The 57671-nt window shown below is 38.2% G+C and carries 54 protein-coding genes and 1 tRNA gene (1 of these 55 running past the window's edge); 30 read left to right on the top strand and 25 right to left on the bottom strand.

Features of this window, described 5'->3' with window-relative positions:
• Positions 1 to 352: the 5' end (the start) of a serine hydrolase domain-containing protein gene (locus ACTIEV_RS06965; protein ID WP_322197036.1), read on the bottom strand. 1190 nt of this gene lie to the left of the window's left edge; the window shows 352 of its 1542 coding nt (coding positions 1-352); the start codon lies at positions 350 to 352; its stop codon lies off the left edge, out of view.
• Between the two features lie 369 nt (positions 353 to 721).
• Between ACTIEV_RS06965 and ACTIEV_RS06960 the strand changes: the two genes are divergently transcribed.
• Positions 722 to 1195: a hypothetical protein gene (locus ACTIEV_RS06960; protein ID WP_322197035.1), complete on the top strand. Its 474-nt coding sequence runs from the start codon at positions 722 to 724 to the stop codon at positions 1193 to 1195.
• A 145-nt stretch (positions 1196 to 1340) separates the two neighbouring features.
• Here ACTIEV_RS06960 and ACTIEV_RS06955 read toward each other — a convergent pair whose 3' ends face one another.
• The 3 genes from ACTIEV_RS06955 to ACTIEV_RS06945 form a co-directional block, all read right to left on the bottom strand.
• The gene (locus ACTIEV_RS06955; RefSeq protein ID WP_322197034.1) at positions 1341 to 2867 is read right to left on the bottom strand and encodes a hypothetical protein; all 1527 of its coding nucleotides are present in this window, start codon (positions 2865 to 2867) and stop codon (positions 1341 to 1343) included.
• Positions 2868 to 3024: 157 nt separating this feature from the next.
• Positions 3025 to 5046, bottom strand: coding sequence for an alpha-ketoacid dehydrogenase subunit alpha/beta (locus ACTIEV_RS06950; RefSeq protein WP_439516293.1), 2022 nt, complete (start codon positions 5044 to 5046; stop codon positions 3025 to 3027).
• 144 nt (positions 5047 to 5190) lie between these two features.
• A complete protein-coding gene (locus ACTIEV_RS06945) occupies positions 5191 to 5958 on the bottom strand; it encodes a Bax inhibitor-1/YccA family protein (RefSeq protein WP_178888542.1) in 768 nt (255 codons plus the stop codon).
• Positions 5959 to 6199: 241 nt separating this feature from the next.
• Here ACTIEV_RS06945 and ACTIEV_RS06940 point away from each other — a divergent pair, with 241 nt between their 5' ends.
• Both ACTIEV_RS06940 and ACTIEV_RS06935 read left to right on the top strand, forming a co-directional pair.
• A complete protein-coding gene (locus ACTIEV_RS06940) occupies positions 6200 to 8056 on the top strand; it encodes a 2-oxoacid:acceptor oxidoreductase subunit alpha (RefSeq protein ID WP_322197031.1) in 1857 nt (618 codons plus the stop codon).
• Positions 8057 to 8137: 81 nt separating this feature from the next.
• On the top strand, positions 8138 to 8458 hold the full coding sequence (locus ACTIEV_RS06935) for an MmcQ/YjbR family DNA-binding protein (RefSeq protein ID WP_178888540.1): 321 nt from the start codon (positions 8138 to 8140) through the stop codon (positions 8456 to 8458).
• A 62-nt stretch (positions 8459 to 8520) separates the two neighbouring features.
• On the opposite strand, the gene ACTIEV_RS06930 is transcribed toward ACTIEV_RS06935, so the two are convergent.
• The 5 genes from ACTIEV_RS06930 to tig all read right to left on the bottom strand — a co-directional run bounded on the left by ACTIEV_RS06930 (position 8521) and on the right by tig (position 13409).
• Positions 8521 to 8688: a hypothetical protein gene (locus ACTIEV_RS06930; protein ID WP_439516292.1), complete on the bottom strand. Its 168-nt coding sequence runs from the start codon at positions 8686 to 8688 to the stop codon at positions 8521 to 8523.
• 244 nt (positions 8689 to 8932) lie between these two features.
• Positions 8933 to 10174, bottom strand: a complete 1242-nt coding sequence (clpX, locus tag ACTIEV_RS06925; RefSeq protein WP_178888538.1) for an ATP-dependent Clp protease ATP-binding subunit ClpX — start codon at positions 10172 to 10174, stop codon at positions 8933 to 8935.
• A 119-nt stretch (positions 10175 to 10293) separates the two neighbouring features.
• Positions 10294 to 10926: a ClpP family protease gene (locus tag ACTIEV_RS06920; RefSeq protein ID WP_250686547.1), complete on the bottom strand. Its 633-nt coding sequence runs from the start codon at positions 10924 to 10926 to the stop codon at positions 10294 to 10296.
• Positions 10927 to 11043: 117 nt separating this feature from the next.
• Complete coding sequence (locus tag ACTIEV_RS06915; RefSeq protein WP_250686546.1) at positions 11044 to 11733, bottom strand: ClpP family protease; 690 nt, start codon at positions 11731 to 11733, stop codon at positions 11044 to 11046.
• 314 nt (positions 11734 to 12047) lie between these two features.
• Entirely contained in the window at positions 12048 to 13409 is a 1362-nt protein-coding gene (gene tig, locus ACTIEV_RS06910; protein WP_439516291.1) for a trigger factor, read from the bottom strand.
• Positions 13410 to 13546: 137 nt separating this feature from the next.
• Here tig and ACTIEV_RS06905 point away from each other — a divergent pair, with 137 nt between their 5' ends.
• Both ACTIEV_RS06905 and ACTIEV_RS06900 read left to right on the top strand, forming a co-directional pair.
• Entirely contained in the window at positions 13547 to 14275 is a 729-nt protein-coding gene (locus tag ACTIEV_RS06905; RefSeq protein ID WP_439516290.1) for a sulfite exporter TauE/SafE family protein, read from the top strand.
• Between the two features lie 120 nt (positions 14276 to 14395).
• Positions 14396 to 14704 carry a hypothetical protein gene (locus ACTIEV_RS06900; protein ID WP_439516289.1) on the top strand — a complete coding sequence of 103 codons (309 nt, stop codon included), beginning with the start codon at positions 14396 to 14398 and terminating at the stop codon, positions 14702 to 14704.
• Between the two features lie 51 nt (positions 14705 to 14755).
• On the opposite strand, the gene ACTIEV_RS06895 is transcribed toward ACTIEV_RS06900, so the two are convergent.
• The 9 genes from ACTIEV_RS06895 to arfB form a co-directional block, all read right to left on the bottom strand.
• Positions 14756 to 14837 (bottom strand) — tRNA-Leu (locus tag ACTIEV_RS06895).
• A gap of 36 nt (positions 14838 to 14873) precedes the next feature.
• Complete coding sequence (locus ACTIEV_RS06890; protein WP_439516288.1) at positions 14874 to 15998, bottom strand: sensor histidine kinase; 1125 nt, start codon at positions 15996 to 15998, stop codon at positions 14874 to 14876.
• A 106-nt stretch (positions 15999 to 16104) separates the two neighbouring features.
• On the bottom strand, positions 16105 to 17340 hold the full coding sequence (locus ACTIEV_RS06885; RefSeq protein ID WP_439516287.1) for a serine hydrolase domain-containing protein: 1236 nt from the start codon (positions 17338 to 17340) through the stop codon (positions 16105 to 16107).
• 91 nt (positions 17341 to 17431) lie between these two features.
• Positions 17432 to 18676, bottom strand: coding sequence for a DEAD/DEAH box helicase (locus ACTIEV_RS06880; protein WP_178888531.1), 1245 nt, complete (start codon positions 18674 to 18676; stop codon positions 17432 to 17434).
• 282 nt (positions 18677 to 18958) lie between these two features.
• Positions 18959 to 19426 carry a GAF domain-containing protein gene (locus ACTIEV_RS06875; protein WP_439516286.1) on the bottom strand — a complete coding sequence of 156 codons (468 nt, stop codon included), beginning with the start codon at positions 19424 to 19426 and terminating at the stop codon, positions 18959 to 18961.
• Between the two features lie 76 nt (positions 19427 to 19502).
• The gene (locus ACTIEV_RS06870; RefSeq protein WP_178888530.1) at positions 19503 to 21008 is read right to left on the bottom strand and encodes a lipopolysaccharide biosynthesis protein; all 1506 of its coding nucleotides are present in this window, start codon (positions 21006 to 21008) and stop codon (positions 19503 to 19505) included.
• 123 nt (positions 21009 to 21131) lie between these two features.
• Positions 21132 to 22202 carry a cytochrome-c peroxidase gene (locus ACTIEV_RS06865; protein ID WP_439516285.1) on the bottom strand — a complete coding sequence of 357 codons (1071 nt, stop codon included), beginning with the start codon at positions 22200 to 22202 and terminating at the stop codon, positions 21132 to 21134.
• Positions 22199 to 22900, bottom strand: coding sequence for an MbnP family protein (locus tag ACTIEV_RS06860; RefSeq protein WP_178889773.1), 702 nt, complete (start codon positions 22898 to 22900; stop codon positions 22199 to 22201). The genes ACTIEV_RS06865 and ACTIEV_RS06860 overlap by 4 nt, the downstream gene beginning before the upstream one ends.
• Positions 22901 to 22902: 2 nt before the next feature.
• Positions 22903 to 23313: an alternative ribosome rescue aminoacyl-tRNA hydrolase ArfB gene (gene arfB, locus ACTIEV_RS06855; protein ID WP_178889772.1), complete on the bottom strand. Its 411-nt coding sequence runs from the start codon at positions 23311 to 23313 to the stop codon at positions 22903 to 22905.
• Between the two features lie 35 nt (positions 23314 to 23348).
• Between arfB and dtd the strand changes: the two genes are divergently transcribed.
• The 5 genes from dtd (at position 23349) to ACTIEV_RS06830 (ending at position 31653) form a co-directional block, all read left to right on the top strand.
• Entirely contained in the window at positions 23349 to 23801 is a 453-nt protein-coding gene (gene dtd, locus ACTIEV_RS06850) for a D-aminoacyl-tRNA deacylase (protein WP_178889771.1), read from the top strand.
• The gene (locus ACTIEV_RS06845; protein WP_178889770.1) at positions 23801 to 24193 is read left to right on the top strand and encodes a group III truncated hemoglobin; all 393 of its coding nucleotides are present in this window, start codon (positions 23801 to 23803) and stop codon (positions 24191 to 24193) included. The genes dtd and ACTIEV_RS06845 overlap by 1 nt, the downstream gene beginning before the upstream one ends.
• 198 nt (positions 24194 to 24391) lie before the next feature.
• Complete coding sequence (locus ACTIEV_RS06840; RefSeq protein WP_439516284.1) at positions 24392 to 29884, top strand: PAS domain S-box protein; 5493 nt, start codon at positions 24392 to 24394, stop codon at positions 29882 to 29884.
• 5 nt (positions 29885 to 29889) lie between these two features.
• Positions 29890 to 31248 (top strand): sensor histidine kinase, encoded by a 1359-nt coding sequence (locus ACTIEV_RS06835; RefSeq protein ID WP_439516283.1) that lies wholly within the window; start codon positions 29890 to 29892, stop codon positions 31246 to 31248.
• A 78-nt stretch (positions 31249 to 31326) separates the two neighbouring features.
• Positions 31327 to 31653, top strand: coding sequence for a nucleotide pyrophosphohydrolase (locus ACTIEV_RS06830; RefSeq protein ID WP_439516282.1), 327 nt, complete (start codon positions 31327 to 31329; stop codon positions 31651 to 31653).
• A 181-nt stretch (positions 31654 to 31834) separates the two neighbouring features.
• Here ACTIEV_RS06830 and ACTIEV_RS06825 read toward each other — a convergent pair whose 3' ends face one another.
• Positions 31835 to 33244, bottom strand: coding sequence for an aminopeptidase P family protein (locus ACTIEV_RS06825; protein WP_439516281.1), 1410 nt, complete (start codon positions 33242 to 33244; stop codon positions 31835 to 31837).
• A gap of 229 nt (positions 33245 to 33473) precedes the next feature.
• Between ACTIEV_RS06825 and ACTIEV_RS06820 the strand changes: the two genes are divergently transcribed.
• The gene (locus tag ACTIEV_RS06820) at positions 33474 to 34940 is read left to right on the top strand and encodes a glycine--tRNA ligase (protein WP_322197010.1); all 1467 of its coding nucleotides are present in this window, start codon (positions 33474 to 33476) and stop codon (positions 34938 to 34940) included.
• A gap of 9 nt (positions 34941 to 34949) precedes the next feature.
• The gene (locus ACTIEV_RS06815; RefSeq protein ID WP_322197009.1) at positions 34950 to 35606 is read left to right on the top strand and encodes a class I SAM-dependent methyltransferase; all 657 of its coding nucleotides are present in this window, start codon (positions 34950 to 34952) and stop codon (positions 35604 to 35606) included.
• 9 nt (positions 35607 to 35615) lie between these two features.
• On the opposite strand, the gene ACTIEV_RS06810 is transcribed toward ACTIEV_RS06815, so the two are convergent.
• Complete coding sequence (locus ACTIEV_RS06810) at positions 35616 to 36344, bottom strand: ferredoxin--NADP reductase (protein WP_322197008.1); 729 nt, start codon at positions 36342 to 36344, stop codon at positions 35616 to 35618.
• 252 nt (positions 36345 to 36596) lie between these two features.
• On the bottom strand, positions 36597 to 39167 hold the full coding sequence (locus tag ACTIEV_RS06805) for a zinc-dependent metalloprotease (protein WP_322197007.1): 2571 nt from the start codon (positions 39165 to 39167) through the stop codon (positions 36597 to 36599).
• A 342-nt stretch (positions 39168 to 39509) separates the two neighbouring features.
• Between ACTIEV_RS06805 and ACTIEV_RS06800 the strand changes: the two genes are divergently transcribed.
• The 7 genes from ACTIEV_RS06800 to ACTIEV_RS06770 all read left to right on the top strand — a co-directional run bounded on the left by ACTIEV_RS06800 (position 39510) and on the right by ACTIEV_RS06770 (position 47499).
• On the top strand, positions 39510 to 40376 hold the full coding sequence (locus tag ACTIEV_RS06800; RefSeq protein ID WP_322197006.1) for a MotA/TolQ/ExbB proton channel family protein: 867 nt from the start codon (positions 39510 to 39512) through the stop codon (positions 40374 to 40376).
• Positions 40377 to 40445: 69 nt separating this feature from the next.
• Positions 40446 to 41093: an ExbD/TolR family protein gene (locus ACTIEV_RS06795; protein WP_250686527.1), complete on the top strand. Its 648-nt coding sequence runs from the start codon at positions 40446 to 40448 to the stop codon at positions 41091 to 41093.
• Positions 41094 to 41144: 51 nt separating this feature from the next.
• Complete coding sequence (locus ACTIEV_RS06790) at positions 41145 to 41696, top strand: ExbD/TolR family protein (RefSeq protein ID WP_322197005.1); 552 nt, start codon at positions 41145 to 41147, stop codon at positions 41694 to 41696.
• A gap of 59 nt (positions 41697 to 41755) precedes the next feature.
• On the top strand, positions 41756 to 42589 hold the full coding sequence (locus ACTIEV_RS06785; protein WP_322197004.1) for an energy transducer TonB: 834 nt from the start codon (positions 41756 to 41758) through the stop codon (positions 42587 to 42589).
• 258 nt (positions 42590 to 42847) lie between these two features.
• Positions 42848 to 43675 (top strand): energy transducer TonB, encoded by an 828-nt coding sequence (locus ACTIEV_RS06780; protein ID WP_322197003.1) that lies wholly within the window; start codon positions 42848 to 42850, stop codon positions 43673 to 43675.
• Between the two features lie 130 nt (positions 43676 to 43805).
• A complete protein-coding gene (gene mnmE / locus ACTIEV_RS06775; protein ID WP_439516280.1) occupies positions 43806 to 45188 on the top strand; it encodes a tRNA uridine-5-carboxymethylaminomethyl(34) synthesis GTPase MnmE in 1383 nt (460 codons plus the stop codon).
• A 487-nt stretch (positions 45189 to 45675) separates the two neighbouring features.
• Positions 45676 to 47499 carry a S1 RNA-binding domain-containing protein gene (locus tag ACTIEV_RS06770; RefSeq protein ID WP_439516279.1) on the top strand — a complete coding sequence of 608 codons (1824 nt, stop codon included), beginning with the start codon at positions 45676 to 45678 and terminating at the stop codon, positions 47497 to 47499.
• A 15-nt stretch (positions 47500 to 47514) separates the two neighbouring features.
• On the opposite strand, the gene ACTIEV_RS06765 is transcribed toward ACTIEV_RS06770, so the two are convergent.
• Positions 47515 to 47781: a hypothetical protein gene (locus ACTIEV_RS06765; RefSeq protein WP_439516278.1), complete on the bottom strand. Its 267-nt coding sequence runs from the start codon at positions 47779 to 47781 to the stop codon at positions 47515 to 47517.
• Between the two features lie 87 nt (positions 47782 to 47868).
• Between ACTIEV_RS06765 and ACTIEV_RS06760 the strand changes: the two genes are divergently transcribed.
• The 5 genes from ACTIEV_RS06760 (at position 47869) to ACTIEV_RS06740 (ending at position 53455) form a co-directional block, all read left to right on the top strand.
• Positions 47869 to 48231, top strand: a complete 363-nt coding sequence (locus ACTIEV_RS06760; protein ID WP_439516277.1) for a helix-turn-helix domain-containing protein — start codon at positions 47869 to 47871, stop codon at positions 48229 to 48231.
• A 659-nt stretch (positions 48232 to 48890) separates the two neighbouring features.
• On the top strand, positions 48891 to 50036 hold the full coding sequence (locus ACTIEV_RS06755) for a site-specific integrase (RefSeq protein ID WP_439516276.1): 1146 nt from the start codon (positions 48891 to 48893) through the stop codon (positions 50034 to 50036).
• A gap of 296 nt (positions 50037 to 50332) precedes the next feature.
• The gene (locus tag ACTIEV_RS06750) at positions 50333 to 50602 is read left to right on the top strand and encodes a helix-turn-helix domain-containing protein (protein ID WP_439516275.1); all 270 of its coding nucleotides are present in this window, start codon (positions 50333 to 50335) and stop codon (positions 50600 to 50602) included.
• Position 50603: 1 nt separating this feature from the next.
• Complete coding sequence (locus tag ACTIEV_RS06745) at positions 50604 to 53003, top strand: DUF3987 domain-containing protein (RefSeq protein ID WP_439516274.1); 2400 nt, start codon at positions 50604 to 50606, stop codon at positions 53001 to 53003.
• Positions 53004 to 53152: 149 nt separating this feature from the next.
• The gene (locus tag ACTIEV_RS06740) at positions 53153 to 53455 is read left to right on the top strand and encodes a hypothetical protein (RefSeq protein WP_439516273.1); all 303 of its coding nucleotides are present in this window, start codon (positions 53153 to 53155) and stop codon (positions 53453 to 53455) included.
• 25 nt (positions 53456 to 53480) lie between these two features.
• On the opposite strand, the gene ACTIEV_RS06735 is transcribed toward ACTIEV_RS06740, so the two are convergent.
• The gene (locus ACTIEV_RS06735) at positions 53481 to 53753 is read right to left on the bottom strand and encodes a helix-turn-helix domain-containing protein (RefSeq protein ID WP_439516272.1); all 273 of its coding nucleotides are present in this window, start codon (positions 53751 to 53753) and stop codon (positions 53481 to 53483) included.
• Between the two features lie 45 nt (positions 53754 to 53798).
• Here ACTIEV_RS06735 and ACTIEV_RS06730 point away from each other — a divergent pair, with 45 nt between their 5' ends.
• Positions 53799 to 54446: a hypothetical protein gene (locus ACTIEV_RS06730; RefSeq protein ID WP_439516271.1), complete on the top strand. Its 648-nt coding sequence runs from the start codon at positions 53799 to 53801 to the stop codon at positions 54444 to 54446.
• Between the two features lie 43 nt (positions 54447 to 54489).
• Positions 54490 to 54954: a hypothetical protein gene (locus tag ACTIEV_RS06725; RefSeq protein WP_439516270.1), complete on the top strand. Its 465-nt coding sequence runs from the start codon at positions 54490 to 54492 to the stop codon at positions 54952 to 54954.
• A gap of 6 nt (positions 54955 to 54960) precedes the next feature.
• Here ACTIEV_RS06725 and ACTIEV_RS06720 read toward each other — a convergent pair whose 3' ends face one another.
• Both ACTIEV_RS06720 and ACTIEV_RS06715 read right to left on the bottom strand, forming a co-directional pair.
• A complete protein-coding gene (locus ACTIEV_RS06720; protein WP_439516269.1) occupies positions 54961 to 55530 on the bottom strand; it encodes an ImmA/IrrE family metallo-endopeptidase in 570 nt (189 codons plus the stop codon).
• Positions 55517 to 55891, bottom strand: a complete 375-nt coding sequence (locus tag ACTIEV_RS06715) for a helix-turn-helix domain-containing protein (protein WP_439516268.1) — start codon at positions 55889 to 55891, stop codon at positions 55517 to 55519. The genes ACTIEV_RS06720 and ACTIEV_RS06715 overlap by 14 nt, the downstream gene beginning before the upstream one ends.
• A gap of 110 nt (positions 55892 to 56001) precedes the next feature.
• On the opposite strand from ACTIEV_RS06715, the gene ACTIEV_RS06710 reads away from it, so the two are divergent.
• From ACTIEV_RS06710 to ACTIEV_RS06695, 4 genes are all read left to right on the top strand, one after another.
• The gene (locus ACTIEV_RS06710; protein WP_439516267.1) at positions 56002 to 56229 is read left to right on the top strand and encodes a DUF2188 domain-containing protein; all 228 of its coding nucleotides are present in this window, start codon (positions 56002 to 56004) and stop codon (positions 56227 to 56229) included.
• A gap of 238 nt (positions 56230 to 56467) precedes the next feature.
• Positions 56468 to 56797: a YegP family protein gene (locus tag ACTIEV_RS06705; RefSeq protein ID WP_439516266.1), complete on the top strand. Its 330-nt coding sequence runs from the start codon at positions 56468 to 56470 to the stop codon at positions 56795 to 56797.
• 56 nt (positions 56798 to 56853) lie between these two features.
• On the top strand, positions 56854 to 57063 hold the full coding sequence (locus ACTIEV_RS06700; protein WP_439516265.1) for a hypothetical protein: 210 nt from the start codon (positions 56854 to 56856) through the stop codon (positions 57061 to 57063).
• 43 nt (positions 57064 to 57106) lie between these two features.
• Complete coding sequence (locus ACTIEV_RS06695; RefSeq protein WP_439516264.1) at positions 57107 to 57394, top strand: hypothetical protein; 288 nt, start codon at positions 57107 to 57109, stop codon at positions 57392 to 57394.
• Positions 57395 to 57671: the final 277 nt, after the last annotated feature.

Here is a 57671-nt window from a genome sequence, read left to right as displayed (position 1 = left end):
GTTTACCCTCATCTCGAAGTTTCAAAATAGCCATAGCAGTGAAGCTTTTAGACATGGATGCAATGCGAAACATAGTTTGATTATTAACCTGATTTTTAGATACCACATCAGTATATCCACCGGTTCCTGAGAATACCAAACTGCCATCCATTACAACTCCAAAACTGTATCCGGGAAAATGATTTTTCTCCGCATGTTCCCGGTATATTTTTTCGATGATGGGGAAGAAGGGTTTTATTTTTTCAAGACGGTTATTGTCTTTGAAGAATGGGGGTTTGTAAGATTGATTGGTTTGAGAAAAGGATATAATGGATATGAAAAGATAGACCAGTAGAAAATAGTTTTTTTTCATGGTGGATGTATTGTTAAATTGGGTATATACTTGCTTGTATGGTAAGATACTCTGTTTCTAAGAATGTATTGGTTAAAATCAACAATACTTTTTCTCACTTCGACTTACATCCAATAAACATCTTTGTATTTTCTTACAATCTCCTAATCAAGTTAAATTTTTATAACTTTAATCTAAAGCAGCAAAGAGAAGACAAGATACCAAGTCATAATCAATGTTTCAAAATTCACCACAAGTTTTAATAAAAGCTATGAAACAGTGTTTATTTCCCTTTTTTTTGCTTCGGTAATATTTTTTTAGTCTGCATTTAGTCATCAGTCAAAAGTTAATATATCAACCCACTATTATCTCAAAACAAAATCACAGCCTTTGGGAATTTCAATCATACTATACCGAGTTGGAAAAGCGGATCGAATCGAAGATTTATCCAATCTGGAAAAGGAGATAGATAAATCAAAAAGTGTTAATCTTTATAAGATGACAGAGGATTTAGCTATCATTTTTATGAACACCGTAGACACTTATAGTGACACAGCGGCCTTGCCCTACAAAATGCTGTTAGGAAATTATGTAGAAAAGCAAGTAGGATACAGGATAATTAATGGGTTTCTTTCTACATCTGAGGTTGCAAAAATTTGTAATTGGATATGTGAGCACAAGATTAACAGCTTTGAAGGTTTTTCGAAAATGTATGATGCTTTATCACAAGAAGCCAAGCAGGAGCTTGAAGACATAGGTTCTGGGGATAAAAAAAGCCTATTCGAAGGGTACGTACAGCCATTGACGGAATTTTATTTCGCTGCATTAAAAGATAATAATGCTATTGTGATGTGTGGTGAATAGGCTTAAAAAAATGTTTGATATTGTTCTGCCTAAGAGTTAGTGTTAAAATAATCCATGCATTATTTATTAATGGTCGAGAGAACTTTGCGAGTATATTCTACCCGTGAGTTGGAATAAACAAAATCTTTCCTTTTATAAGAATATTTTACTTTAATAATTCTTCTATCTGCTGAATCAATACTTCTCTCTTCATTGGATATTGTGTTTTAGACAGCTCAATAGATCCATCCGGTCGTATAATGGCATAGGTTGGATAGCCGGTTCCTTTCACAATGGTCATGATGTCTTTTGTGAGCGCTGCAGAGGCGAGAATATGATATCCTTCCATCTGATAAAATGAAATCAATTCTTTCCATCCTTTCTCATTCTCTTCTTCAAGGTTGGCAACATATAGGTAATCTACAGGCTTATTTTTAAAATGAGCTTTGATAATAGCACTATGTTTGCTGATATCACTCCTACAAGGTCCGCACCAAGTACCCCACATATCCAGCAATATGGTTTTGCCTTTGACTAATTGTATCAATTGTTTGAAAGTATGGATGGTATCTCTTCCCTCAATAAACTTCATGGCTGGAGTAAAACGACGGGTAGTTCTATCAAAAAAGTCCTGCATTGATCTATCAAAAATGGGTAAGTACTTGCTGTCAGGGTATTTAGATGCATATGCTTTATAAATATTTTCCAGATTGGTCATTTCGATTTCTGCTAATGCATTTTTGAATAATACAGCATAGAGATAGTCACGAATAGCGCCTGTAAATAATCGGTCAATAATTTTCTTTGTCAATAAATTTTTTGAGTCCGGTCTGAAAGACTTACCCTCTTTTTTGATTTCTTCGCCAAACCATTCATTCACAAATGCTATTGGATCAGTACGCTCATTTTGAATGCTATCTTTTACAATAGGAATAAATCGCTCGATCAGATTCAGGTAAGCAGGCACTTTCGCTTTGAATGCTTTTTCATTTACGATAGGGTTATCCCGTAAGAGATCATATTTGATTTGCTTCCATTGATTTTTATTTTCGACATAAGCGGAAGGGATACGTGTCCTCCTGTTCTCATTGATTAATATATATTCATAAATAAAAGAGTACCGGCACTGTAATCGCCACGCAATCCTAAATGCTTCAGAGGGTTGATATTTTTGAATGTAATTTTCGATAGCTATACTGTCTTTAATAAAAAATTTTCTTAGGTCCAGATAGGCACTATCAGGTAAGGGATCTAATCGATCTACAATCGGCTTTAACTCATGGTCTGTTTCTACATCTAATCTTCGGTTATCATTGGCGCCAATACCCGTTGTTTCAAGAAGAAGTTGGTTGTTTTGAATAGTTAGTTTTAGATTCAGTTGATAGTCTTTGGCTAAAAACAAAGGCTGACTAAAAAAACCATTCTCTGTTTCCAAATAGAGAATGGCAATTTCCGGTTCATCAATTTCGATGCTGGTTGAAAATCGGTTGTTTTTGACGGTAATAATCTGCTCTGCTTTAGCTGCGTCATCAGGTGGATATATCCTTCCTGTGAATTCAATGGAAGCATACTTTAATGTCTCATTCTCGAGCTTACCATTAATTTTCACATTATGTTGCGCAGCAATTGTAGATGCAACAATTATTTGAAGAAAGAATAAAAAGTAATGTATACCCCTTTGTCTGTTGGACATGCGTGTTCTTTTAAGTTAGAAAAAAAGGGAATACTAAGATACAAATACTGATTATCCTTGGCGATACATTAACAAAAAATATCTAATTCTCTAATATGCCCTGTATGCCTAAGCGGATGTTTTTTCATTTAAAATTCAATATTCATCATTACGCTGTTTAATATTTCATGAGCTTCTCTACAAACTCTTGCAGTCTGTTTTTCGCCATGAAATTCTTTTCGAGATCCATATTAAATGGAACCGGTGTATCTAAGGAAGCACAACGCATCACTGGTGCATCTAATGACTCAAAACAATGCTCACTAATCCACGCACTGACTTCTCCACCAATACCTCCGGTAAGTGTATCTTCATGGAGTATCAATACTTTTCCGGTCTTAATCACAGCTTCACGAATTCCTTCAAAATCCAATGGTAATAAAGTTCTCAGATCAAGTATGTGTAATGAAATGTCTGAATGTTGCTCCTGGTATTCCAGAGCCCAATGCACACCCGATCCGTAAGTGATGATAGTAATATCTGTTCCTTCTTTTGTAATTGCCGCTTTACCAATGGGTGTTTCATAATAGATCTCCGGTACAGGTCCACTCACGCTTCTGTACAATGCTTTGTGCTCAAAATATAATACCGGATTTGGATCATTAATGGCTGCGATCAACAATCCTTTTGCATCTTGTGGATTAGAAGGATACACTACTTTTAATCCCGGTACATGGGTAAACCAAGCTTCATTACTCTGTGAATGAAAAGGTCCGGCACCTACACCACCACCGGTGGGCATACGAATCACCACATCAGCATTTTGTCCCCAGCGATAATGTATTTTGGCGAGGTTGTTGACGATCTGATTAAATCCTACCGTCACAAAATCTGCAAACTGCATTTCCATCATACTCTTAAACCCTTCCAAACTCAATCCCAGAGCAGTCCCCACAATAGCGCTTTCACACAATGGTGTATTGCGCACACGCTCTTTACCAAACTGTTGTACAAAACCTTCTGTTATTTTGAATGCACCGCCATACTCAGCAATATCCTGTCCCATCAAAATCAGGTTCTCATGTTTTTCCATACTCATCCGCAAAGCTTCTTGTATGGCATCGACGAAACGTTTTTCGTGAATGGTGAATGGTGAATGGTCAATGAAGGATTGGCTATCCTCAATATTCACCATTGACAATTCACCATTCACCATGGACTTCTTAGCATACACATCTCTCAATTCTTCTTCACTACTTGGAACAATGGCTTCTGCTTCGAAGGCGGCTTTGAGTTCTGACTCTATATATTCTTTGAATTCATGTCTGATATCAGCTACCTGCATTTCATTTAGAATCCCTTCTGCAATCAGGTATTGCTCATAATTTTTTACCGGATCTTTTTTACCCCATTCCTCAAAGAGTTCTTGCGGTACATATTTGGTTCCACTGGCTTCTTCATGTCCGCGCATGCGGAAAGTCATACACTCAATCAAATAAGGTTTTTGATTTTGTATGCAATAATCACGCACACCTCTGATGGTATCATATACTTCTAAAATATTATTGCCGTCTATGCGCACACCGTCCATACCATATCCTTTGGCTTTGTCAACCAAGCTTTCACAGCGATACTGTTCATTGACAGGTGTACTCAATCCATAACCATTGTTTTCAATCACAAAAATCACCGGTAGCTCCCATACAGCTGCTACATTGAGTGCTTCATGAAAATCACCTTCGCTGGTACCACCATCTCCTGAATAAGCAAGTGATACTTTATTTTCTTGTCTGAGTTTATATGCCAATGCCACCCCGTCAGCCAATGCCAATTGTGGACCGAGGTGCGATATCATTCCACAGATATAATGCGGCTTACTGCCAAAATGAAAACTACGTTCACGACCATTGCTGTAACCGTCTTTATTGCCTTGCCATTGTTTGAATAATTTTTCTAAACCCATTTGTCTGCTGGTGAATACACCCAGGTTACGATGCAACGGCATGATCCATTCATCTTTTTGTAACGCAAGTGTACTTCCAACCGCAATGGCTTCTTGTCCGATACCGCTAAACCATTTACTGATTTTGCCCTGTCGCAGCAATACCAGCATTTTCTCTTCAATCATTCGGGGTAACAGAATATTGCGATAGATAAAAATCAGTTCGGGATCAGACAATGTTTTGCGATTGAATTCCATGGGGTACCTATTATGATGCGACTAAGATACTTGTAATCGTTTATAGTTGATGGCTTATGGTCGATAGGCCATGGTCCATAGTAAAAAAGAGGCTGCATCAGACTTTTGATACAACCTCTTATAAAAATATTCGGGATAGAATGATTAGTCTCTGCTGCCGAGTTTACTCAACAAACGCAGAATTTCAATGTATAGCCATACGATGGTAACCATCAAACCAAAAGCACCATACCATTCCATATGTTTAGGGGCACCGATTTCAGAGCCCTTTTCAATCATATCAAAATCCATGATCAGGTTCAGTGCAGCGATAGACACTACGAACAAGCTGATACCAATGCTCAACCAACTGCTATCATACATGAAACTCACATTCACACCAAATAGACGCAGTACCATAGTGATGAGATAGAAGATAGCAATGCCCATAGTAGCTCCAATCACCACTGATTTGAATTTCTGCGTGGCATTAATGATACGAAAGTTATACAGCAAGAACATTGCAATGGCCACACCAAATGTGAGCCCTACCGCTTGCATGATGAGTCCGGGATATTGATCTGCAAAAGCAGCATTCATAACGGCAGAAAGTCCACCTATGAAGAAGCCTTCAAGAATACCATAAGCAGGGGCTAAAAAACGTGCCCAGGTAGGTTTGAAAGTAATGACCAAAGCGGTGATCAATCCACCGATTGCACCTACAATCATAAGGGTGTACATCAATCCCTCATTTAATTGTTCAAACAGATTCCAGGTATAAGCAGCGCCTGCAATCACCATCAGCATCATGAACCCAAACTTATTAATGGTGCCACGAACACTCATGGTTCCCTGCATATCAGCTTCCGACTGCAGACTCTTATTGAACATTTTCTCTGTAAGGGTAGGGTTACCCGATTTGAATAAAGCCATAATACAAAAATTTTCTATTTCAAATGTACGGAAACTACCGGTTGTTTGGAAAAGCTTCAAGGATTAGGCACTCTTTTAGCTATAGCTTATGGTTCATGGCTTATAGTAAGCACAATATTCCTATAAGCCATGAACCATAAGCTATACGCCCACCTAGTACCTAGCACCCAGTACCTAGTACTCAAAAAACGACACGCACACTTGCTTGTAAACTGTAACTTTGCTGGAATAATCTAGGCAGATGGAAAGAAAAGAAGCGCTTTTACAAGATGTAGTCATCAAATTTGCGGGTGATAGTGGAGATGGTATGCAGTTGACCGGACAACAGTTCACCAATAATACAGCCCTATTGGGTATTGATCTAGCCACTTTTCCTGATTTCCCTGCTGAGATCCGTGCTCCGATTGGAACCCTGCCAGGTGTAAGCGGTTTCCAGTTGCGTTTTTCCAGTGATCGTGTATTTACCCCCGGTGATCTTTGTGACGTATTGGTAGCCATGAATGCCGCCGCTTTAAAAGTGAACTTGAAAAGCATTAAACCCGGTGGTAAGATCATTGCCAATATTGATGGATTTGATGCCAAAAATCTTCGTCTGGCCAATTATCCCGATGGCGTGAATCCTTTGGAAGATGGAAGTTTGGATGGCTTTGAATTAACCAAAGTAGATGTCACCAAACTAACCCGTGAATCCATTAAAGAATTTACAGAGCTCGGTACCAAAGAAAGAGATCGTGCCAAGAATATGTTTGTACTCGGACTACTTTACTGGATGTACAATCGTAGTCTGGATAATACCATCGATTTTCTAAAAGAGAAATTTGGTAAGAAAGACGTGATCCTGCAGAGTAATATCAAAGTATTACAGGCAGGATATAATTATGGAGATACTACCGAAGCCTTCACTACTCGTTACAAAGTAGAGAAAGCGAAGATGAAACCGGGTGTATATCGCAGCATTATGGGTAATCAGGCATTGGCGATGGGATTGATTGCTGCAAGTGATAAAAGTGGATTGCCTATTTTCCTGGGTACTTATCCTATCACACCTGCTTCTGATATTTTACATGAACTAAGTAAGTATAAATCATTTGGTGTGCGCACTTTTCAGGCAGAAGATGAAATTGCAGGTATTACTGCAGCCATCGGTGCCAGCTATGGCGGCTCATTGGGTGTAACCACTACCTCAGGTCCGGGTATGGCTTTGAAGACAGAAGCCATGGGACTGGCAGTGATGTTAGAGATTCCTTTATTAATTGTAAACATTCAAAGAGGTGGACCATCAACAGGCTTGCCAACCAAAACAGAACAAAGTGATTTGTTGCAAGCTTATTACGGAAGAAATGGAGAATGTCCAATGCCCGTAATCGCTTCTTCTACTCCCAGTGATTGTTTTGATGTAGCTTATGAAGCAGTACGTATTGCCGTACAACACATGACACCGGTTATTTTATTGAGTGATGGATACATTGCCAACGGGGCAGAACCCTGGCGTTTCCCTACCAGTGCTGATTTAAAACCCATTGATATCAGTTTCAAAACGGGATTAGCAGAAGGGGAAGAAAAATTCATGCCGTACAAGCGTGATGAAAAACTGGTTCGTCCATGGGCTGTTCCCGGCACCCCCGGATTGGAACATCGTATTGGTGGATTGGAAAAACAAGACGTTACAGGTAATGTAAACTATGAACCGGAGAATCACCAACACATGGTGAATACGCGTCAGGCTAAAGTAGATAAGATTGCAAATTATATTCCTCTACAAACGCTGGATAGTGGTCCTGAAAAAGGAAAAGTATTGGTATTGGGATGGGGCTCTACCTATGGCGCCATTAAGAGTGCGGTGCAAGAATTACAAGCTGAAGGACATGCAGTAAGTCATGCACATATTCGTTACCTGCGTCCTTTCCCAAAAAATTTGGGAGATATCATAGGTAATTTTGAAAAAATACTGATACCTGAAATCAATAATGGGCAACTCATCAAAATCATCCGCGATCAATACCTTGTTGATGCAAAAGGCTACAATAAAGTGATGGGAGTGCCGATTACCAAAGGAGAATTGGTGGATGCGGTGAGGAAGATGATAAGTGAGAAGTAAAAAGTCAAAAGTCAAAAGTGAAAAGTCAAAGATGAAAGAATCCGTTTTTTGACTTTTCACTTTTGACTTTTTAATTACATTATGAACATCGAATCCCTACGAGACTTTGTCCTTTCTTTTCCTAACGTTGAAGAGACAACGCCTTTTGGACCGGATACATTGGTATATAAAGTGAATGGGAAAATGTTCTTTCTGATGGGATTGGATAATGATCCCTTACAATTCAATGTGAAATGCGATCCTGATGAAGCGGTGGAACTACGCGAAATATATCCGCAATCTGTTTTGCCCGGCTACCATATGAATAAAAAACATTGGAATACGATAGTTGTGGATGGGATACTTTCTTCAAGTCAACTCAAAGCATTTATAGAAGCCTCTTATCGTTTGGTTAGGAAGTGAATGGTGAATTGTCAATGGTGAATAGTGAGTTTCTTTATTCACAATTGACAATTCACTTCCCACTATTCCGCTCCATCCTCTTTTGCTCCTGCAGCGAAGATCTGATCAACGGCTCCGCCGAGCATCGGGAATTTTTCTTTTACAAAATTGGCAATAGTTGTTACTGCTTTCTGTGCCTGTTCAGGAGTAAGTCCTGCTTCCTTGGTTAATCTTTCAATAAGTTCGTTCATCTGTTTTAGTTTTTAGCTTGTAGTTAATGGCTTATGGTTCATGGCATATAGTAAGAAGGTTTTACTATATGCCATGAACCATATGCTATGACCTATACGCCATGAACCATAAGCCATTAGCTAACTGCAAGTTAATATGGTGCAACAAAAAAGCGATGAGAAGTTATTCCCATCGCCTGATAAAATATTGAAACTTATTTCTTGAATCTTCCTTGTACCTTATCTTCTTGAATCTTGTCTCTTCTTATGCTACTTTCAATGCACTCAATTTACTCTTTCCAAACATCTGTTCTGCATAAGCTTTGGTAACATGTAATTGTTTTACATCACTTCCCGGTAATTCAAACATCGCATCTGTAAGAATACCTTCACAAATACTACGTAAGCCACGTGCACCCAATTTGTATTCAAGTGCTTTGCTCACCATGAAATCCAGTACTTCAGTATCAATGATCAGTTCGATACCTTCCAATTCAAATAAGCGGGTGTATTGTTTGATCAATGAGTTCTTGGGTTCTGTTAGAATGCTTCTCAATGTTTCCTGATCTAATGGGTTGAGATGGGTAACAACAGGTAAACGTCCGAGTAATTCGGGGATTAGACCAAAGCTTTTCAGGTCTTGTGCATTAACAAATTGTAACAGGTTCTTGCGCTGCATTTCCTGTTCTTCTTTATTGACACTGAATCCGATGGCATTGGTATTCACTCTTCTCGCGATTACTTTATCGATACCATCAAATGCGCCACCGCAGATAAAAAGAATATTCTTGGTATCTACTTTGATCATTTTTTGCTCAGGATGCTTTCTGCCACCTTGTGGGGGTACCAGTACTTCTGTTCCTTCCAGCATTTTTAATAATCCCTGCTGTACACCTTCGCCACTCACATCGCGGGTGATGGAAGGGTTATCCCCTTTACGAGCAATTTTATCCAGTTCATCTACATACACAATTCCACGCTCTGCGGCTGCTACATCATAATTACAGTTCTGTAATAAACGCGTGAGCATACTCTCAACGTCTTCACCTACATAACCTGCTTCTGTAAAGACTGTAGCATCAACAATGGCAAAAGGAACGTTTAATAAACGAGCAATGGTTTTTGCTAATAATGTCTTACCGGTTCCTGTCTCACCCACCATGATGATATTACTCTTTTCAATCTCAACATCATCCTGTTGTTGTTTCTGCGTTACGCGTTTGAAATGATTATATACAGCAACAGATAATACTTTCTTCGCATCATCTTGTCCAATCACATATTCATCCAGAAATTTCTTGATCTCTGCCGGTTTGCGGACATTCAGTTTGAAACCTGAGTTGGCGGAATTGTTTTCTGCTTTATTATTCAGTTCTTGTACAATGATCTCCTGTGCGTGCTCTACACAATTTTCACAGATATGCCCTTCCTGTCCGGCTATGAGGATCTTCACTTCATCGCGACTTCTACCGCAGAAAGAACAGTGTAAATGATTTGATTTTGCCATACAATGATTGTCAGACCTGTATTTCTGTGCTAGACACGAATCATCAGTCCGATGTTGCAAAGTTAACCCCGTTCAGACTACTAAACGGGGTTAAAAAGGATAAATAAGGTGTATTTCGATTAAATTTTCGACAAAACTGCGTCTACAATGCCATATTCAACGGCTTCAGTAGCATTCATCCAGTAGTCTCTGTCGAAGTCTTTCATGATCTGTTCTACCGTTTTCCCGCAATTATCAGCCAGAATTTTGGCTCCTAATTCTTTGGTTTTACGGATCTGTTCAGCATGAATTTCAATATCAGCACTGGTTGCCTGGAAGTAACCGCCAATACTAGGTTGATGAATCATCACTTCCCCATGCGGATAGATGAACCTTTTTCCTTTGGCACCCGCACTCAATAAAATAGATCCCATACTGGCTGCCAGTCCCATACAAATAGTACTTACTGGACTTTGGATCATTTTAATGGTATCATAAATGACCATACCGCTGGTTACTACACCACCCGGACTGTTGATATAAAACTTGATTTCTTCGCCGGGTTTATCGGCATCCAGCAATAATAATTTACTGACTACATCACGTGCAGATTTGTCTTCAACAGGTCCCCACAAGTAAACCGCTCTTTTTTCAAAGAACAATTTTTCCATCTTCTTCATCATAAAACCAGTCTGCTCTTGTTTATCATCCTTTGGTTCATTCTCTTCCTCATCTTCCATGAGGTAGGGGTTGATGTATTTTGAGTGTATCATGTTTCCTAGTTTATACTTATTAATTTGTTGTAAACGGCATATGGTAAATGGTTCATAGCGTATGGTAGGAATTTACAGCAATTTACTATGAGCTATGAACTATTAGCTATACGCTTCCTACTTCTTCTCCTTCCTCGGATTGGTCAATAAAACCTCGTCTACCAGTCCATATTCCTTGGCTTCCTGAGCGGTCATCCAGAAGTCGCGGTCGCTGTCTTGAGCGATGGTGGCTACATCTTTTCCGGTATGATGTGCAGTGATGGAATATAGTTCTTGTTTCAGTTTCTTGATCTCACGGGCTGTGATTTCAATATCGGTGGCTTGTCCACCAATAGCACCACTGGGCTGGTGCATCATGATACGACTATGTTTCAATGCCGTACGTTTTCCTTTTACACCGGCACACAACAGAATTTGTCCCATACTGGCAGCCATACCGGTACAAATGGTAGCTACATCCGGACCAATAAACTGCATGGTGTCATAGATGCCCAAACCTGCATATACACTGCCTCCCGGACTATTGATATACATCTGGATATCGCGACTGCGATCGGTACTTTCTAAGAATAGTAATTGTGCGGTAACAATATTGGCTACATAATCATTGATACCCTCACCCATAAAAATAATACGGTCCATCATCAAGCGGCTGAATACATCCATACTGGCTACATTCAGGGGGCGCTCTTCAATGATATAGGGGGTGAGATTGGTTACATGGTGTTGCTGATAACTATGCAAAGTGGCACTGCTGATACCACGGTGTTTTACTGCATACTGCTCAAACTCTTTTCCAAAATTCATATTGATTCAATTTTCGCTTTGAAGATAAGTGATTTGCTATTTCACCGGACAAAACCTTGTTCAAATACTGTGCAAAGCTCTGTTTAAGACAACAAGTCACGTGGAATGTCTGATGTAGGATGTCGGATGTCTGATTTGTCATGTCAGAGGGCAGGGCAAAAGTTTGATTTCTTGATTTTTTGATCTTTGATTTATTAAGAAAGCTCATAAAAAAGCCGGATATGACTATCCGGCCTTAATTCTATTTCTTACATCTGACATCAGACATCAGAGATCAAAAAATCAAGAAATCAAGAAATCAAACTTCAAAAATCCTAGTGGTGGTGATGGTGCAGTTTTTCTGCAAAGGCTTCGGCGCTGATGCTTTCTTCTTTAGCAGTTACCTGAGACTCCAACAAACCAAACAATTTTTCGGTGCTGATGCGGTGGTAGCTTTCCTCTACGTATTTTCTATCCTGCATCATGCGGTTGGCATAATCGTCAACCCATTGTTGGTTATCGCCTAATGCACCCAATTGTCCGCCCATATAGCTGAACAATTGTTGTTTAGCAAATTCACGGATATCATCAGGATGTACTTCAATTTTATTGTCTGCAACCAGCTTGCTGCTTACCAATGTCCATTTCAATTGGTTGATGAAAGTTGGATATTCCTGTTCTGCTTCTTCGGCAGTCTTTTGCTTTTCGCCACCGGTTTGTAACCAGCGTTTCAGGAAGCTTTCAGGGAATTCCATATTGGTGTGATCTACCAAGTGATGATAGATCTGATCATGGATTTGATTGCGAGCTTGTTGTGCGTAGTAATTTTCAATTTCTTTCTTTACTTCTGCACGGAAATCTTCAGCAGTTGTGATTTCGTTATTCGGATAAACTGCTGCAAAGAATTCAGCGTTCATCTCAGCTTTCTCTACCAGTCCAACCTTAGTGATCAATAACTTGAAATAACGGTTGCCATCAGCAGGAGTGAGACCAAGGTCAGCCAGAATAGCTTCTTTCTCTTTGTCTTCAAAGGCTTTATCCAACTGCAATACAACGGTATCATTGGTTTTCTTACCTATGAAGTTTTTGCGGAATGATGCTTCAAAATATTTAACCAGTAATGAGTTGTCTTTGCTAATTCCACCTTCAATTTCATTGCCATTCTCATCACACTCAATAAATTTTACATTCAGTACGTTTTCATCACCGGCAACGGCTTCCGGCTCGGTCATTTTTCCATTACGGATTTGTAAACGTTCAACTTCCTGATCGATCATTTCATTTGTTACATCAATCACATAACGTGTTACTTTGATCTTTTTAGTGTCGATCTCAACGTTGGGTTTTAAACCAATCTCAAAAGCAAAGCTTACATCAGCAGGATTATTCATATCCAATGCACGTGCATCGTTGTCTAATGGTAAAGGCTGAGCGAAAATGTCTAACTGCTCGTTATTCAGATAAGTATTCAATTCCTTTTCTACTGTACGCAACACTTCATCAGTGAAAACACTTTGTCCGTACATTTTCTTTACCAATCCGGCAGGCACCATTCCCTTTCTGAATCCTGGGATATTAGCGGTCTTTGCATATTTCTTCAGACTCTGCTCAAAACCTGATAGGTAGTCTTCCTTATTTAAAGTAACGGTCAATTTGTCGGTCAGTAATCCAATGTTTTCTCTGGTAACGGTGGCCATGATATATATTTTATTGATATTTTATTGGTTGAATCTCAAATCTTATCTTCAATAAGTTAGAAACTCTTTTTCCAAACGGGCAGCAAAGGTAGGAGTTTAACGCATAAAAACAGCTGTCAAACACCAAATAAGCCGCTATGGGCAATGCTTTTCTCTTTTTCTTGCTAGCATTTCTTAGTGAAATTGTAGGAACTGTGGGTGGATTTGGATCTTCGGTCTTCTTTGTGCCTTTGGCAGGCTTCTTTTTTGATTTTAAAACCGTATTGGGAATCACTGGATTATTGCATGTCTTCAGCAATATTGCCAAACTGGTACTTTTCAGACAGGATATTCAATGGAAACTGATCTGGAAGATAGGAATACCCAGTGTGGTATTGGTGATTGTAGGTGCTTGGTTAACCAATCGGGTAACTTTTCAATATGCAGAACTGTTATTGGGTATTTTTTGTGTGGTCTTCGCTATCCTTTTCTGGTGGAAACCACACATGAAAATGAAAGCAAATACCGGTAATGCTATTGCAGGTGGCGGACTAGCGGGTTTTTTGGCCGGATTTATTGGAACAGGTGGGGCTATTCGTGCCATAACCCTAACCTCCTTTGCATTAGAAAAAAATGTCTTCATTGCTACTTCTGCAGCTATTGATTTTGGAGTAGATCTCAGTCGTTCAATCGTATATGTCAATCAAGGTTATGTGCAGGGAAAAGATTGGTGGTATTTACCCGGACTTATTGTAATTGCTTTTTTGGGGTCTTATGTGGGCAAGATGATCTTGAATAAAGTGCCTCAGGAGACTTTTAGAAAAATCGTATTGTTCTTTGTTTTTGCTACAGGGGTGGTCATGACATTTAAAGCCTTAACAATATGATGCGATTTTTAAATCAATGATTATCAGTGTATTGTAAATATTTTCACCATTCTTGTTTATTTTTCGTGCATTCAATGTTGACAAATACCGGCTGGGAGAAGCAACAGAAAAAGGGGGGCTTTGTATCTTACAGATATGGAAAGCACTTATTACACCTTGCAGACTTTGTACAGGATTGTAAGAGAAGAACCCCATCCCGAGCAATACCTCTGTACACCACGGGAGATGATTCTGTATTCTACATTTAGCTGGGATACTATTCATAAGCATTTACTGGCATTGGCTCAGCAGGGGCTTGTGATGTTACAACAGTTGGATACTCCTCATTGTTATATCACCACCCAAGGCATTGAAACTGTGAAATCTTCTTTTGCCAATGAAGGCAGTAATGAAACGATCGGTTTATTGGTCAAGCGAGAAGCGGTATAAAGAGAACTTTTTTACATAAGTAAGGCCCTCAGTGAGGGCCTTTATTTTTTGTGCGGATGATAGGAGTCGAACCTACACGCCTCACGGCGCCAGATCCTAAGTCTGGTGCGTCTGCCAATTTCGCCACATCCGCTTTTCCGTTGCCGGGTGGCAAAAGTAGGGGATTTACTCAGAAAATAATGGTAAAACTCGTTCCTTTATTTGGTTCACTGGTTACGGAAATGGTACCCCCCAATTCATCGACCTGATGTTGGACGAGGTACAATCCGATTCCCTTACTGTCATTCTCAACTTCAGTATTGCGTTGGAAACGAAATAAAGTAGGGCCAAATTTGTCCATGTCAATCCCTTTGCCATTGTCACTCACCCTTAAGCAAACACGTCCGTTATCCATGAAGCTTTCCAGTCGAATTTCCAGCGGGGTTTCTTCACGACTATACTTGAGCGCATTACTGATGAGATTGTATAAAATACTATGGAGATACACTTTTGCATAATCAAAACTTGCTACGGTAAAATCCCTGTATATGACTGCATATTTTTGTTGGATCAAATGGTCTAATTGAACCAGTACACTATTGGTGATGGCATCAAAATCACATGTACTCAAAGGGGATTTTTGATCCAAGTGCCATTGTAACAATTTGATCAGTTCATTCAAATTATTGTACAGATCATTACTGGCCTGTTTTAAATACTGAAAAGCTTGTTGACCTGATTCTTCGTCTTTTTTACTTTCATATACTTGTAACAACTTCTTGATATTATTTGCGGGTCCTCTTACGTCATGTGTTATGATGCCGGCAAAATCTTTGAGTTGTCTGATCTTTTTTTCGAGTTCTTCCTGAATTTTCAGTTGTTGAGCATTTTGATCAACAAGATCTTTATTCAGGGTAATAAGTGCTGAAATATCTGTAAAAGCCGCTACTGCAAATTTTTGTTGATTGACCTCAATCATACGGGTATTGGTCGAAAACCATTTCAACTCACCATTCCCAGTAGTAACTCCAATAATAACTTTGTTTTGTGGCTCACCTGAGCGAAGGGTCATAACCATCGGGTGTTCTTCAATGGGAAGAATGTTGCCGTCAAGACCAATGGCATTCCATTTTTCATCTCCGGAAGTATTACCCAATAATTGTTCAGCAGACACATGTAAAAGCTCTAATGCTTTTTTATTAAACCCAACTATTTTCCCTTCATGATTTTGAACAACTACGCCTTCTTCTAATGTATCAATGACGGCATTGAGGAATTGGTAATCTGTTGAATATTGCTGCGAAGAATCGTACATCAGGGGGTTGTATCATGCAATACTATTTATTATTAAAGTCTTATGTGTTTAAAAACAACTTAAAAACGGTTAACACATCAGAATTCTAGCTAAGCAAACGTTTGCGTTATTTGGTTGGCAATGCTTCTAAGATTTTTTTGATCACCCCATCCTGTGCTCTTCCATCAATCCAACGAATCACTGCTACCAGTTCATGTTCCGGATCAACATAGATGAGATTATTGCCATTGCCTACATGTGTAAATGCAGTAGCGGGTGCACTGGGTAAGAATTTACGATCGGTATTCAAGAACCAATTCATATAACCATAATCGTTTTTCGGAACTGTTGGTGTCAATGATTTTTTGATCCATTCTTCACTCAACAATTGTTTGCCATTCCATTTTCCACGATTCAATGTAAGCCAACCAAAACGTGCCATATCATAAGCATTGATGAACATGCCGCCACCCCAATGTCCACCGCCGCTTACAGATTGAACAGGCTGTCCATCCAAAACAATCCATGCATTTCTATAACCCGTCCACCGCCATGTATTGGAAGCACCAATCGGATCCATAATGGTTTGTTTGAGTACTTGTGGTAGCGGCTTTCTCCAAACACTGGTTGCTGCCAATGCCAATACATTTACCCTTACATCATTGTATTCATAAGTGCTGCCGGGTTTATTGCGTGGTCTGTTCAACCATTTATTCGCATCTGCGTCCGGTCTGTCTGCCCAATCCGGTTTGCCCCAAAGTGTTCCTTCCCAATCACTGGTTTGTCTGAGTAGATCATCCCAAGTGATAGTACGATTATGTGGCGATGCAAACGGAAACAAAAGTTGTGGGGTGCCTATTTCTTCTGCGGCTCTGTTGGTCGGTGCTTTTGGATCGTACCATTCGATCGGTGGAATATAGGGTGCAACTGTATCATATACATTCCTTATCAACCCCTGATCTATTGCTACGCCCACTACTGCAGATAAAAAACTTTTGGTAACACTATGTGTCATATCGCAACGCATGGGCTCCCCCCATTGTGCTACTATATAGCCTTTGTAAATGATGAGCCCTGTTGCTTCTCCTCGATCTGCAAATGGACCGATCCCTTCTCCAAAAGGTTCTTTGCCAAAAGTTCGGTAATGATTGATTTCCATACTGCGTGGATTCTTCGATTCACTGGCTCTGGCCAATGCAATCGCTTCTTCTACTAGAGCAGTATTCAATCCCATTGCTGATGGCGATCGCTGTTCCCAAACACCGGCTGCAGGAAAATAAATGGCTGATCGCTGTTGTGCAAACAACAACAAAGAAGGAAACACTATCAACAAGAAAAGACTAAGTAAACGTTGTGATTTCATGTTACTAAGGTAGGGATAGCAGGTGGCTTATAGTCCATAGCAAATAGTAATTTTCCTACAATATGCTATGAACTATAAGCAATAAGCTAAACTATCTCTGCCCGGCATAACGCCTGCTATCACCGCCTCTGAAAGATCTGCGTTGTGTGTGGTTTCGTTGGGGTGGTGGTTGTTTGGAAACAGGTTTGAAATTGGTCAGAGAAATATTGCTCATCGCATAAGGATGATCTGTAATAATAGGAATCTGAATACCAATCAGTTTTTGAATGTCTCTCAGGTTTACTTTTTCTTCCGCATCACAGAAAGCGATGGCAATTCCTGAAGCACCTGCGCGTCCGGTTCTTCCAATACGGTGAACATAGGTTTCCGGGACATCAGGCAATTCATAATTGATCACATGTGATAATTGCTCTACGTCAATTCCACGTGCAGCGATATCTGTGGCTACTAATACGCGTAGTGTTCCATTCTTAAAATCATTCAATGCACGCTGACGAGCATTTTGTGATTTGTTGCCATGAATAGCAGCAGCGCCAATACCTGATTTCACAAGGTCTTTTACCACTTTGTCGGCGCCATGTTTGGTTCTGGTAAAAACCAATACAGTTTTGATATCCTGATCAGACAGTAGATGATGTAATAATGCTCGCTTATCTTGTTTTTCAACAAAATAAACAGACTGCTCAATTTTTTCAACGGTAGACGATACTGGTGTAACTTCTACTTTTTTGGGTTGATGTAAAATGCTATTGGCAAGTCCCGCAATTTCCGGAGGCATGGTTGCAGAGAAAAATAGGGTTTGTCTTTTTGCAGGTAATTTGGCAATTACTTTTTTCACGTCGTGAATAAAGCCCATGTCCAACATCCTGTCTGCTTCATCCAATACAAAAAACTGTAAGTGTTGTAAACTCACAAAACCTTGTTGCATCAGATCCAATAAACGACCGGGTGTTGCAATCAATATATCAACACCTCTTTTCAACGCTTGTGTTTGGGGTACTTGTGATACACCACCAAAAATAACAGCATGAGAAAGTCCGGTATGTCTGCCATAAGCAGCAATACTTTCATCAATTTGAATGGCTAGTTCTCTGGTGGGCGTCAATATCAATGCTTTGATACCTCTCTGAGCAGTTTTCTGCTGATAAAGTAACTGTAATAATGGAATAGAAAACGCTGCGGTTTTTCCGGTTCCTGTTTGCGCACAACCCAATAAGTCATTCCCTTCCAAAACAATAGGAATAGCCTGTTGTTGGATAGGTGTAGGAGTTGTGTAACCTTCTGTCTGGAGCGCACGTAAAATGGGCTCTATCAGATTCAATGAATCAAATGTCAATGGAATAAATTTTATATAAAAACACAACTGAATTCGCTCAGTTGTTATATAACCTTCCTACCTGTAGATGCTAAAAGCGACCTGTAAAAGACTGATGAACTTTGTCACGGAAGGAAATCGAGTCGTGTAGAGAGAGTATATGAATGGTGCAAAGATAAGGAAAATAAGTGGATTATGGTTTATAGTCCATGGTCCTTGGTAAACAGTAGCGTAAGTTAGGTATCATCAATTAGTAGTTAATATCGCTTTTTCACCTTTCACTTTTGACTTTTCACTTTCCCATCAAATCATCTCCACAATCTTCTCCAAATAATGCTGGTCCACTGTATCAAACTGATCTAGTTCGCTGGCGTCTACGTCTAATACACCTACTACTTCATTGTTGTGCATAATAGGTATTACGATCTCAGATTTAGAGAGGCTACTACAAGCGATATGTCCGGGAAATTTTTCAACGTCGGGGACAATCAATGTTTTGGCTTCAGCCCAACTGGTACCGCATACACCTCTTCCTTTTCTGATACGGGTACATGCTACAGGTCCTTGAAAGGGGCCTAATACCAGTTCATCATTCTTTACCCAATAAAATCCAACCCAAAACCAGCCGAATTGTTCTTTCAATGCTGCTGCAATATTGGCGAGGTTGGCTACCAGATCATTTTCACCTTCAATCAATGCTTTGATCTGTGGTATTAATGACTCGTATTGTGTTTGTTTATCGCCTTTGATGATGCTTAAATCTTCTGCCATGGTGCAAAGATAAATGATATCATTGATGAGCTTGTTATCTGCGTGAATCATGACAATCATGAAAATCCATGTTCCATTATTTCACATATTTACCAATCACCGGTAATTTCTGAAACTCCTTCTTCTCTACAAGCAAAATAAACCAAGCATATATGGCTATCAATAAACATCCAAATGCAGTTCCCAACCAAAAAGATGAAACGAAATATACAAAAGCTTTATGGATCAAGAAAAGTAAGGTTACGATGACGAGATATGCGATCAGTTTTTTCGTGACATATGGTATTGGATAGTGCTTTTGTCCGAGCTTGTAGCTGATCACCATCATAAAAGCATAGCAAACAAAATTGGCCCATGCACTACCATTATAACCAAATAAGGGTATCCACCAGATATTCAATGCAATTGTGATGACAGCACCTATCAATGTGATCCAAGCGCCTGTTAGTGTTTTGTTGGTGAGTTTGTACCAGACACTCAGGTTGTAATAAATGCCCAGAAACACACTACCCATCGCAAGAATGGGGACGATGGATAATCCTTCTTCATACAATGCTGCATTTTTACCTGCTCCAATGTATTTGATCAAAGGAAGATTAACAACAATACCTAACCAGATAAAAGAACAAACGATCACAAAAAATTTCATCACTCTGGCATAAGTACGCGGTGCATTTTCTTCTTTGGATTGATTAAAGAAAAAAGGCTCTGCGCCCATCCGGAATACCTGAATAAATATGGTGATGAGCACTGCTAGTTTATAGTTGGCGCCAAAAATACCCAGTTGTCTTAACTCTTCTTCTCTCGGAAGGTCCAATACACGTGTATAGACCAGTCGACTGAGCATTTCATTGATCATACCCCCTAATCCAACAATGATCAATGGATAAGAATATTGCATGACCTGTTTCCATAATTTCCAGTTCACTGAAAATCGAAAACTCAGTAACTCTTTTGCAAGTAAAACCAAAGTGAGTATACTAGCGATGATATTGGCAATAATGTAATAACCAATATCAATTGTTGGATCATAAAAAAACAACCAGGGGTTGGATGGATTTTCTTTGTACAGTTTCGGGCAAACACCTATGAAAAACAGAACCAGTAACACATTTACTACAATACTGAATACCTTAATAAAAGCGTAAAAACGAGGTCTTCCTTCTTGTCTAAGTTTAGCAAAAGGAATGACGGAAAGCGTATCGAAGAACAAGATCCAAGCGATCCATTGAATATATTCCGGATGATCCGGAAAGTCAATTGCTGCTGCCAGTGTATGGGTGTTGAGTAAAAGGAAAGATGTAAATACAACAGTACTGATCACGATGGAGCTCATAAGTGTATTAAATACTACTGATTTCTCATGATCTTGTGCAAAACGAAAATAGCTGGTCTCCAAGCCATAAGTAAACAAAATATTCAAAAACGGAATAACCGCATACACTTGTGTGATGCTAGCAGTACTGGCAGGTTCATACAGCCAAAAAAGTAACAGACTCAAGGCGTAGCCTAGAAAACGGCTGGCAATTGTGGGTACACCATACCATAATGTTTGTCCTGCTAATTTTTTGATGCTGCTCATACAGTGAATAGTGAGTGAATTGTGAATGGTGAATAGTCAATCAGGAATTCATAATCATAGATTTCATTGCTTATTCACAATTGACCATTCACCATTCACTCACTAAAACTGCAAAATACACGATTAATTATGAATATCAACAGGAGCTGTAGTGCTTATCCCTTTTCCGGGTGCTGCAAAATTGGGGTTCTTTAAAAAGCTACTATCTGATAAAGTATATAGAAAAGCAGTCAATTGTCCGATTTCGAAATTGGATAAGGGTATTCTGTTTCGTAATAAGCTATCCGTTTTTGAATCAGGCACCATATTCTTTCTGTAATGTTCCAGTACACTCATTACAGAAAAAAAACGACCATCATGTCCATATGGGAAACTACTCATGACATTCCTTAAACTGGGTACTTTGAATTTTAGCGAGTCCATTGGATCATTGGTAATTTTCATTCTTCCTAAATCTTTTAAAAATGGATCTATTGGCATACCAATATTCCGGTAGCTATAATCTGTGAACATCGGTTCAGTGTGGCAACTCACACATTTTTTTTTGAAAATATCATAGCCTAATTTTTCAGGGAGAATAAAAGTATCTACCCCTTGCATCACTCGGTCGTATTTGCTATTGCTACTAACAAAAGTGAGTACAAACTGACTGATGGCTTTGGTTAGTTTTTCTGTCGTGACCTTCTCATCACCAAAAGCAGCTTTGAATAATCTTCGGTATTCTTTTTCCGCCTGGAGTTTTGAAAGCACATTTTGAATGCTCTCTGCCATTTCATTTTCGGCTGTAATTGGTGCTAGTGGCTGTAGGTCTAAATGATTAATCCCACCATCCCACATAAATTCTTTTTGCCAGGCCAGATTGAAGAGTCCTGGTGCATTGCGTGTGGTGAGCGAATTGTTGTAACCATGACTCAAACTATGATCATACGTGTTGAAAGCGCCAAATTGTTGGTGACAAGTACCACAGGAGATCGTTCCATCTTTACTTAACCGGGTATCATAAAATAATTGTCTACCCAATTCTATACCTTCTTTCGTTAAAGGATTTGATTTGAAATCATATACAGGTTTGGGCCATCCTTTTGGCACCATCAATTTTACAGGTGTTGGTTTGAAATACTGGCTGCCTGTAACCCAACTGATGCATATCAGGCATATAACTACAATAACTCCTATCGTTTTACGGTACTTCATTTTTGTTGGGATAGGATTGAAAACATGTTCGCATAATTATTCGCAATGCTTACTGCGAGTGTGCCCGGACTATGACAAACAGGTTCTTTTGAAATCATTAATGGATATGATCCTTCAAACCATTTTTTAGCATCTGCAATAATTAAAGCTTTATTATCAGGAACAGATAAAGGCAATGTAATGGATCGGGCGGTATTATTATTTCCTCTGAAACCTCCAATATGATACGTAAATTGTTTTCCTGCGATCTGTGAACTGGTAGCAGTTCCTTCCAGCTTTGCCATGATGTAGCCACTATTCCATGTCCAGAACATGCCATGTAGTGGATCCAATGCCCCCGATTGCACACCGGATACATTTCGCAAACTATCTACCCCTAATAAAAAATGAATCCAGCGATATTTCCCAATGGGGATGTTCAATGTAATGTTTCCGGAAACTGAGTCTGCAGCATCAATCAAATAATACTGTACAGGCAGTGTTATTTTTTTTCCTTGTTCATTGGTTAACTCGAAGTGAGAGACATAATATTTGAAACGATTGATGGTAATGGTATCTCCATGCATCATATACGATTGTTCAGGCACCAATAATGCTTCCCCAAATCGGTTGTGAAAATGAATCATCAGCTGTTGGGTCTTTTGCGACTGTACAGATGATGTCAGCGATATCAATAAAAAGAATAAGAGTGGTTTCACGGCTAGCGATAATCGTTTTTATTAATTTTTCTTCTTAGTTCTTTATTTTGGGTATTCTTCTTTTTAGATTCTATTCGCTTTTCTTTTGATGCCTTAGTGGGCTGAGTGGGTCTTCTAATCTTTCTTTTGATCAGTGATGTGGTCAGCAATTGAATCATTTTTTTAATGACTGCTTGTTTGTTTCCCAGTTGTGTTCTTTCTGATTGCGATTTTACCAATAATAACCCTTCATCAGTAATCCTGTTTTGTAAACGTTCCTTGATGAGTTGTTTTTGTTCATCAGTAAATAATATAGATGACTGAATATCCCAACGCCCTTCTACCATGGTTTCCACCTTGTTCACGTTTTGTCCCCCCTTACCGCCACTTCTGGCTGTCTGGAATTTTATTTCAGGGGTTATATCTATCTTCATCGCACTAAAGTTCGGATAAAAAGAGTTAAGGAAATATGAGAATTGTAATTCAAAGGGTAAGTGAAGCTGCTGTAAGCGTCGATGGACAAATAACAGGCAGTATCGCTAATGGATTATTGGTATTGATGGGTATTGAGGATGCGGATACGGTGGAAGATATCGAATGGCTGAGTAATAAGATTACTAATATTCGTTTATTTAATGATGCAGATGGGGTAATGAATCTCTCTGTAAAAGATATCAATGGGGACATTTTATTGGTGAGTCAGTTCACCTTGCACGCCAGTACTAAAAAAGGAAACAGGCCTTCGTATATCAAAGCATCAAAAGCTGAATTTGCGATTCCGATGTATGAGAAAATGATCCGTCAGTTAACCATTGATCTTGGAAAGCCGATACAAAAAGGTGTTTTCGGTGCTGATATGAAAGTGTCTTTATTGAATGATGGTCCGGTGACTATAGTCATCGATTCAAAAAATAAGGAGTAATGGATATTGAGAACAGAGATCATATTGACCAACTGATGCGTGCTTTTTATGCAAAAGTGATTCCGGATGCAGTTATTGGACATTATTTCACACAAGTGATTCAAATGGACTTAGAAAAGCATTTACCGGTGATTGTTGATTTTTGGGAAACGGTGCTTTTTGGTGTTGCGAAATATAAATCAAATGCCATAGCGATACACCAGCATTTGCATGAAAAATCAGCATTTGAAGACAAACATTTTACACAATGGGTACAAATATTCCAATCAACAGTTGATGAATTGTTTGAAGGAGAGAAAGCAGAACTAGCCAAACAAAGGGCACTATCTATTGCTACTGTAATGAAACTCAAGCTTCTACATCAACAACAAGGCTTCTTCGGGCAGAAATAATCAATTATGACTTTTTGTTATGATTTTTTATTGTTAACTTATACGTTCACAAGAGAAAGTTGTCGTATAATCCCAATCTGTTTGTAGTGAAATACTCGATGACGGGTATCATAACAAAAAACTGTTTTTCTTCGGCAATTATTTGGCATCAAACCTAAGGAAAACAGATTTTACGAGTCGTGATTATATTCTTTGTCTATGAGTGAAAAGCAAAAAAGCAGTACAGTTGCAGGTACCCATTTAGCCCAGGATGCTGTTAAAAAGCCGGTTCTTGTTTTTATTATTCCCGATCATTCTCTTTCGTTAGATCAATTGATTGGTTCTTTTACAGATCCCTGTAAAATTTGTTTTGTCATTTGTGGACCAATTTCATCCACACAGAAAAAACAATTAAGCACAATAGCTAAAAAAAATAATGTTTTAAAGCTTCGGTTTATACAGTCGGATAGTATTCCAAACTCAGGGGATATATTGGTAATTAATGATGAGCAGCCAAGTATTTCATTTATGGCTGCCATACGTGAATCAAAAAATATTCCATCCTATTACAAGGATGTGATCCGTTTACTGAATCAAGGAGATGGATTACTCAAAATCATTCTTTTTTGTAAAGAGTTATTGAAAGATGATCTAGAATCTTTTGAAGATTTGGCAGCTCATTTAATTGTAGAGGAAAGATTTGTAAATGATGAGTTGCTGGCATTACCTGAAGCAAACATCATGGATATGTGCTTGCCGGTAAATGAAATGTCGGCAGCCGTAGAAAAGATCATATCCGGAAAACTGAGACTCAGGAATCGTTCTTTTCATCATCTAACGACCTTACAACAATCATATCAACTGGCAGAGAATATCAATCAACAGATTGATGGAATTCTTTGGGAAGCAAATGCGCAAACATTTGAGTTTACATATATCAGTCCACAGGTAGAAAAAATTCTTGGATATACTGTTCATGAATGGATGTCGCAAAAAGATTTCTGGCAGAAACATATACATCCTGATGATCGGGATGGTGCCGTGAACTTATGCCATTGTGAAACAGTAGCGGGACGAGATCATGTATTTGAGTATCGTATGATTGCCAAAAATGGAAAAGAAATCTGGATACATGATCGGGTAACTATAGAGTTTAAGAAAGGCATTCCTTCGATTCTAAGGGGCGTGATGATAGACATTACAAAAGAAAAAGAAGTACAGCAAAGGTTGTTACACGAAAAGCAATTAACAGAGTTATTGGTACATAACCTGCCCAATGTCTTCTTTCTTTTTAATGCCGAAGGCAAGTTTCTTTTGTGGAATAGAATGCTGGAAAATATTTCAGGATACAGTCATGAAGAAGTAGCGAAGATGAGCCCTCTTGATTTTTTCAGTGATGAAGTGAAGCCATTGATTAAAGCCAATATTGAGTTAACCTATAAGGAAGGTTATACAGAAATTGAAGCCTCTTTCATTGCCAAAAATAAAAGGGCTATCCCTTTGCATTATACTGCCAGACAAATTACCTATATGGGGGAGTCTTGTATTTATGGTGTGGGTACAGATCTCAGTAAGGTGAAGAAAACCATGTTGGAGTTGAGTCAGATGATCAATAATACTGACGAAGCTTTTTTATTATTGGATACTTCTTTAAACATCATCACTTTTAATAAAAGCTTTGATGCCTTATATAAAGATCTTTTAGGTATTACAGTTCGTAAAGGGGAATCTATTCTGGAATATGCAGAAGACAAACGAAAATCCCAATTAAAGCAAATGTATCAGCAGGTTTTGAACGGTGCTGAATTAGTCAATGAAATCAATATTAATGCGATTGATGGATCTAATAAAACCTTTTCAGTTCGCTATAAACCAGCTTTAGATAACAATAAAGAAGTAATTGGTGTTTTTATTACAGCCGCTGATATAACATCAGAAAAGCTGGTGAAAGAGGAGTTGTTAGTATCAGAACAACGCTATAAATATTTGTTCGATAACAATCCGGCTCCCATGTTTATATGGGATTTTGAAACAAGACAGATACTAGATTGTAATGATGCAGCATTATTGAAATATGGCTATTCCCGTGATGAATTTTTACAATTGACCATTTTAGATATTCGACCAACGGAAGATATCGATAGAATTTTATCGGTAACCACTTCAGAAGAAATCTATACCAATTATGGCAAATCCCTTCATGCAGATACTTGGCGTCATTTGAAGAAAAATGGAGAGATCATGGATGTAGAAATTACCGGTCATATCCTTGATTTCAAAGGTAGAAAGGCAGCACTAGTATTGATCCATGATGTAACCGAACAAAAAAGAGCAGACGCTCAGTTACAGTTGAGCGAACAACGCTTTAAGTCGCTTATTCAGGATGGAAGTGATTTAATCGGCATTCTTGACATCACTGGTAATTATAGTTATGTAAGTCCAACATCTGTTTCGGTTCTAGGTATAGAACCTTCAGAATTTATTGGAAAAAATGCATTTGATTTTATTCATCCGGATGATAAAGAAGAAGTGATCTCACAATTTAGTAGACTTGTTACGGATAAAAGAATCAGTATACCGCCTTTTAGGTTCAAAAATAAAGATGGTGAATGGCGTTGGATAGAAACGGTGGTTACCAATTTGTTGGATGATCCGGCCATCATGGGTATTGTAGCCAATTCAAGGGATGTAACAGAAAAAGAACAATTATTTGGCGAGCTTAAAGCCAGTGAATCCCGCTATCGTGGTTTCTATGACTCACAAACCAATTTTGTGATTCGCACCGATATGGAAGGCAAATACAGTTACTACAATAAAAAATTTGAAGAAACATTTGGCTGGTTATACCCTGATGGAAACATCCTCGGTAAAAGTTGTTTGGATTCTATTTGTGCATACGATCATCCAAAAGTTTTTGAAGCTGTCCAAAAATGTATTCATACACCTGAAACAGTTTACAAAGTAGAACTTGATAAGCCATTGGAAGATGGTTCAGTACTTACAACACTTTGGGATTTTACCTGTGTTACCGATGCTGAAGGAAAACCTTTTGAGATCCAATGCATGGGTATTGATATTACAGAAAGGATACAGTTCGAAAAATCTTTGAAAGAGAGCAATGAACGGTATGAATACATCAATAAAGCAGCCAATGATGCCATCTACGACTGGGACCCTGCCAATGATAAATTTTATTGGGGAGAAAGTTTCACCAGAATTTTTGGTCATCAGGTTAACATCAGCAATTTTACTTTGGATGATTTAGCAAAGCTGGTACACCCCAATGATGTTGTAGTTGCTCAAAAAGAATTACAAGCTTTTCTTGCTGATCCATCACGTAACAGTTGGACTTTTGAGTGTCGACTACAAAGAGCAGATGGTGCTTATGCGTATATCAAACAGATTGGGTATTTGATACGCAACAGCGATGGCTCTCCTAAACGAATGATTGGCGCGTTGAGGGATGTTTCAGAGAATAGAGAATTACAACAATTGGTGAATAATGCTACCAAACTTTCAAGAATTGGTGCTTGGGAAGTGGATGTTAAGCGGAATACTGTGTATTGGTCGCCTATGACAAGAATGATCCATGAAGTAGCGGACGATTTTGTTCCCTCAATTGAAGATGGGGTTGATTTCTATCGTGAAGATATTCGTGAGGAAGTACGATCTATTTTATTCAACGCCATTCAAAAAGGTGAAACTTTTGACTTTGAACGGCCATTGATCACTGCAAAAGGGAATGAATGTTGGGTAAGAGCAATTGGAGAAGTAGAAATATTTGATGGAGAGGTGATCAGGGTATTTGGAAGCTTTCAGGATATCAATGAAAGAAAAATAGCACAACTACGATTACAAAATACTGCCGATAATATTCCGGGCGCCATATTCCAGTTTCAGTTATTTCCGGATGGAACTAATCGGGTAATAAATTTAACGAAGGGCGGTGAAGATCTTTGGGGTTACTCACCGGAAGAATGCATGGCTAATACGGATCTGATTTGGCAGCAAATGAAAGCAACGGGTGACTATGATCATGTAATGGAAACCATCCGTGAATCAGCGAATACATTAAGCCAATGGTATTGTTTGTGGCGTAGCCGTAAGCCTGATGGAGGTATCAGCTGGCATGAAGGTCTTGGTTCTCCTCGTAAACTGTCTGACGGCAGTATCCTTTGGGATTCTATTATCACTGATGTTACTGAAAAACAACAACTGGAACAATTGCTTGAAAAAGCCAGTCAGATGGCTAGAATTGGTAGCTGGGAGAAAAATTTTATCAATGATCAGCATAATGACATGTACTGGTCTGCTATGACCCGACAAATACTTGAAGTAGATGATCATTACAATCCTTCTTTAACTGGAGGCTTTGAATTTTATGACGAGAAAAGTAAACAGCTTATTCAAAATGCAGTAGACATATTAATCAGCGATGGAAAAGAGTTTGATCTAGAATTATTATTGACAACCGCAAAAGGTAATCAAAGATGGATTCGTTGTATTGGAGAGGCGGAAATTTCAGAAGGTAAATGCACACGTATCTATGGAAGTTTTCAGGATATACATGAAAGAAAAGTTGCTGAACTTGAGATAAAGGGTACCAATGAAAGATTTGAAAAAGTAACCAAAGCCACCAATGATGCTATTTGGGATTGGGATATATTAACCGATCAAACATATTTTGGAGAAGGGTTCCTAACACTTTTTGGATACGATCTTTCCAATCTAAAACATGACTCAATGTTGCGAGAGTGGTCTGGACTCATTCATGAAGAAGATGCAGAGCTGGTAAAAAAGCATTTTAAACTTGCACTTGAGTCATCGAATATCTATAAATGGCAAATGGAATATCGCTATAAAAAAGCCAATGGTAGTTATGCTTTTGTTCAGGATAAAGCATTAATTATTCGCGATGATCAACTCAAGGCGGTTAGAGTGGTAGGAGCCATGAGCGATATTACTTATAGAAAAGAGTACGAAGAATCTTTGCGAAGGCTGAATACATCACTGGATGCAAAAGCAAAAGATTTAGCGGTTTCAAATGCGGAACTGGAACAATTTGCATATGTGGCATCGCATGATCTTCAAGAGCCGCTTAGAATGGTCACAAGTTTTCTAACCCAGTTGCATAAAAAATATCATGATCAGCTTGACGATAAGGCTAATCAGTACATACATTATGCGGTAGACGGTGCTAAAAGAATGCGACAGATCATTCTTGATTTACTCGAGTATTCAAGGGTGGGTAAGCATGATAGTATATTGGAAACAATCGAAGTAAATCAGATCATAGATGAAATACAGCTTTTACAGCGCCAACGTATGATCGAAAAAAATGCATCGATTCATTATGATGAACTTCCGGTGATACAGTTTTATAAAGTGCCGTTGACACAAATATTTCAAAATTTAATCGGAAACGCGCTGAAGTATTCAAAAGATAATGAAAGGCCAAGGATCATGATAAAAAGTGAAGTAATGGAGCATTGTTATTTATTTAGTGTTGCAGATAATGGAATTGGCATTAGTGAAGAGTTTCATGAAAAGGTATTTGAAATTTTTCAAAGACTACATAGTAGGAATGAATACGAAGGAACCGGAATGGGCTTGGCTATTGTGAAAAAAATTCTCGAAAATCTGGGCGGAAAAATATGGTTAGAGTCGGAGGAAGGTAAAGGGAGTACTTTTTATTTCACGATTCCAAAATAATCGTCATGGGTATCTGGAAGCGTTATAAACAACATATCAAAAACAATTTTTGTCTAGATCAGATACCCATCAATAATATACACTACTGGAAAACAAGATTGTTTGCCAACGCGATTATCTATACCTTACCGCTTTCATTAATAGCATACATTCCGGGTGTTTATTATAGTTGGCATTTGGGTTTATATTCACTTGTATTGATTGATACGCTTGCTGTTCTATTAATATTCCTTATTGGCTTTTTACCGACCTTATCCTTACAGTTAAGGAAAGCCTTATTTGTTTTTTGTGTTTATTTTATTGCGGTAACTTTTGTTTGGTTGATTGGAACTTCGGGTCCCGGACTCTTGTATATGTTGGCGGCCTCTTATTTTTGTATTCTTATTTTCCCTAATCAATACGCATTTTACCCTGCTTTTATCAATCTGGCAATTTGTTTAGTAACAGCGATTATAATTTCCATGAATATACTTCCATGGAGAGAGAGTCCTGCACATAATGTTTCTGAATGGTTTGCCGTATGTACCAATTTGATTTTTCTGGGATTTACATCATCTGCACTGATACCAAGAGTATTTAACAGTTTGGATCGGGCTTTGCGGATGGAGCAGGAGATGCGAATCGAGAGAGATCGTCAAAATTTGATGTTAGAGAAAACCTTAGAAGACCTGAAAGTAAAAAATCAGGAGCTGGAGCAGTTTGCATTTATAGCATCACATGATCTGCAAGAACCTCTTCGTATGATCACGAGTTTCTTAGGACAGATCGAAAAAAAGTATGGTGATATACTTGATGATAAAGGACGTCAGTATATATATTTTGCCAGTGATGGTGCTAAACGTATGAGGCAGATCATACTGGATCTGCTCGAGTATTCCCGTATTGATCAGACTCAGTTCAAGCCTGAATTTGTAGATATTGGTTTACTAATGGACGAGATTTGCATTTTGCATAGTAAGACCATTGAAGAAAAATCTGCATCAATACATTATCAAGATTTACCGGTGATCCATTATTATCGGGCACCTCTTTTTCAGGTACTTCAAAATTTGATCAGTAATGCTTTAAAATATAGTCATCCCGATAGGAAACCGGATATCACTGTCTCAGCGATTTGGAAAGACAAAGCATGGGTTATTTCTGTGCAAGACAATGGTATTGGAATTGAACCTGCATATTTTGATAAAATATTTGTGTTATTTGAAAGGTTGCATTCAAAACATGAGTACGGAGGAACAGGGATGGGATTGGCTATTGTTAAAAAAGTAATGGATAGTCTGCAAGAACGAATTTGGGTGGAGTCGGAAAATGGGCAAGGGGCTATATTCCATTTTACCATAGAGCCCATTGGGTCGGAAGTTTAGAATACATACATCTCCATGTTAGCTTTCTTTCAATAATATGCATGACAATGCTGATCTTCGAACATAAAATATTGGATTATGACTATTCAGGAAGCACAAAATCAGGTGGATACTTGGATCAATACAACCGGTGTTAGATATTTTAATGAGCTCACCAATTTGGGTATTTTAATGGAAGAAGTCGGGGAATTGAGTCGCTTGATGGTTCGAACTTATGGAGAACAATCATTCAAAGACTCTGATAAAGGGAAAGAATTGTCAGATGAGATGGCTGATGTATTGTGGGTATTGATCTGTTTGGCCAATCAAACAGGAGTTAACTTAACAGAAGCATTGGAAAAAAACTTTGCCAAGAAAAATTTGAGAGACCAAGACAGGCATAAGAATAATGAAAAACTTCAGTAGAAGGCTCAAGAATTAAGAAACAGGGTACAAGTAAGGTACAAGGTGCGGACTTCAGGCTACAAGTTGCAAGCCACAAGCTGCACGAAGGTTTCAAGATGCAAATAAAAAAAGGCACAAAATTCAAGATTGATGCTTGAACCTTGTGCCTTTCTTGTCTCTTGAATCTTAATTCTTGGATCCTTTAATTTTTATCAAAGATACTCTTCTGCTTAGCCATCTTCTCGATCTCAGCAACTGTTCGCGGAGAAGATGCGGAGAGATTTCGATTTCCATCTTTGGTAATCAGGATATCATCTTCAATACGAACTCCAATACTCCACCATTTTTTGTCGCATTTGCTTCCGGGTGGAATATAAATACCTGGCTCTACTGTCAGATAAGCACCTTCTTGTAGCAGCTGTGATCCTCTTACACCCATATCATGAACATCGAGTCCGAGGTGATGAGAAGTACCATGAGGGAAATACTGACGAGCTTCCTGTTCATTAGCAGCAATACCCAATTTGATCAATCCACGGTTGATAACACGACGAGCAGCCGCATCAACACCATTGTAAGGATTCCCGGGTTTACAAGCAGCAATACCCGAGTCTTGTGCTTCCAGTACCAATTCATAAATGATTTTTTGTTCCGGTGTGAATTTGCCATTCACAGGAATAGTTCTGGTTACATCAGCAGTATAGCCATGGTATTCAGCGGCGCAATCACTCAATAACAAATCACCATCTTTCATCAGACGCAGATTGGTAATATAATGGAGCACACACGCATTTTCTGAAGAGCCATTGATACTGGGATATCCCGGATATTCAGAGCCATTCTTTTTGAAATGGTATTCCATAATGGCCTGCGCCTGGTATTCAGTCATACCGGGTTTGATAGCACGTATCACATCATTGTGACCTTCACAACTCATCTTAGCGGCTTTCTCCAACAATGCAATTTCTTCCGGTTGTTTGATGCCACGTAAAGAAGAAAGGATCATGTTAGTGGTACGACCGGCAATCGGTTTGTTATGGGTAATGATTAAACTATCTACAATGCCTGCCATGCGAGATAGAGGATCAGGATCTCTTTTATATTTCGAGAAAATATCTTCACCGCGAAAAGCAGTTAATACAGAATCAACCGTATTAAAATCAAATGTATTTGCTGTGAACTTGTCATTGGTAAACACATTTGCGATCTTGTATTTATTTTTAACGCCCTCAACTCCCAGAATTTTACCAGTCCACAATTCTCTAAATGGGTCACGATTTTGTACGAAAATGAATTCGGTACCGGTAGCGCCTAGGATCGTTACAGGTTGTTTGAAGAGCAGGAGTAAAGCATTCGGCTCTTCCAATCCTGTGAAATAGTAAAAATTCTTGCTTTGCGCATATTGGTAGTCCACATCATTATTTCTTACCCTTACTTGTGAAGCAAAGAAAACACCCACTGAATTGTTAGGCATCATTTCCCTGAATGCAGCTCGACGACCGGCATGGAACTCAGGACTTAAATAATCATTCGGATACTCTGTTGTTTGCTGTGACCAGCCAAATGCAGGCAGTAACAACAATAAGAGTTTAAAACATCTGTTTCTAAGCATGTGATATTTTTTTGAGCGCATTAAAACTATAGGTTTTCAGCGATTAAGGCGAAAAAAAAGTGAGGAAAGGGAGAAAAGCTACTAGCTGCTAGCCGCTAGCTTCTACGTTTAAGTAATGAATAATTTTCTATAGCTCCTTGCCTACAAGTCAAAAGCTAGAAGCTAGCGGCTAGCAGCTAGTAGCTTCTAGATCACGGCTTCACTCAAAAAATCTTACTTTTGCCGCGTTATGAGCATACAGCAAGACAATCGTTTTCAGGCTATTATTTCCCATGCCAAAGAGTATGGATTCGTATTTCCGAGTAGTGAGATTTATGACGGTTTAAGTGCCGTATATGATTATGGTCCTTATGGAAGCGAATTGAAAAAGAATATCCGTGATTATTGGTGGAGAAGCATGACTCAAATGCATGATAATATCGTGGGTATTGATGCTGCCATCTTTATGCATCCTACGACATGGAAAGCCAGTGGTCACGTTGATAATTTCAGTGATCCGATGATCGATAATAAAGACAGTAAGAAAAGATACCGTGTTGATCATTTGTTGGAAGCAAAAGCAGATCAGTTAAGAGAAAGTGGACAAGCAAATGAAGCAGATACTTTATTGGCTGAAATGGATCGCTTGCTGGCAGCTGAGGATTTTACAGGATTAAAACAACTTATGAATGATCAAAAGATCGTTTGTAGTGTAAGCGGTACTGCTAACTGGACAGATATCCGCCAATTCAACCTCATGTTCTCTACGCAATTGGGCTCAGTAGCTGAAGATGCGGATACCATTTATTTACGTCCGGAAACGGCACAGGGTATTTTTGTGAATTTCTTGAATGTGCAGAAAACTGCCCGTATGAAAATACCGTTTGGTATTGCACAAACCGGTAAAGCATTTCGTAACGAGATTGTTGCCCGACAATTCATATTCCGCATGCGTGAATTCGAGCAGATGGAAATGCAGTTTTTTGTTCGTCCGGGTACACAAATGGAATGGTATAACTATTGGAAAGACGCGCGACTGAAATGGCATACCAGTTTAGGAATTCCTGCAGAAAAATATCGTTACCACGATCATGTGAAATTGGCGCACTATGCAGATGCGGCATTGGATATTGAATATGAATTCCCATTCGGATTCAAAGAAGTAGAAGGTATTCATAGTAGAACAGATTTTGACCTAAAGAGCCATCAGGAATACAGCAAAAAGAAACAACAGTATTTTGATGCGGATGTAGACCCTTCAACCGGAAAGCCTTATGGTAATTATATTCCTTATGTGGTAGAGACTTCTATCGGACTAGATCGTATGTTTTTACTGGTGTTGAGTCATGCTTACGAAGAAGAAACCATCACCAAAGAAGATGGTACTTCAGACAATAGGGTAGTGATGCGTATACCTGCTAAAATTGCACCGAATAAGTTGGCGATATTACCACTGATGAAAAAAGATGGATTGCCGGAGATTGCTAAGCAATTGTTGGACGAGTGCAAGCCCCATTTTAAATGTTTTTATGAGGAGAAAGATGCCATCGGTAAACGTTATCGCAGACAAGATGCCATCGGTACACCATTCTGTGTCACCATCGATCATCAAACAAAGGAAGATGGAACAGTAACGATTCGTCACCGCGACAGTATGAAACAAGAGAGGGTTCATTTGAGTGAAATAAAATCCATGGTTTTAACAGCTTTAACGTAATCTCTCTGCATGAAAGAATCGAATCTTAAATGGAAGATTGCACAGAAACTGGAATATAAATGGTGGCAAAAATATCTGCGGTCTAAAAATGTAGATGAATATTTAGCATACAAAAGCGACTACTGGAATACAGTTCTCAAAACTTTGTCTCCGTTTCTGACTGTTCAAGGGCAACAACAAATCATGGATGCAGGTTGTGGTCCGGCAGGTATTTTTATGGTATTGGAAGATAATCATGTAACTGCTGTTGATCCACTGTTGCATAAATATGCTGAATTACCTCATTTCAATGCGTCTAATTATCCATGGGTCAATTTTTTAAATCAACCTTTGGAAACCTTAGAACAGAAAGAAACATTTGATATCATCTTTTGCATGAACGCTATTAATCATGTCAATGATATCGAACGTTGTTATGATCGTTTAGTAGCCGCTTTAAAGCCGGGAGGTGTAATGGTTATTTCTGTGGATTGTCATCGCAGTAATATTCTCAAAAAAATATTCCAACTTTTGCCCGGTGACATGTTACATCCCGTTCAATTGAATCTTACAGAGTACAATCAAAAACTTACCAAAAGAGGAATGCAGGTATTGCATGAGGTACTTTATAAAAGAGAGCTGATCTTTGATTATTTTATAACTGTAGCGATCAAGAATCATCCATAATCAATAGAACTAGCCGTACAACTCCAGATGAATATCTTTTTTATCATATCCTAAAGCAATAATGCGCTGCTTGGCTTCGTCGATCATGTTTTTCCAGCCGCAGAGGTAAAAGTAAGCAGGTGTTTTTTGGATACGAAGTAAGTCTTCATATACACCATGTACATAACCTTTATATGCACCTTCCTGAACTGACTCTTCACGTGAGAAAACGGGGTGATAGTAAAAGCCCGGTTCATCTTTTTCTAATTGTTTCAATTCTGGCCCATACAAACAGTCACCATCTTTGCGACAACCAAAAATGATATGGATATTTTGATGTGGGATTTTATGCTGATGTATATGGTGTGCCATAGAGCGGAAAGGTGCAATACCGGTTCCGGTACATATTAAAAACAGATCTTTGTCCAAATGTTCCGGTAAAGTAAATACACCCTGAGGTCCACGAAGGGTTAATTCTGTGCCTACTTGTACCTCTTTGAATAAATAATTGGTGCCGGCCCCATCTTCCAATAAAACAATAACCAGTTCAATGATATTGGTTCCATCAGGCGCAGAGGCAATGGAATAACTGCGCCAGCGCTTGTTCTTTTTCTCATGAATAGGAAGATCAAGCGTAATGAATTGTCCGGGTTTGAAATCAAAAGAACTCAGTTCCGGAATTTCAATCCAAAAGCGACGAGTTGACTCGGTCGCATCTTCTATTTTGATCACCTTACCGGTGCGCCATGGTTCCAGCATGGGAATGGTTTTACACAATATAAGATAATTTGTTCTAAGAACTCCTACGGAGAAAATGTGGCAATTAGAAAATTGTACAATTTGAAAATGAGATAATTTGAAAATTTGAAAATGGGATAGGGTAAGAGGTATTTGATTTATTGAAGAATGCCATTATTGTCAAATTTTCAAATTGCCATCCGCCTCAGGCGGATCAAATTAAAAAAGGCGCAGTATTTGGTTACTGCGCCTTTTATATTCAAGAAGATCATTTTATTTAGGATCCAATGCTCTTTTGATTTTTTCTGCAAGATCCTGTAAATGGATCTTACTCATTTTGTCAGGATTGGTAGCAGCAGCTGCAACCACTTGTGAACGCAACTGAGTCAATTGTGCACGGGCAATACTGTATACATCACTACGGCTGTTTGCACCTGATGCATAAGGATTGTTGAATCCGCCACCACCAAATGTAACGGTGATGGTAGTTGTTGGAGGATTCAAAAGTGAATTCAGTTTGTCGACATAGCTTTTCTGCAACATTCTGCGATAGTTATCGATCGCTTTGTTGGATTTCAGTTCGCTGAACAAGTCAGACTGAAGATCATTCATCATTTCCAATGCACTGTAGGCTTTATCTGCACCAAAACGATCAGCGCAATATTGCATACGGTTCAATCTGTCAAGTGTCAGCAATCCGGCCAATGCGCCTTCCTGAGCTGAAGCCAATGGATCAGCAGTACCGGGAGGATTGATCTTGTTCCAGATCTTTTTATCAATCAACCATGTTGGCGTTTGGAACACCTGACGATTCAGATAACCCAAAGCATCACGCTGCATAGATTTTGGAGTTACTTCATATACCGGCTCATCCTGCTCAGCTACTTTGAAGGTTTCATAAACGCCACCAATGTTACGGCTAACATGACCAATATAACGACGATACTGTCCTAATAACTGTCCGTACATAGTTGCAATATTGGTATTCAGATCACCTTCTTCTTTGGTCCACTCAGGTAAACCAGCCAATAATCGCTGTAAGTTTTTGATACCATAATCACTTGCTTTCACAGCATTATCACTCAGGTCTTCGCTCTGACTTCTAGGATCAGCTTGGTTACCTGACTCATAAGTGCCAAACCAAGTACGTGGATTGGTTTTCAGCGTTTCAGTAATTAATTGACTGCTGTTTTTCTTTACTTCTTCTTCATTGTTACCAGGAATATATCCATAACCCCAACGAATTGCCCACTGATCATAATCACCAATACGAGGATATAAACCTGCTTTGCTGATATTGTCTTCCGGTTGTGCTACATAGTTGAAACGCGCATAGTCCATGATAGAAGCAGTATGTCCATTGGCTTCTACCCAAGCTTTGTCACGCAGTTTATCAACCGGAGTTTTACTACTGCTACCCATGTTGTGACGCAAACCAAGCGTATGTCCAACTTCGTGAGAAGACACAAAGCGAATCAGATCACCCATCAGGTCATCATCAAACTTCATGCTGCGGGCACGTGGGTCTGTAGCGGCAGCTTGCACCATATACCAGTCATGTACCAGTTTCATTACGTTATGGTACCAGCCGATATGGCTTTCCAGGATCTCACCACTTCTTGGATCATGTACATTCGGACCATAAGCGTTCTCAGTAGGAGATGCGAAATAGCGGATCACAGAGAAGCGAGCATCTTCCAGACTCATGGTGGTATCGTTCTCAGGCCACTCTTTACCTAGGATAGCATTTTTGAATCCGGCTTTTTCAAAAGCTTTCTGCCAATCGTTTACACCAAGGATCAGGTGCTTTCTCCACTGCTTAGGAGTAGCAGGATCGATATAATAAATAATGGGTTTTTTGGGTTCAACAAGTTCGCCTCTTTTCCATTTTTCAACATCTTCATCTTTTGGTTCCAATCTCCAACGAACAGCGAATTCTTTATTCTCTACCTTTTGTTGATTGTCACCAAAAAGTACATAATCATCTGTGAAGAAACCTACACGCTTATCAGCAATTCTAGGAGTCATTGGTTTTTCAGGCAACAATAACATGGATGTGTTCAGTTCTATGGTTACCGCACCCGCAGCATTCGCAGCAGGGATAGAAGCACCCCCACCTTGTCCACCAAAACCTGCTGGAGCAGCTCCGGCAGCATTAAATGTTTTAACACTTCTGATCTCAGTATTGATCGGATAAGTACTGATCTTCTGAATATAAGATCTGTCCGCAGCAATCGGACCCAGTCCCAATGAACGTTTAATATTTGAATTGATGCTTACGACTTGGTTATCTCCTTTGAAATAATCAGTTACATCCAATACTACAGAGGCACTGTCTTTACCAAATGCAGCAATAGGGAAAGCAGCCGCAATGGCGTTCAAGTTAGAATTCGTAACGGCTTGATAGATATCGTCTTTAGGATCAGCAGCGTTCACCAGGGTGATGGTACGCAGGAAAACATTATTGCTCGGTCCTTTTTCAAAAGCAAGGGTTTGTTGATTCGCTACTTCTCCGCCATAAGCACCTCTTCCGTTTCCGGAAATGGCAGGTACTTTGATATAACGGGTTACAGCCAAGATCTCACGACCCAAAATATTGTTAGGTACTTCAAAGTAGTATTTGTCTTCTACTTTATGTACTGTAATCATCCCTTTCTGAGAGATGGCTTTATTGGTAATAACGTCCTTGTAAGAACGGGGTCCCTGACGTTGAGCGCCTGGAAAGCCACTAGGGGCTTGAAGATTGTTCAACTGAGGTGCACCTGCAGGTCGGGTCGTATCACGGTTCTGCGCTGACGACACGGTCGCTGCCAGCATTGCTGCTGCGATAAAATAATTTCTCATTGTTTCAGTGTAAAATGATTTTGAATAATCGTTAAAGATAGGTTGGTAAAGGAATCAACAATTTTTTTTTAGGATAGTGTTGTATGAATGGTAAAATCTTTAATTTGGGTCGGTGAAAAGGTCTTGAGGGTACTTGTATTCCTCTTATCTTGCCACCCCTGAAATAGCGGATAAATGCGGTTTTTTGCTGAATCAAATTTGTCGCTTTCAGGAAATTACCTATTTTGTAACCCCTTTCGGACTGATGAAACGGTGTTTGAGTGACTTCAAAGATTTTTCATTAGCATTGCGAGGAATTTCTTAAATCAACTGTTATTTTAAAAAACAAAAATCAATCGAATCATGGCTGAGACAAAACCAACTGCAACAGCTGCAAAAAGCACAACGTCTGTTCAACCAAAGAAGAGCAGTAATTTAGTTGCAACACTTGCCCCCCTCTTATGTATCCTGGGCGGTTATTTTATCTGGCGCGTAGTATTAGGTAGTGCAGGTAACTTTACAAATCCGGATCCTGATCCAAGCCATTGGTTCTGGCCGTCACATGCTGGTCCAAAAGGTACATTTACAAAGATGTATGAAGGTGGTATCGTAGTACCTATCCTGATTGGTACCTTCCTTACTGCTGTTACTTTCAGTATTGAAAGATTCCTGACTGTATCAAAAGCTACTGGTGCTGGTAATATCGCTGAGTTCATCCGCAAAGTACAGTTTCACTTAGCTAATAAAGAAGTAGATAAGGCGTTGGCTGAGTGCGATAAGCAAAAAGGATCTGTAGGTAATGTAATGAAAGCAGGTCTGCGTAAGTATAAAGAAATGATCACCAATACTGAATTGGCTACAGAGCAGAAAGTATTGAATATCCAAAAAGAAATCGAAGAAGCTACTGCATTGGAATTACCAATGTTGGAGAAGAACCTCGTGTTCTTGTCTACCATCGCTTCTGTAGCAACCCTACTGGGTCTGTTCGGTACCGTATTGGGTATGATCCGTTCATTCTCTAAATTAGGTGATGAAGGTGGTGGAGAAGCTGCTCGTGAACTGTCTCAAGGTATCTCTGAGGCCTTGTATAATACAGCACTGGGTATCGGTACTTCTGCTATCGCGATCGTGATGTATAACGTATTTACTACACGTATCGATGGTATCACTTATGGTATCGATGAGTCTGGATTCACTTTAACTCAAAGCTTTGCTGCTAACTACAAATAATCGTTGATTGTTTGTATGGAAAATCAAATGTTTTGAATCTAATTAGTGAATGCATATAAATAATTAACAATGGGAAGAGCCAAATTACCTCGTAAAAGTACCAATATCGACATGACAGCCATGTGCGATGTGGCCTTTCTCCTGTTGTCGTTCTTTATCTTAACTACAAAGTTCAAACCGGCTGAAGCTATTGCGGTAACCACACCTAACTCTGTGGCCGCCAAAGTAGCTCCCGATAAGGACATTGTAATGATTACGATCGACAAGGATGGTAAGGTATTTATTACGATGGATGATGAACAAAAGAAAGAAGCGGTATGTACCTATCTGAATACCAACCTGAATCTCAACATGAATGTTGCAGCGTTTAAAAAGGCGGGTTTCTATGGTGCTCCGTTCAGCAGTATGGCCTCTTTTCTCTCTTTACCCGAGGAACAGCGTAAAGGTGATAAGCTCCCCGGAATTCCTGTGTTGGATTCAACCGACAATCAGATGAATGTTTGGATGAGAGCTATCAAAGATGCTTACCTGGGTTCTAAGATGAACCTGCTGGTGAAAGGCGATAATGCTGCCAAGTACCCTGCATTCAAAGCCGTTATCGACGCTTTCAAGAAAAATGATGAACTGAAGTTTCAGATGATCACCAATCCTGAGAGTGTACCGGCCGGTACCGAACTGTGGAAGAAAACCATGGCAGGTGAAAAAAGAGAAGAATAAGCACTGTTGAAACAGTAAACAAAATACTCACGAAAACTAAATTCTACCGTTATGGCAGAAATGGATACCTCGAGTAGCGGGGGCCACAAAAAAGGCCCCGGGGTCAAAAAAGGGAAGAAACTTTCAACCCGTGTTGACTTGACGCCCATGGTAGACCTGGGCTTCCTACTCATCACATTCTTTATCTTCACCACAACGATGAGTCAACCTACGGCTATGAAGCTCTTTTTGCCAAAAGATGCGGATAATCCGGAGGATCAGAATAAGGCAAAAGAATCAGGTGTTATCACCCTTCTGTTAGGAAAAGACAATAATGTTTTCTACTACGAAGGTCAGTTGGCACCCGATGGTTCTAATTTCAAATCATCTACTTTCAAGGAAATTCGTACCGTACTGCTCGAGAAAAAAGCACGTACTAATGAGAAAGACCTAGTGGTAGTATTGAAGCCTTCATCTGAAAGCACTTATAAAAATGTGGTGGATATTCTGGATGAAATGACCATCAATGTATTAAAGCGTTATGCGCTTGTGGATATTTCACCTGTTGAAGAGCAATTGGTTAAATTATCAGATGCTGCCGGTGCAGCTTCTGCTTCCAACTAATTGGATTTTCAGTTGTGGAAAAAACCACACAATGAATCATACTATTTAAAGACCTAACAATGGACGTAAATAAAATTTTAACCGCGGATATCCTTGATATCGTTTTCGAGGGTAGAAACAAAGAGTACGGCGCGTACCAACTCCGCAGAACCTACAACAAGCGTATCACTTACGCAATCATAGGTACTGTATTGGTGTGTCTGCTTTTCCTCGTAGGTTCATTGGTTGCTAATTCCGGCGACAAGAACAAGACACAGATCTTCGTTGAAGATGTGAGCTTGGAAGATGTTAAGCAGGAAGATAAAAAACCCGAACCTCCACCTCCGCCTCCACCTCCTAAACAGGAGCCACCTAAAGTGGAGATCACTAAATTCACCCCTCCCAAAATTGTGAAGGATGAAGAAGTGAAGCCTGAAGAAGAGATCAAGGAAGTGGAAAAACTGGAAGATACCAAGATCGGTACCATCAATCAGGAAGGTATCAAAGATGAAGGTATCGTTGCCCCTCCGGTAGAAGTAAAAGGTACCGGTGTGGTAGAAGCTCCCAAACAAGAAGAAGATTACGATAAGGTATTTACTGTGGTACAAATCCCTGCAGAATTCCCCGGTGGGTTACCTGCTTGGACCAAATACCTCGAGCGTAACCTGAACAGAGATCTTCCTGTTGAAAATGGAGCACCCCCAGGTAAATACACAGTGATCGTTTCATTCATCGTGGATAAAACGGGTGGTATCAGTGAAGTAAAAGCTGAGAATGATCCTGGATACGGAACCAAAGACGAAGCAGTACGCGTTATCAAAAGAGGGCCCAACTGGAAACCTGCCGTTCAAAACGGACGTAACGTAATCTATCGTCACAAACAAAGTATCACATTCATGGTATCAGAAGAGTAATCTTTTGACTGATAATTTTTCAAAAGCCATCTGCAATTGCGGGTGGCTTTTTTTTGTAGTGAGTAGTCAGTAGTGAGTGTGAATGGTCAATTGTGAATTGTCAATAATTTATATTCTATTCGTAGCATATCATTCACCATTCACAATTGACAATTCACAAACATCTTCTCCACTCACTACTGACTATTCACTGTCCACTTCTCACCTTTCACTTATGGAATTTCTTTCCGCGCGTATCTCATTAATAAACCTAACGCCATGGAAAAGAAATTCACTTCGCGAAATGATATCCTGGATATTCTCTTCGCCAATCGTAACAAAGCTTATGGTGCTTATGAATTGCGCATAAAATATAACAAACGCATGAAACTAGCACTATCATTGATGTTTGTGGTTTGTCTGCTTTTCACAGTAGGCTCCATTCTTGCAAAAAATAAAACCGATAAGAATGACATTATGTATGTGGGACCGGAAATTGAATTGAGTAAAGTAGAAGAACCACCTGTTGAAGAAGTGAAACCTCCAGAACCCGAAATTGAAAAACCGAACGTAGCACAAGAAGTATTAACTGCTCCTAGAATAGTCGAAGATGAATTGGTGAAAGAGGATGATGTGATGTTAGAAGTAAAGGATTATGATGCTGTAAAAATTGGATTGGAAAAAATGGAAGGAGCAGAAGATATTGGGGTTGTTGTGCCTCCAGTTGAAAAAACAACGGATGTCGTAAAACTGAAAGAATCCAATGCAGATGTTTATACCAAAGACTTTATTCCTGTTCAAATACCTGCAGAGTTTCCCGGAGGTCTACAGGGTTGGACCCGCTACCTGGAAAAAAATTTAAACAGTGATATTCCGATAGAAAACGGAGCTCCTCCAAGTCAATACACCGTGATCGTAACATTTATTGTAGACAAAGATGGGAAAGTGAGTGATGTAAAAGCAGAGAATGATCCCGGTTATGGTACCAAGGAAGAAGCCATACGAGTGATCAAAAAAGGCCCTAATTGGATACCCGCCAACCAAAATGGCAAACTCGTAGTGTATAGACATAAGCAGGCGATTACGTTTAGAGTGACGGAGCAGTGAGCATAAATCAAAAGTAAAAAGTCAAAAATCAAAAAGCAGAGCCATTTTATTGGTGATGTATTCCATTTTTTGACTTTTTACTTTTGAATTTTACCTTCTCATCCATCCTATCTTTGCCAAAACTCTACACATGTCCATACACCTGTCAGGCTGGGATGATACGATTATTGCATTGGCTACGCCACAGGGTATTGGTGCGATTGGTGTGATCAGGGTGAGTGGAAAAAATACCTTTTCGATTCTGAATGCATTATTTCCTTCCAAAGATTTGTCTGCACAAGCTTCACATACTTTACAGGTAGGTTATTTGAAAGATGGGGATCAGGTATTAGATGAAGTGGTACTCGCGCTCTTTAAAGGTCCGAAATCCTACACAGGCGAAGATGTGATCGAGATCAGTTGTCATGGTTCACCTTTTATTCAGGAGCAGGTGATTGGGGCCATAACAAAACGAGGAGCGAGATTGGCTAAGCCCGGTGAATTTACACAACGTGCTTTCCTCAATGGTAAACTGGATCTGGCACAAGCAGAATCCGTAGCGGATTTGATTGCCAGCAATACAGAAGCCAGCAGAAAAACGGCACTGAATAATATGCGTGGTGGATTTTCTTCTGATCTCAAACAGTTGCGAGAACAATTGATTCGCTTTTCAGCGATGATTGAATTGGAACTGGATTTTTCTCAGGAAGATGTAGAGTTTGCAGACAGAAAAGAATTGAAAGCGCTCATCGCCGAACTACATCATTCTACACAACAACTCATTCGCTCATTCTCATTAGGGAATGTGATACGAAATGGCGTGCAAGTAGCTATTATTGGCAAACCCAATGCAGGGAAATCTACTTTGCTCAATGCATTACTCAATGAAAACAGAGCCATTGTTAGTGATATTGCAGGTACCACCAGAGATACCATTGAGGAGGTCATCAATATCAATGGTATTCTGTTTCGTTTGGTGGATACTGCAGGTATCAGAGAACATACAACAGATGAAATAGAACAAATTGGTGTAGAGAAAAGTCTGGAGAAAATGAATGCTTCAGATATTGTATTGTATCTCTTTGACATCAATAGTACTGCTGTGAAAGAACTACAGGCATTTGAACAAAACCTTAAGGATAAACACATTCAATATTTGCTGGTAGCCAATAAAATTGATACAGCTGATACTGGAAAGGTGAATGCCATCACCCATATCCCATCAGCCATACTCATCTCTGCAAAATCTATGACGGGAATTGATATTCTCAAACAAGCACTCACGCAAAAAGCCATTAGTGGTGATGTGAATACCGAAGCAACAATTGTCACCAATGCACGCCATCATGATGCTTTGTTGAAACTATCCCAATCGCTCGAAGAAGCGCAATCCGGAATTGATAGCCAAATACCCGGTGACCTGCTGGCCTTGGATATCCGTCAATGTTTACATTATCTCGGTCTCATTACGGGAGAGATTACCAATGAGGATCAGTTGGATTTTATATTTAGTAAGTTTTGTATCGGAAAGTAGCCAGTGCACGATTGGTGCACGTTCTGTGCACTTTACCTTCTATATCAACGGATTATAGTTGCCTTTCTTTGCCTTTTCCTGCCTTTAGTAGCCCATTAGTTGTGCCTATTTCGGTTACTACTCATTATTTGTAACAGATTTGGGAAGTGAGGGGGAAATTATGGGTAACAATGATACAGTATGATACGCAATGATTAGCAAAAAGCTAGGAATTGGTCTATAAATATTGTTATTTTATCGTATATTACAATATGTAGTAAGTAAAATGGAAAAGAAAATTCAAATACCAGCAGTTCACGACAAAGATCTTCGGGCAATTCTCGACAGATTTGGCATCAGTGAATTGATTGACAAAGGGGAGGTATGCTGTTATAATTGTAAAAAACAAATTACGTGGACGAACTTATTTGCCTTTAAAATTATTAACGAGTCTGCAATAATTTTTTGCGATGAACCGGATTGTATAGATAAATCTACTAACTAACTTATGGATAAAATTGTTGAACAGTTTTTAAGGTATGGGTTATTGCCCGCATGCCTATTAATCATCTTATTTCTCATAGTTCAAGAACCAGATCGTGCTGTTAAAATTAAAGCACTTTTGACAAGACCTTTTTTTGTTCTTCTGAGATGGTTTTCTAAAAGTCATATTGAATCAAAAGTAGCATCAAACGTTAATGAATTTCTTACGTCAAGTATATTCTCACAATTGTCGACTTCTGATAAGTATAAAGTTAAAGTGAAATGGGTAGAAAATCCAACTGATCCAATTTTATCAGAAAATGGCACATTGATATTAAGGCTAAAAGAAGAAGATGATCAAACACGAAATATCTTATCTGCAGTTCATACTGCCTTACCGCATGTATTATGCCCCTTAATAAGGAAAAACATTAACTCCACTTGTACTAGTTCTATCGATTTGACAATCCTTAAAAAATTATCCGATAAGTTGGGGACGCATGGTAAGGTATCATTTAAAAAATATTTTTTAGATCCACAAACCGAAGTTGATTCTCAAATTAGTTCCCTGATCCTTAAACTTCAGAGGCTAGATGAAAATGGTTTTTTAGTTCCAATTTTTTTGAATGAGCTTGACGGTCTTAGCCATTTTCTTTATTCGAATAATGATGTCTCTGATTACTCGGAACAAGTACTTTCATTTTTGGAGTATTTGTTAACTATAGTTGATAGAGAAAGAGGATCAGAAATTCAACTTGAATATTTAATACCACCGTTTAAGGTCAGTACTATTTTGTTGGCTAAAGCTCAGCGTGCTGATACTCAAGGGTTGAAACCATATCTCAAAAGATTAAAAACCAACTTGGATAAGGGTAGCGAAAGTATTTATATTATTTCCTACTATCCTGCTTTTCATTTCTTTGATAGATTACTCAAAGCATTAAACAATCATGATCACGTGTTTGTAAAAAAAGTAATTAGGACTTCGTATGAAAATGCAAATTTTAGAAATAAAAATGAATTAAAAATTGCATTTGTGGCTCGAAATGATGTGTATGCTGATGCTCTTTTTGAAGAAAAATTAAATGAATATGGACTTAAAGAGGGAGTTAAAGTAAAGGGAGTAATTGAGGACATATCTACAAATGAGTGTATGGTTAATGTACTTGGGATGACTGGATACATTACTAAGCAAGAATGCTCTTGGATTAAGGTCTCGAACTGCAAGGAAATTCTTGAGATAGGGAAAGAGTTCGATTTCTTGATAAAGAAAATCGATAAAGGTTCAAACCTTATTTATTTGACTTTGAAACATCCTGAAAATAATCCATGGAATAAAATTGACCTTCCTAAAGAGAATGATATTATTGAAGTTTTTATAAATTCTAAATGCATGTTGCATTTCAATTGTATTTATAAAGATATTTTAGAGGTTTATATTCCTATGGCGGAAGCATCTTGGTTTTTTTTAACAGATAATCAAGTAGCAGAATTTGTCGGAAAGAAGATAAGTGTAAAAGTAATAGCAGTAGATAATGTAAACCAAATGATTCAATGTAGTATAAGGCAACTTGAGAATAATCCTTGGCCTATAATCCATCAAAGTTTAAAAGTTGGTATGTCATTCTCTGGAAAAGTAACTGCAATTACGCCAAATTATGTTCAAGTTCAATTGCCAAACAATTACATAGGGACACTGCCGAAAGAATCTCTTGACCAAGCTGGTCACGAGTATAAAAATTTTCAAGATAATATGTTAGTGGGACAGGCTCTTGATGTATATGTGTCTAAGGTTTTTATAGACAGACAAAGAATACGGTTAGATTTATCACGTAATAGAAAGGGGTGAGGTCTAATCTCAAGACTAATAAGATAAACTATACCCAGCCTCTAGCAACTTCTCTAACTGTTTAATAAAACATAACACGGCATCCCTCTCTCTTGCATCATCATAGATAGTATTAGGTCGAGTAAGAGCAACCTCCAATAGATTATGCAAGTGCATTCTAGCCTCAACTAGTTTTACATCCTCAAAAAACTGTTTAATAACAGATGACGGGTCTTTCTTTTCTTCCTCAGTGAGGAGTATAAGCTGATTATAAAATTCAGGATGCAATTCAAAATTGTGCATGGTTAATATGTTTTGCTTGCACTATCACATAAGGTTGCGAACCGCCAAAAAATAGTAGGAAGGTGTGCATAAAAACACACAAACACCATGAGTAGCAACATGCATGTCGAAAGAATTTGCAGGTTCTGTAATAGCAAATTCATCGCTAGGACAACAAAAACACAATATTGCTCACATAATTGTAGTAGGAAAGCCTATAAGTATGTAGCAAGGCAAGAAAAAATTGAGATCGCTAAAGTTGAGGCTACTATTACAGGAAAGATAAGAACTAAGGTAAATTTCCCTGAGCTGGCAGGAAAAGAGTTACTTACTATAATGGAAGCAAGTGCTTTACTAAACATCACTCATTTAACTCTGAGGAGATGGATAAAGGAGAAACGTATCGTTTCTTCACGAATAGGAAAGAAGCATTTAATTAAGCGGCAGCATTTGGATGCGTTGATTCAGTGAACTAAATATGTAGAAACTCATCGATTTACTCAATAAGTGAAGCACATCTAACCCAGCAAGTGTCACACATTTATCTGGCGAAGGAGTACATAGTGTTGTCAGCTTGATTTTTCGAGGTTTGTATATCACCCTTAATATTGTGTTTACTACAATTATTACGAATACCACGGGTATTACGATTGTATAGATTCGACAATCGATACAGGAGCCTAGACTAAACGTATCTAGTCTAAAGGTGAATGACAGCTATAACAATCAAGATTTTGGTGTATTTCCTTTATTAGTGGAGAACACCTAACCCTGCTAAATTGAGTGTGTTTTGTGGCTTAGGTTTATATAGGTATTTAAACAAGGTTTATTGTGTTTTTCTTTCTTCATGTATATATCTCATCAGTCAAGAGTGGGATCAGCGATTAAAGCGTATTAAAATCGATTTTAAACACTCCTTTCTTATCTCATCATTAAATACATCACATTATAGTGATTGTAGTATTCGTAACATTCCTAATAAACGGAAAAATCAGGGTATTTTCTATGATAGAAAGTACCTTTTTAAATTTTTCGAAATGAAAGCCCGCATAAATAGCGGGTACTGTTGGCAGTTTCAGTTACTAATCGGAAGGTTAGTATATCAATTAGTAACTAAAACCGTTAAAAATATGAAAATTCACCTCAGAAAACGAGTAGGCAGATTATCCCTCGAGAATCAGAAGAAAGGAAAGAAACAAATGGCAAGCCTTTATTTGGCATATAATCTTCGCCCCGGTGCAAAAATTCAATACGAATGGTTGAATCTGCAAATATTCGTTTCGCCAAAATCAAATATTGAGAAAGATCATAACAAGCAAACCATGAGTTTGGCTGAAAATATTAGAGCCAAACGAATCATTGATCAGCAAACAACAAGCCATGGATTTACTAGTAGCGTAAAGGGTAAAATTAGTTTTCTTGACTATTTTAAAAAGCTAGCAGACAGAAAGCGTGAGGATTCAAACGGCAACTATGGCAATTGGCAAAGCGTTTACGAACATCTTAAAACTTACTCTAAAGGGAAAGATTATTCGCTCGATCAAATCGATGATAATTTCCTCGAAGGATTTAAGCAATACTTACAGGGAAATGTAGTCAGACGAGGCGAAGGAAAATTGGAAGCTAACTCTGCACTTTCATACTATAATAAAGTCAAAGCTGCACTAAAAGAAGCTTTTATGAATAAAATGATTAAAGAGAATCCGAGTAGTCGGGTTAAGAGTTTAAAAGCGGGGAATACTCATCGTCAATTTCTGACTTTAGAAGAGCTGCAAGCTTTAGCTGTTACGGAGTGTGAAAATGATTTACTTAAAAAGGCTTTTCTATTCAGTACATTAACAGGATTAAGATGGAGTGATGTAAAAGCGTTGTGTTGGGATAAAATTCGACACGCAGAAAATGGAGGTTGGAGTCTTGAGTATATACAGAAGAAAACAAAAGGGGCTGAGATATTACCATTGTCGGATCAAGCTGTAAAAATTTTAGGTGAGAAGCAGGATGCCAACACACCCATATTCAAAGAGTTATCTTATCACACACATATGAATAAGCAGCTTCAGGATTGGATAGTTGAAGCAGGCATAACAAAGAAAATCACTTTCCATTGCGCTAGGCACACATTTGCTACACTTCAGCTTTCTATGGATACTGACATATATACTGTAAGTAAATTACTAGGTCACAAGCATTTAAAGACAACTGAGATATATGCAAAGGTTATCGACAAGAAAAAAATTGAAGCAGCAAGTAAAATTGACTTAGCTATTAACTTCTAAAAATTGAATTTCTTACTATGGCTTGGCAATTTTGCCAAGTCATTTTTTTTGTTTACTTTAGAAATACTATACACTAAAGTACATCTTAAAGGCACTATTATAGCCACATTGGGCACACATTAGCCAACTTATAGTACACCGTATAGCCGTTATCAAGTCGGGTTGATGAGCTTCCCGTCAGTTACAGATTAACTGAAGAGTACCTTCAGGAAACTAGATTCTTTCTCTAATAGTTACAAGGCGTTTCTGCCTTGTGAAAATCGAACAATCGTTAACATTTAAAGTTCTTTGACATCATGGATGAGTTATTACGTGAGTTGAAAGAGATAAAGGCTCTACTCGCATCTCAAAAGAACGTTCTTACAATGGATGAGTTCTGCTTTTATGCAGGAATTTCTAAACATCAAGCGTATCATTTAACGTCTGAAAATAAAATCAAATTTTATAGACCACATGGAAAGCTGATCTATTTTGATATAGAAGATGTTAAGGAGTTCCTTTTGCAGAATCCTATTGAAGCACAAAACACAATTAATAAATTAGCAAACAAATTTAACAAGTATTAAAATGAGTATAACAGCTAAAAGAAGCAATAAAGAAAGTGTATTGCTTCAATCAAATGGTGGCTTTGATTTTTATAAGTTTGTAATTCCGGAACTCGAATTAGCAAATGATTATAATTGTAAGCCGACATATAACCCTTTTTATAAGGATACTAAACCTGGATTGAGTGTATATTTTAACCCAGATACTGAAAGATGGATGTTCAATGATTTTGGTAATGAAGATTTCAAAGGTGATGTCTTTTCTTTCGCTGCTAATTATTATGAGCTTGACGTAAAGAAAAATTTCTTTGAGATCCTTAAGCTGATGGCAAACGATTTAGAACTTGAGTTCAATGAAAAAAGAACTGATTCTAATGTCATAAATATTTTTGGATTTAAACTTCAGTATAAAGGTAAAGATGGTTATGCAGATTCATATCGTTATTTTAAACAGTTTGGTATAACAGAATCAGTACTGCGTCAATATAAAGTAAAAGCAATCGAAAGCTGTGACTATATAACAAAGGATGGTGATCAACGAACACGTTTTTTTAAGGAACTGGCTATCGCTTACGAAGATGTATACTTTTCAAAAATATATACCCCACATCCCAAAGGATTCTTTTATGTGGGTTCAAAAGAAAAGGATTTTGTTTTCGGATTTAAACAGGTATTTGCACGCGCTCATAAAGCAAAAGCATTTCCTGATACCCTTATTCTTACAGGAGGCGAGAAGGATGTATTAACGCTCACTAGCTTAGGATATGATGCTATATCCTTAAATAGTGAAACTGCAGCTGTTCCTAAGCATTTAACTGCTGATTTATTCAATGCGTATAAAAATATCGTTATCATGTATGATAACGATGTAACAGGAAAACGCAGATCGGAAAATATTCATAAAGAGCTATGCAAAAGCTTTAAAACTTCAATTTGCAACTTGCCTGAAGTTATAGCAGGCTATCCTGTAAAAGATGTTTCCGATTACATGAAAGTTAAATTACCAGTAGGTGAGTTACATCAGCTGATAAAAGATTCAGTTCTTAGAGTAGATGAAATTAAATCTGATGTAGTAAGCGAAATTATAACAGATGTCGTTCATTTTAAACAAGAAGTACCTGTTTTGCCAGACTGGTTATACGCTGGTTTGCCACAATTCTTAAAGGGCGTGTCTCTTCAATTTTCTGATCCGATTGAACGTGATTTGATTTTGTTGTCGACTCTTGGTGTTACCAGCTCTTTGTTTCCTAATGTAAGGGGTTATTATGGACATGGAAAGGTTGCTGCAAATTTATATGTATTTATATCTGCCCCAGCTTCTGCGGGTAAAGGTTTAATGAAGTATGCTAAAAGGTTAGGTAGTAAAATTAATCAATATTTGAAAGTTGCCTTTAGAAAAGAGTATAGCAAGTACTTAGCTGATAAAGCTTATTATGAGGCTAATGTCAAGGGTAATCCTGATTTGGAAAAGCCTGTTGAACCAGAGCAGAAAGCATTGTTTATTCCAGCTAATACATCAATATCTAAGATGATTCAATTATTGTGTACAAATGAAAATTTCGGAATAATCTTTGAAACCGAGGGTGATGCTTTGGCTGAAGCATTGCAAACTGATTGGGGTAACTTTAGCACTGTACTGCGCAAAGCGACACATCATGAAACTGTTTCAATGGCTCGAAGACAGAATAATGAAATGATCGAAGTCGAGAATCCTTGCCTTTCAACAGTGCTTAGTGGAACACCAGATCAAATTCAAAGGTTAGTACAGAGTATTGAAAATGGTCTTACCAGTCGATTTTGTTTTTACGATTTCAAAAGTGATATAGTATGGAAGGATCAGTTTGCTATCCCCAATTCCAATCGTGAACTTTTCTTTGATGCAGCTTCAGATTATATGCTCGAACTGTGGGAGAAACAACTTCAAAGTACAGAAACAATTATCAGAATGCCCGAAGAGCAAACCGAGCGAATAAATGTATTCTTTTCTGAAAAGCTTAAAGCGCTGCATTTAGATCACGGAGATGATATTGTAGCAAGTATTCGCAGACATGGATTGATATTTTATCGTATTGCTATGCTGCTAACTATATTCAGACATCTTGAAGACAATGAATGGTTACCAGAAGTTCTATATGTAAGTAAAAAAGAAGTTGACGCCGCTCTAGTAATTACAGAAACGTTACTGATTCATTTAGTTTCTGTATTTAAGCGTTTAGAAGGCTCAGTATTACTTTCTAAGTTGAATTCGAGACAACGTGGTTTATTTGAAGCTCTACCAGAAGCGTTTAGTAAAAAGCAATACACTGAAATCCGAAAGGTGCAAGGTATTAAGGATGATGCCGCTGAAAAGTATATTGGTGACTTTATTAAACACGGAGCTATCAATCGCGTTGATCAAGGGCAATATAGAAAAGTAGCATAAAGCGTATTACGAATATTACGTTTATTACACTAGCACAATTTAAAAGCCCCTGTGGTTTCACAGGGGCTTTTTTGTGTTCAGATTTTATTTATACTAAGTTTTTTGTATACTTTTATAAAGTCTCGTCAATGTTGATCAAAAACTTTTTTATGCAAATTGACTTAAATAATCCTATTGAGTTTACACTAGAGAATGTTCGAAAACTTATAGCATCGGAGGACGATTCTGTACACACGCAGTTTCGTGTCACTACTGAGGGAATTTTATTTTTATCAAAGTTTGTTGGTAATAGAAATTTAGAAGGAATTCTTTTCAGACTTGAAACAAATGGAGCACATAATGGATATGTAGGTGAAGAGGCTGCTAAGAATGACGAATGGGTTACTCGTGTATTTGAAGCAATTAAAAATAATTATCCAAATCCAATAGGGAGATATATTGATGATTTTTAACTGTATAAAGGAATTGAGAATAAAACTACAATGTCACATCCACGAGCGTCTTCAAATCAGACCCAAGGGCGTCAGCAATAACATATAAAGTTGAAACAGTAGGGTTGTTTTCGCCCCTTTCAATCCGACCGATTTGGGACAGGGGTATATCAGCCTCGTTAGCAAGTTCTTCTTGCGACATTTCAGCTTTTTTGCGTAGTTCCCTGATTCGGTTGCCAATAGCAACTGCCAACTTCTTGTTTTTTACATTAATCACCTGTCCAAAAGTTGGGTATAAGCAAATGATAAACAGACGCATATATGCGTTATTTTTGAAATACTGTGATAAAACAGATAGTATTTCATGGAACTGGCTACTTACACGGAACTGATTAAGCAACTACCCTACAAGGATCAGGCTTTTGAAACCAAAAGAAAGATTTGGGAGCCGTATGGGGATGAAGAGCCATTTATTGACTTTTATAAGAATACTCTTTCGAATCAAGAAACGATCACATTTTCTAGGGGCGAACTTTTTTCTATAACTAAAGAAGATCCGTGCAAAGCAATTTTTGCAATCATATTATGGGGTTATCCTAAGGGGTATACCCTTGGTTTCAATATGGCTACTCTATTTCCGCAGTTTCTAGAGCAGGTTAATTTTTTATCTGAGTACTTATCTATTAAAATGACCATTACATCAGACGAATTGAAGTATGTGCTCGCTAAGTGTAATGGAGTAGGATTGAGTACACTTAGTAAACTATTGTATTTCTTTAATATCCTGATGGGGGAGAATAGGTGTTTGATAATGGATGCAAGAATTATACGCGTCCTCAATAAAACACAGTTCACAGAGTTGAGTTCATTATGGGGCATTAATGAGCAAAATAGTAAGCACCGTTATACAGGTTATTTAGAAGTGTGTGCTCAATTGTCCAAGAAGCACGGGTATAAACCTGACCAATTAGAATTGTTTCTGTTCATGTTTGGAAATAATTTAAAAAAGTAGTTGTCGAGGTAAGCAATCAGCAGAACTTTCAGCAAAAAAGTATATGAAAAAATTACTAGTTACATTTTTACTAATTGTATGTTTCTCTTCTTGTGATTCATTGGACGATAGGACTAGTGTTGCAAAAGAGGCTGTCAAAGAAATATATAATAATCCAAAAAGGTTTCCGGCTCATATGGTTGGCTTTCAAAAAACGGATGGCGAAAATTTTGAAAGTAAAATAATTTTCGAGCCTGGAGTTCATCAGCTATACAAATTATTCTACACTGCCGAATATGAAGTAGATGTCGATGGTTTTACTATGGAAAATAAAAAAAATGCATCAACTTATCCTACAATATTTAATGAAAGAAATAAAGGATTAGACCATGATGAAAATGGAAATTTTATATATCAGAATTTTGGATATAGCATTAAAAGAGACATAAAAAAAGGAGATCGATTTTATATCAAAAGCTACGTTATACTTCGAAAAAAAGAGAATACTTGGGAATACATTCCTGAGTAATGACTATTAATTTCTATAGTTACCAATTGAATTACAACGAAATCGAACCATTTCGCTGCTGGCTGTATAGTATTCTGAAATTTTTTCTTGCGACCAGTTATTCTTTTTGACCCATAAAATTGAAGGTTTAGTTAATTGTAAACAAGCCCCCAAAAATTTGGCTTCGGCTTCCTGTTTTTTATTATAATAATGTAAATTATATAGCATACATACCCTTCCTATCTCTTCTGGTATCACATGACCAAGTATAATATGTGCCAGTTCATGCATCAAATTACTTTGTTGTCTATATAATGAATGATTTGAGTTATGAATAATTATTCTTTCACCATCCTCATTTGGCATCCAAAGAGCATTAAATTTAGCAGGGTCATTCATGATTGTATAAGCCGGGTGATTTCTATTTCCATCAAAGGCTTCATCAACAGTAAAAATCGGAATATCTAGATGTTGTGCTAATTCAAAAGCACTTAAGGGCTTAAACTTCGAAATACCTAATTCCTCTCTATATTGGATAGAGAGATTTTCAGCTTTAGTTTTAAAGCCCCATTCAAAAACTGTATTATTTCTTGGCACTCTTTTTTAATTTGCCGAATGCCATATCTACCATTGCAACCATTGCATTGATTGAATCTGCATCTAATTCTTGGCTTGATCTAAGCTGATATACTAATTTATCTTTTTCAGTTATTTCTTTCTGAACTGTATCTTTTGAGGTAACAAATTCATCAGTTGACACTCTTAACCATTTGCATAATCTTATAAAGGTTTCGACATCCGGCAAATTGCCTTGTTCGATTCTAGATAAAGTTGCAGCACTTATAATTTTATGCCCAGTCTCTTGATTTATTTCATCCGCCGTCTCTCTTAAGCCTTTTTTCCCCCGTTTTGATTTAATCATACTCGCTAACAACTCAGAATTGAGTGTGGAATTCATGTGGAAAAGTTTTATATGTGAAATAGTGTTGCGTATGTGAAACAATTGCATAAATTTGACATGCGGTACAATGTTGCATTAATTAAACAAAGTTAACAAAGGAGGTCCAAATGTCAAAAGGTAAAAATCAGCATGTTACTAAACATGGGGATAACTGGCAAGTGAAAGGAGCCGGTAATGAAAGAGCAACAAAAGTTGTGAATACTCAAAAAGAGGCTATAAAGATTGGAAGGGAGATAGCCACCAATCAGCAGTCTGAGTTGGTAATCCACGGTCGTAATGGACAAATACGCGATAAGGATAGTTATGGTCATGACCCACGAAATATTAAAGGCTAACCTAAATCATCCGGGTAAGAGTGGTGAGATTTTATAACAATAAATTCTATTTATGAATCTGAAATTATACTCCAGTTTAGATAGAGTGAGGGTTTCAGGTAAAAACCTATCAATAGAAGCATCGGGAAAGCATGTAAGAGCTTTCATTATAACCGTTGGCTTTATGTTGTTAGCGTTGGTGCTTGTTCCTTTATTCATGGCAAACAATAACAATTAATTACTAACTAAAACTCATCACATGAGCAAGTTTACAATTCTCAAGGGAAGTAATGGTGACTATTACTTCAATTTAAAGGCAGGAAACGGGGAGAGGGTTTTGGCAAGTGAAGGATATACTTATAAGTCCTCTTGCGAGAATGGAATCACTTCCGTAAAAGAAAACGCTACTAATGATAGCCGTTACGAAAAGAAGACATCGTATAATAACAAGTACTATTTTGTTCTGAAAGCCGCAAATGGCCAAGTAATCGGAACAAGTGAGATGTACGAAACGTCTTCTGGTCGAGACAACGGTATTGCAGTAGTTAAGCGTGAAGCACCTTCGGCAATAGTTGAAGACTTAACTTAAAAAATGGATGGGTGAGTTAACAACTCACCCTTTTTTTCACTCTAAATTGAATTAACATGTTTGATTTCAGCAATGAAAAAGTAGATATTAAATGCGATTGTGGTAAAAAACATTTCGTTACGTTAAAGCAAGTAGTGAATCGGTCATTAGTAAAATGCTCTTGTGGGGTAAGTATACAACTTGAAGATGAAGGTGGTTCTGTAAAGAGAAGTGTTAAAGAACTAAACGCCGCAATGGAAAAACTTGATGATTCCTTAAAATTTTGATCTATTATAATTGCTTAATAGCTTCATTCTTTAATAAAAATATATGCCAACATTTATTGTTAGAGTTCAACTGACAAAAGAAAGTACAGCACACTATACCTTACTTAGAGACCGACTTTTAGCAATTGGATTTACTAAAAGAATCAAATCAAAAGATGGTATAGAATATAGGTTGCCAAATGGAAATTACTTAATCATATCAGATAAGGATATTGACACCATTTTCAATGCGGTACAAAAAGTAGCGCTCACTGTAGACAAATCCCCCATGATTTTAGTAACTGAAGCAAAGGAAAAAGGTAATAGTTGGTCAGGGCTGCAACGATGTTGATTAATTACTATTCTATCACTAATTTCTCTGAAACCCAATAAAAACGGGCTAAGTCATTTTCTGTATCGCCACACGATTTTATAAGTAAAACTATTTATACGGATTGATAATCAATAAGGGCAGTTATTGGAGCAATAATCACTTTTGTCAAGAATGGATTTCACTTTCTGGGATAAAACTTGAGTATTATCTTTAATTGTTGTGTAGGCTCCCCCAAAAAGTTGTCCATTCTTGGTTAGAGTTAACGGGAAAAAGCTTGTTAATTTTAAACTTTGAA

It is taken from the genome of Sediminibacterium sp. (assembly GCF_051861365.1).
In the GTDB taxonomy this organism is placed as follows: Bacteria; Bacteroidota; Bacteroidia; order Chitinophagales; family Chitinophagaceae; genus Sediminibacterium.
The sequence above is the reverse complement of the archived record's forward strand: the minus strand, read 5'-3'. Positions and strand labels throughout refer to the sequence as shown.

Excerpts from the sequence above, each read along its gene's own strand:
- ACTIEV_RS06935 (WP_178888540.1), top strand. The coding sequence starts at position 8,138 with ATGAACATCGAATCCCTACGAGACTTTGTCCTTTCTTTTCCTAACGTT.
- ACTIEV_RS06905 (WP_439516290.1), top strand. The coding sequence starts at position 13,547 with ATGGGCAATGCTTTTCTCTTTTTCTTGCTAGCATTTCTTAGTGAAATT.
- ACTIEV_RS06700 (WP_439516265.1), top strand. The coding sequence starts at position 56,854 with ATGTTTGATTTCAGCAATGAAAAAGTAGATATTAAATGCGATTGTGGT.
- ACTIEV_RS06875 (WP_439516286.1), bottom strand. The coding sequence starts at position 19,426 with ATGGCAGAAGATTTAAGCATCATCAAAGGCGATAAACAAACACAATAC.
- ACTIEV_RS06810 (WP_322197008.1), bottom strand. The coding sequence starts at position 36,344 with ATGCTGGAACCATGGCGCACCGGTAAGGTGATCAAAATAGAAGATGCG.
- ACTIEV_RS06740 (WP_439516273.1), top strand. The coding sequence starts at position 53,153 with ATGCAAATTGACTTAAATAATCCTATTGAGTTTACACTAGAGAATGTT.
- ACTIEV_RS06815 (WP_322197009.1), top strand. The coding sequence starts at position 34,950 with ATGAAAGAATCGAATCTTAAATGGAAGATTGCACAGAAACTGGAATAT.
- arfB (WP_178889772.1), bottom strand. The coding sequence starts at position 23,313 with ATGAAGATAGATATAACCCCTGAAATAAAATTCCAGACAGCCAGAAGT.
- ACTIEV_RS06920 (WP_250686547.1), bottom strand. The coding sequence starts at position 10,926 with ATGATACACTCAAAATACATCAACCCCTACCTCATGGAAGATGAGGAA.
- dtd (WP_178889771.1), top strand. The coding sequence starts at position 23,349 with ATGAGAATTGTAATTCAAAGGGTAAGTGAAGCTGCTGTAAGCGTCGAT.
- ACTIEV_RS06835 (WP_439516283.1), top strand. The coding sequence starts at position 29,890 with ATGGGTATCTGGAAGCGTTATAAACAACATATCAAAAACAATTTTTGT.
- ACTIEV_RS06750 (WP_439516275.1), top strand. The coding sequence starts at position 50,333 with ATGGATGAGTTATTACGTGAGTTGAAAGAGATAAAGGCTCTACTCGCA.
- ACTIEV_RS06820 (WP_322197010.1), top strand. The coding sequence starts at position 33,474 with ATGAGCATACAGCAAGACAATCGTTTTCAGGCTATTATTTCCCATGCC.
- ACTIEV_RS06805 (WP_322197007.1), bottom strand. The coding sequence starts at position 39,167 with ATGAGAAATTATTTTATCGCAGCAGCAATGCTGGCAGCGACCGTGTCG.
- tig (WP_439516291.1), bottom strand. The coding sequence starts at position 13,409 with ATGGCCACCGTTACCAGAGAAAACATTGGATTACTGACCGACAAATTG.
- ACTIEV_RS06695 (WP_439516264.1), top strand. The coding sequence starts at position 57,107 with ATGCCAACATTTATTGTTAGAGTTCAACTGACAAAAGAAAGTACAGCA.
- ACTIEV_RS06945 (WP_178888542.1), bottom strand. The coding sequence starts at position 5,958 with ATGGCTTTATTCAAATCGGGTAACCCTACCCTTACAGAGAAAATGTTC.
- ACTIEV_RS06730 (WP_439516271.1), top strand. The coding sequence starts at position 53,799 with ATGGAACTGGCTACTTACACGGAACTGATTAAGCAACTACCCTACAAG.
- ACTIEV_RS06840 (WP_439516284.1), top strand. The coding sequence starts at position 24,392 with ATGAGTGAAAAGCAAAAAAGCAGTACAGTTGCAGGTACCCATTTAGCC.
- ACTIEV_RS06865 (WP_439516285.1), bottom strand. The coding sequence starts at position 22,202 with ATGAAGTACCGTAAAACGATAGGAGTTATTGTAGTTATATGCCTGATA.
- ACTIEV_RS06705 (WP_439516266.1), top strand. The coding sequence starts at position 56,468 with ATGAGCAAGTTTACAATTCTCAAGGGAAGTAATGGTGACTATTACTTC.
- ACTIEV_RS06930 (WP_439516292.1), bottom strand. The coding sequence starts at position 8,688 with ATGAACGAACTTATTGAAAGATTAACCAAGGAAGCAGGACTTACTCCT.
- ACTIEV_RS06890 (WP_439516288.1), bottom strand. The coding sequence starts at position 15,998 with ATGTACGATTCTTCGCAGCAATATTCAACAGATTACCAATTCCTCAAT.
- ACTIEV_RS06885 (WP_439516287.1), bottom strand. The coding sequence starts at position 17,340 with ATGAAATCACAACGTTTACTTAGTCTTTTCTTGTTGATAGTGTTTCCT.
- ACTIEV_RS06710 (WP_439516267.1), top strand. The coding sequence starts at position 56,002 with ATGTCAAAAGGTAAAAATCAGCATGTTACTAAACATGGGGATAACTGG.
- ACTIEV_RS06915 (WP_250686546.1), bottom strand. The coding sequence starts at position 11,733 with ATGAATTTTGGAAAAGAGTTTGAGCAGTATGCAGTAAAACACCGTGGT.
- mnmE (WP_439516280.1), top strand. The coding sequence starts at position 43,806 with ATGTCCATACACCTGTCAGGCTGGGATGATACGATTATTGCATTGGCT.
- ACTIEV_RS06790 (WP_322197005.1), top strand. The coding sequence starts at position 41,145 with ATGGCAGAAATGGATACCTCGAGTAGCGGGGGCCACAAAAAAGGCCCC.
- ACTIEV_RS06830 (WP_439516282.1), top strand. The coding sequence starts at position 31,327 with ATGACTATTCAGGAAGCACAAAATCAGGTGGATACTTGGATCAATACA.
- ACTIEV_RS06955 (WP_322197034.1), bottom strand. The coding sequence starts at position 2,867 with ATGTCCAACAGACAAAGGGGTATACATTACTTTTTATTCTTTCTTCAA.
- ACTIEV_RS06770 (WP_439516279.1), top strand. The coding sequence starts at position 45,676 with ATGGATAAAATTGTTGAACAGTTTTTAAGGTATGGGTTATTGCCCGCA.
- ACTIEV_RS06755 (WP_439516276.1), top strand. The coding sequence starts at position 48,891 with ATGAAAATTCACCTCAGAAAACGAGTAGGCAGATTATCCCTCGAGAAT.
- ACTIEV_RS06785 (WP_322197004.1), top strand. The coding sequence starts at position 41,756 with ATGGACGTAAATAAAATTTTAACCGCGGATATCCTTGATATCGTTTTC.
- ACTIEV_RS06745 (WP_439516274.1), top strand. The coding sequence starts at position 50,604 with ATGAGTATAACAGCTAAAAGAAGCAATAAAGAAAGTGTATTGCTTCAA.
- ACTIEV_RS06765 (WP_439516278.1), bottom strand. The coding sequence starts at position 47,781 with ATGCACAATTTTGAATTGCATCCTGAATTTTATAATCAGCTTATACTC.
- ACTIEV_RS06760 (WP_439516277.1), top strand. The coding sequence starts at position 47,869 with ATGAGTAGCAACATGCATGTCGAAAGAATTTGCAGGTTCTGTAATAGC.
- ACTIEV_RS06780 (WP_322197003.1), top strand. The coding sequence starts at position 42,848 with ATGGAAAAGAAATTCACTTCGCGAAATGATATCCTGGATATTCTCTTC.
- ACTIEV_RS06950 (WP_439516293.1), bottom strand. The coding sequence starts at position 5,046 with ATGGAATTCAATCGCAAAACATTGTCTGATCCCGAACTGATTTTTATC.
- ACTIEV_RS06795 (WP_250686527.1), top strand. The coding sequence starts at position 40,446 with ATGGGAAGAGCCAAATTACCTCGTAAAAGTACCAATATCGACATGACA.
- clpX (WP_178888538.1), bottom strand. The coding sequence starts at position 10,174 with ATGGCAAAATCAAATCATTTACACTGTTCTTTCTGCGGTAGAAGTCGC.
- ACTIEV_RS06845 (WP_178889770.1), top strand. The coding sequence starts at position 23,801 with ATGGATATTGAGAACAGAGATCATATTGACCAACTGATGCGTGCTTTT.
- ACTIEV_RS06800 (WP_322197006.1), top strand. The coding sequence starts at position 39,510 with ATGGCTGAGACAAAACCAACTGCAACAGCTGCAAAAAGCACAACGTCT.
- ACTIEV_RS06940 (WP_322197031.1), top strand. The coding sequence starts at position 6,200 with ATGGAAAGAAAAGAAGCGCTTTTACAAGATGTAGTCATCAAATTTGCG.
- ACTIEV_RS06715 (WP_439516268.1), bottom strand. The coding sequence starts at position 55,891 with ATGAATTCCACACTCAATTCTGAGTTGTTAGCGAGTATGATTAAATCA.
- ACTIEV_RS06725 (WP_439516270.1), top strand. The coding sequence starts at position 54,490 with ATGAAAAAATTACTAGTTACATTTTTACTAATTGTATGTTTCTCTTCT.
- ACTIEV_RS06870 (WP_178888530.1), bottom strand. The coding sequence starts at position 21,008 with ATGAGCAGCATCAAAAAATTAGCAGGACAAACATTATGGTATGGTGTA.
- ACTIEV_RS06735 (WP_439516272.1), bottom strand. The coding sequence starts at position 53,753 with ATGCGTCTGTTTATCATTTGCTTATACCCAACTTTTGGACAGGTGATT.
- ACTIEV_RS06825 (WP_439516281.1), bottom strand. The coding sequence starts at position 33,244 with ATGCTTAGAAACAGATGTTTTAAACTCTTATTGTTGTTACTGCCTGCA.